Annotated in this window: 42 protein-coding genes; 27 read left to right on the forward strand and 15 right to left on the reverse strand. The window is 49.6% G+C overall.

Annotated features, from left to right (window positions below; all coding sequences use genetic code 11):
• Window positions 1-109 precede the first annotated feature (109 nt).
• From MJZ26_09285 to trpA, 5 genes are all read left to right on the forward strand, one after another.
• Window positions 110-514: a GNAT family N-acetyltransferase gene (locus tag MJZ26_09285; protein MCQ2105971.1), complete on the forward strand. Its 405-nt coding sequence runs from the start codon at window positions 110-112 to the stop codon at window positions 512-514.
• A gap of 170 nt (window positions 515-684) precedes the next feature.
• Complete coding sequence (locus MJZ26_09290) at window positions 685-1002, forward strand: type II toxin-antitoxin system RelE/ParE family toxin (GenBank protein MCQ2105972.1); 318 nt, start codon at window positions 685-687, stop codon at window positions 1000-1002.
• A gap of 9 nt (window positions 1003-1011) precedes the next feature.
• Window positions 1012-1992: a HigA family addiction module antitoxin gene (locus tag MJZ26_09295; GenBank protein MCQ2105973.1), complete on the forward strand. Its 981-nt coding sequence runs from the start codon at window positions 1012-1014 to the stop codon at window positions 1990-1992.
• 461 nt (window positions 1993-2453) lie between these two features.
• Window positions 2454-3734, forward strand: a complete 1281-nt coding sequence (gene trpB, locus MJZ26_09300) for a tryptophan synthase subunit beta (protein ID MCQ2105974.1) — start codon at window positions 2454-2456, stop codon at window positions 3732-3734.
• Window positions 3735-3768: 34 nt separating this feature from the next.
• On the forward strand, window positions 3769-4512 hold the full coding sequence (trpA, locus tag MJZ26_09305) for a tryptophan synthase subunit alpha (protein ID MCQ2105975.1): 744 nt from the start codon (window positions 3769-3771) through the stop codon (window positions 4510-4512).
• 166 nt (window positions 4513-4678) lie between these two features.
• Here the strand turns inward: trpA and MJZ26_09310 are convergent, their stop codons facing one another.
• Window positions 4679-4852, reverse strand: a complete 174-nt coding sequence (locus MJZ26_09310; GenBank protein MCQ2105976.1) for a hypothetical protein — start codon at window positions 4850-4852, stop codon at window positions 4679-4681.
• A gap of 10 nt (window positions 4853-4862) precedes the next feature.
• Window positions 4863-6503, reverse strand: a complete 1641-nt coding sequence (locus MJZ26_09315; protein MCQ2105977.1) for an acetolactate synthase large subunit — start codon at window positions 6501-6503, stop codon at window positions 4863-4865.
• Between the two features lie 422 nt (window positions 6504-6925).
• Between MJZ26_09315 and urtA the strand changes: the two genes are divergently transcribed.
• From urtA to MJZ26_09400, 17 genes are all read left to right on the forward strand, one after another.
• Window positions 6926-8161, forward strand: coding sequence for an urea ABC transporter substrate-binding protein (gene urtA / locus MJZ26_09320; GenBank protein ID MCQ2105978.1), 1236 nt, complete (start codon window positions 6926-6928; stop codon window positions 8159-8161).
• 138 nt (window positions 8162-8299) lie between these two features.
• Window positions 8300-9202, forward strand: a complete 903-nt coding sequence (gene urtB / locus MJZ26_09325) for an urea ABC transporter permease subunit UrtB (GenBank protein ID MCQ2105979.1) — start codon at window positions 8300-8302, stop codon at window positions 9200-9202.
• Window positions 9203-9233: 31 nt separating this feature from the next.
• Window positions 9234-10307, forward strand: coding sequence for an urea ABC transporter permease subunit UrtC (gene urtC, locus MJZ26_09330; protein ID MCQ2105980.1), 1074 nt, complete (start codon window positions 9234-9236; stop codon window positions 10305-10307).
• A gap of 9 nt (window positions 10308-10316) precedes the next feature.
• Window positions 10317-11147, forward strand: a complete 831-nt coding sequence (gene urtD, locus MJZ26_09335; GenBank protein ID MCQ2105981.1) for an urea ABC transporter ATP-binding protein UrtD — start codon at window positions 10317-10319, stop codon at window positions 11145-11147.
• Between the two features lie 2 nt (window positions 11148-11149).
• Window positions 11150-11863, forward strand: coding sequence for an urea ABC transporter ATP-binding subunit UrtE (urtE, locus tag MJZ26_09340; protein MCQ2105982.1), 714 nt, complete (start codon window positions 11150-11152; stop codon window positions 11861-11863).
• Between the two features lie 2 nt (window positions 11864-11865).
• Window positions 11866-12546 carry an urease subunit gamma gene (gene ureA / locus MJZ26_09345; GenBank protein MCQ2105983.1) on the forward strand — a complete coding sequence of 227 codons (681 nt, stop codon included), beginning with the start codon at window positions 11866-11868 and terminating at the stop codon, window positions 12544-12546.
• Between the two features lies 1 nt (window position 12547).
• Window positions 12548-14260, forward strand: a complete 1713-nt coding sequence (ureC, locus tag MJZ26_09350; protein MCQ2105984.1) for an urease subunit alpha — start codon at window positions 12548-12550, stop codon at window positions 14258-14260.
• Window positions 14261-14284: 24 nt separating this feature from the next.
• On the forward strand, window positions 14285-14794 hold the full coding sequence (locus MJZ26_09355; protein MCQ2105985.1) for an urease accessory protein UreE: 510 nt from the start codon (window positions 14285-14287) through the stop codon (window positions 14792-14794).
• 26 nt (window positions 14795-14820) lie between these two features.
• Complete coding sequence (locus tag MJZ26_09360; GenBank protein MCQ2105986.1) at window positions 14821-15495, forward strand: hypothetical protein; 675 nt, start codon at window positions 14821-14823, stop codon at window positions 15493-15495.
• 10 nt (window positions 15496-15505) lie between these two features.
• A complete protein-coding gene (ureG, locus tag MJZ26_09365; GenBank protein MCQ2105987.1) occupies window positions 15506-16114 on the forward strand; it encodes an urease accessory protein UreG in 609 nt (202 codons plus the stop codon).
• Between the two features lie 38 nt (window positions 16115-16152).
• Window positions 16153-16518 (forward strand): hypothetical protein, encoded by a 366-nt coding sequence (locus MJZ26_09370; protein ID MCQ2105988.1) that lies wholly within the window; start codon window positions 16153-16155, stop codon window positions 16516-16518.
• Between the two features lies 1 nt (window position 16519).
• A complete protein-coding gene (locus MJZ26_09375) occupies window positions 16520-16831 on the forward strand; it encodes a hypothetical protein (GenBank protein ID MCQ2105989.1) in 312 nt (103 codons plus the stop codon).
• A gap of 101 nt (window positions 16832-16932) precedes the next feature.
• Window positions 16933-17565: an urease accessory protein UreD gene (locus tag MJZ26_09380; protein MCQ2105990.1), complete on the forward strand. Its 633-nt coding sequence runs from the start codon at window positions 16933-16935 to the stop codon at window positions 17563-17565.
• 295 nt (window positions 17566-17860) lie between these two features.
• Complete coding sequence (locus MJZ26_09385) at window positions 17861-20299, forward strand: circularly permuted type 2 ATP-grasp protein (GenBank protein MCQ2105991.1); 2439 nt, start codon at window positions 17861-17863, stop codon at window positions 20297-20299.
• Window positions 20300-20309: 10 nt separating this feature from the next.
• On the forward strand, window positions 20310-21179 hold the full coding sequence (locus tag MJZ26_09390; protein ID MCQ2105992.1) for a transglutaminase family protein: 870 nt from the start codon (window positions 20310-20312) through the stop codon (window positions 21177-21179).
• Window positions 21180-21284: 105 nt separating this feature from the next.
• Window positions 21285-22781 carry a circularly permuted type 2 ATP-grasp protein gene (locus MJZ26_09395; protein ID MCQ2105993.1) on the forward strand — a complete coding sequence of 499 codons (1497 nt, stop codon included), beginning with the start codon at window positions 21285-21287 and terminating at the stop codon, window positions 22779-22781.
• 48 nt (window positions 22782-22829) lie between these two features.
• Window positions 22830-23759 carry an alpha-E domain-containing protein gene (locus MJZ26_09400; GenBank protein MCQ2105994.1) on the forward strand — a complete coding sequence of 310 codons (930 nt, stop codon included), beginning with the start codon at window positions 22830-22832 and terminating at the stop codon, window positions 23757-23759.
• Between the two features lie 148 nt (window positions 23760-23907).
• Here MJZ26_09400 and MJZ26_09405 read toward each other — a convergent pair whose 3' ends face one another.
• The gene (locus MJZ26_09405) at window positions 23908-25266 is read right to left on the reverse strand and encodes a hypothetical protein (GenBank protein MCQ2105995.1); all 1359 of its coding nucleotides are present in this window, start codon (window positions 25264-25266) and stop codon (window positions 23908-23910) included.
• 263 nt (window positions 25267-25529) lie between these two features.
• On the opposite strand from MJZ26_09405, the gene MJZ26_09410 reads away from it, so the two are divergent.
• Genes MJZ26_09410 through MJZ26_09425 form a run of 4 tightly spaced genes read left to right on the forward strand, consistent with a single transcriptional unit; the run spans window position 25530 to window position 29717 of the window.
• Window positions 25530-26918: a chloride channel protein gene (locus MJZ26_09410; GenBank protein ID MCQ2105996.1), complete on the forward strand. Its 1389-nt coding sequence runs from the start codon at window positions 25530-25532 to the stop codon at window positions 26916-26918.
• Window positions 26918-27856 carry an SPASM domain-containing protein gene (locus MJZ26_09415; GenBank protein MCQ2105997.1) on the forward strand — a complete coding sequence of 313 codons (939 nt, stop codon included), beginning with the start codon at window positions 26918-26920 and terminating at the stop codon, window positions 27854-27856. Before MJZ26_09410 ends, MJZ26_09415 begins: the two co-directional genes overlap by 1 nt.
• A 14-nt stretch (window positions 27857-27870) precedes the next feature.
• The gene (locus MJZ26_09420) at window positions 27871-28782 is read left to right on the forward strand and encodes an arginase family protein (protein MCQ2105998.1); all 912 of its coding nucleotides are present in this window, start codon (window positions 27871-27873) and stop codon (window positions 28780-28782) included.
• A gap of 44 nt (window positions 28783-28826) precedes the next feature.
• The gene (locus MJZ26_09425; GenBank protein ID MCQ2105999.1) at window positions 28827-29717 is read left to right on the forward strand and encodes an rRNA pseudouridine synthase; all 891 of its coding nucleotides are present in this window, start codon (window positions 28827-28829) and stop codon (window positions 29715-29717) included.
• Window positions 29718-29724: 7 nt separating this feature from the next.
• On the opposite strand, the gene ftsE is transcribed toward MJZ26_09425, so the two are convergent.
• The 6 genes from ftsE to rfbD all read right to left on the reverse strand — a co-directional run bounded on the left by ftsE (window position 29725) and on the right by rfbD (window position 37980).
• Window positions 29725-30414 (reverse strand): cell division ATP-binding protein FtsE, encoded by a 690-nt coding sequence (ftsE, locus tag MJZ26_09430; GenBank protein MCQ2106000.1) that lies wholly within the window; start codon window positions 30412-30414, stop codon window positions 29725-29727.
• 13 nt (window positions 30415-30427) lie between these two features.
• The gene (locus tag MJZ26_09435) at window positions 30428-31714 is read right to left on the reverse strand and encodes a peptidylprolyl isomerase (GenBank protein MCQ2106001.1); all 1287 of its coding nucleotides are present in this window, start codon (window positions 31712-31714) and stop codon (window positions 30428-30430) included.
• The gene (locus MJZ26_09440; protein MCQ2106002.1) at window positions 31714-32541 is read right to left on the reverse strand and encodes a hypothetical protein; all 828 of its coding nucleotides are present in this window, start codon (window positions 32539-32541) and stop codon (window positions 31714-31716) included. The genes MJZ26_09435 and MJZ26_09440 overlap by 1 nt, the downstream gene beginning before the upstream one ends.
• Window positions 32542-32586: 45 nt before the next feature.
• Window positions 32587-36690 carry a DUF3418 domain-containing protein gene (locus tag MJZ26_09445; GenBank protein ID MCQ2106003.1) on the reverse strand — a complete coding sequence of 1368 codons (4104 nt, stop codon included), beginning with the start codon at window positions 36688-36690 and terminating at the stop codon, window positions 32587-32589.
• A gap of 225 nt (window positions 36691-36915) precedes the next feature.
• Window positions 36916-37062 (reverse strand): hypothetical protein, encoded by a 147-nt coding sequence (locus MJZ26_09450; GenBank protein ID MCQ2106004.1) that lies wholly within the window; start codon window positions 37060-37062, stop codon window positions 36916-36918.
• Window positions 37063-37065: 3 nt separating this feature from the next.
• Window positions 37066-37980, reverse strand: a complete 915-nt coding sequence (gene rfbD, locus MJZ26_09455) for a dTDP-4-dehydrorhamnose reductase (GenBank protein MCQ2106005.1) — start codon at window positions 37978-37980, stop codon at window positions 37066-37068.
• Window positions 37981-38111: 131 nt separating this feature from the next.
• On the opposite strand from rfbD, the gene MJZ26_09460 reads away from it, so the two are divergent.
• On the forward strand, window positions 38112-39272 hold the full coding sequence (locus tag MJZ26_09460) for a GDSL-type esterase/lipase family protein (protein ID MCQ2106006.1): 1161 nt from the start codon (window positions 38112-38114) through the stop codon (window positions 39270-39272).
• Window positions 39273-39428: 156 nt separating this feature from the next.
• On the opposite strand, the gene MJZ26_09465 is transcribed toward MJZ26_09460, so the two are convergent.
• The 6 genes from MJZ26_09465 to MJZ26_09490 form a co-directional block, all read right to left on the reverse strand.
• Window positions 39429-41195 carry a glycoside hydrolase family 11 protein gene (locus tag MJZ26_09465; GenBank protein MCQ2106007.1) on the reverse strand — a complete coding sequence of 589 codons (1767 nt, stop codon included), beginning with the start codon at window positions 41193-41195 and terminating at the stop codon, window positions 39429-39431.
• A 234-nt stretch (window positions 41196-41429) separates the two neighbouring features.
• Complete coding sequence (gene gyrA / locus MJZ26_09470) at window positions 41430-44135, reverse strand: DNA gyrase subunit A (protein ID MCQ2106008.1); 2706 nt, start codon at window positions 44133-44135, stop codon at window positions 41430-41432.
• Window positions 44136-44160: 25 nt separating this feature from the next.
• A complete protein-coding gene (surE, locus tag MJZ26_09475) occupies window positions 44161-45033 on the reverse strand; it encodes a 5'/3'-nucleotidase SurE (GenBank protein ID MCQ2106009.1) in 873 nt (290 codons plus the stop codon).
• 101 nt (window positions 45034-45134) lie between these two features.
• Complete coding sequence (locus tag MJZ26_09480) at window positions 45135-45362, reverse strand: hypothetical protein (protein ID MCQ2106010.1); 228 nt, start codon at window positions 45360-45362, stop codon at window positions 45135-45137.
• Window positions 45363-45740: 378 nt separating this feature from the next.
• Complete coding sequence (locus MJZ26_09485) at window positions 45741-47033, reverse strand: fibrobacter succinogenes major paralogous domain-containing protein (GenBank protein MCQ2106011.1); 1293 nt, start codon at window positions 47031-47033, stop codon at window positions 45741-45743.
• A 53-nt stretch (window positions 47034-47086) separates the two neighbouring features.
• Complete coding sequence (locus tag MJZ26_09490; GenBank protein MCQ2106012.1) at window positions 47087-47842, reverse strand: TrmH family RNA methyltransferase; 756 nt, start codon at window positions 47840-47842, stop codon at window positions 47087-47089.
• Window positions 47843-47925 lie beyond the last annotated feature (83 nt).

The raw sequence follows: 47925 nt of genomic DNA on the forward strand, positions 1-47925 counted from the left end.
TATCACAATGAAATATATGGCAACGAAGAAACATTATTCGTGGCTCCTAAATATATTGTAGATTAACAGATAAATTCCGATTTTTTAGTGTTAGAAGGGAAATTGTAAAATGAGTATAGAATATAAAGAAATTCACGAATTTGAAGCTGAACAATTGAAGGACTTATTTCTTTCTGTTGAATGGTCATCAGGTCATTATCCAGATAAGTTAGTAGTAGCAATGAAAAATTTCCAGACTGTGTATTCTGCATGGGAAGGGGAAAAACTTGTAGGAATGATTTGTGCTATGGATGATGGAATTATGAATGCATATGTTCATTATTTGTTAGTAAATCCACAATATCATGGAAACACGATAGGAAGAACATTGGTAGCTATGATGAAAGAACATTATAAAGATTATCTGAGAGTAGCAGTTATTGCATATGATAACGAATTACATTTTTATGAACAATGTGGATTTGTAAAAAGTAATGATGCATCACCAATGTTTATTACATCATTATGGACATAAATTCAGATTTTGCTGTTTTAATCTTATTGGCGCACTTTTTGAACCCGGGGAAAATATTTCCAAAATTTCCTATTGAATGATTCCATCCCTTTTATAAAAAAAACAACACACCTATTTCGTTCGTAAAAAATTTTTACTATATTAGACAAACAAGGAACGTAGGAGGTTTGTTGAAAATTGAATTTATAGACAAGAATTTGGAGCGGTGCTCTTGGGACGAGGCTTTTGCCTTGCGGTTCATGGGCAAAAAGCGGGCCAATCTTTATAGAATAAGGATTCGTTCTATAGATGCCGCAGTCAACTTTGATGATTTAAAGAATTATCCTGGAAACTTCCACGAATTAGTAGGAAACAGGAAAGGAGAATGGGCATGCAGTTTAGACCAGCCCTATCGCCTAATCATCAAAGGATCAGAGCCAGATAAGGTTGTCGTTTGGTCCGAGGTAACCGATGCGACAATTCTTGAAATTGTAGACTATCATAAGTAAGAGGCATTTATGGCAGAAGAAAAAGAAAGAGACTATTGGTGGGTGGTTGCTCCTGGTGAAATTCTCCAAGAAAAACTTGACGAAATGAATATGGATGTCAACGAATTTGCCTCCCGCATTGGTTATACGGCAAAAACTGTGAATGAAATTCTAAAAGGGAAATGCCGCATTACCACAGAAATGGCAATCAACCTAGAATACGCCACGAATATTTCAAGTACTAGCTGGTTAAACCTTCAGTACAAATACGAACAGGACTTGATGCGTAAGCAAATCAAGGCTACACTAGGTGACAAGTCCATCTGGCGCAACAGCCTTCCGCTAAGCGAGTTAAAGCCCCGCCAATGGGTTGAAGACATCGACAACAAGGAAGACAACATTTCACCACTGTTGCGTTTCTTTGGAGTTTCCAGCCCCAAGGCATGGGAAAATTATTACTGTAAGGCAAGTCTCAAGGTAGCCTTTCGCATTTCGCTGGCAGAGGCTCAGGACCCTTACGCCGCATCCGTCTGGCTTCGCCGTGGAGAAATTCTCGCCGACGCCATCAAGATGGAAAAACAGAACGACAAAAAGCAGCGAATCGTCATCAAGAAGGCGTTACCGCAATTTATTGAGCTTGCGTCTGCCTACGGTTCCAAGAGTACTATGGGCAAGCCGGGCGAAATCGACGAAGGCATGGTCAAATTGCAGGAATTGGGAGCAAGTCTCGGCATGAAGATTCTTTATGTTCAGAATTTCAAGTCGGCTCCCATTCACGGCATGGCCCGCTGGTATCGCGACATTCCCGTAATTCAGCTTCACGACCGTTTCAAGGACCACAAAGCATTCTGGTTTACCTTCTTCCATGAATTAGCCCACATCATTCTGCATGGTAAAAAGGACATTTTCATCAAGAACATGTACCACGGCAACAAAAATCCCCTAAAGGACGAAGAAGCCAATATGTTTGCCCAGAAATGCATGGACGACGCTTTTAAAACTCAACCTTGATTTCAGTAATTTTTCCCGATAATCCTCCCCCATTCCCTTGCCAATTTTTAGGGATATTCATAAATTTTGGCACATGAAGATGATTAACGTGCTTTGCGAAAACTTTGACGGCCGATGGTGGCGCAGGCTCTAACATAGAGTCTGGTTTTTGCAAGTATAGTTGATCAAGGCAAAAGGCTTCCAGACTCCCTGGAGGCTTTTATTTTTCCCAAAGACATTTAGAGCCTCCAAGTAATCCAGGGCCTGCGCCTAAAAAAGCTATTTTTTAGACGTAAAAAATTCATTTTGAGCGCAGCGTGCCCGCGAGGTTGGTGATTCTAGATCCTTCGCTACGGCTTCGCCTCCACTCAGGATGACACTCTAAGGAAAGAACTTCAGCAGTTCCACTCAGGATGACACTCTGAGGAATGAACTTCAACAGTTCCACTCAGGGTGACGAACAAGAGACAAAAGGACCACATATGGCAAAATCTCTGGTAGAATCAGATAACGGCTTTTTCGACAAGTTCGGCGGCAAGTATGTAGCCGAAATCATCCGTCGCCCTCTGGACGATCTTGAAGAAGCCTTCAACAAGTACATCAAGGATCCGGAATTCCTGGAAGAATTGCGCATTATCCAGCGCGACTACATCGGCCGCGAAACTCCGCTGTACTATGCCCCTACCGCAACAGAACTTCTGGGCGGCGCACAGATCTACATCAAGCTGGAAGGTCTTGCAAACACAGGCGCCCACAAGATTAACAACGCCATCGGTCAGTGCCTCTTGGCAAAGAAGATGGGCAAAACCCGCATTATCGCAGAAACCGGCGCTGGTCAGCACGGTCTCGCCACGGCAGCGGCTTGCGCAAAACTTGGTCTTGAATGCATCGTTTACATGGGCGAAGTGGACGTTCGTCGTCAGCAGCCCAACGTTGCCACCATGGAACTTTACGGCGCCAAGGTGGTGCCTGTGACCAGCGGCAGCCGCACCTTGAAGGATGCGGTGAACGAAGCCATGCGCGACTGGGCAACCAACTTTGCCACCACCCACTACGTTCTGGGTTCCGCTCTCGGCCCCGCACCGTTCCCCGATATCGTCCGTACTTTCCAGAGCATCATCGGTGAAGAAGTAAAGCGCCAGGCTGCAGAACGCAACATCGACATTGCAGCCATCGTAGCTTGCGTAGGCGGCGGTTCCAACTCCATCGGCGTGTTCACTCCGTTTATCGAAAATCCGAACGTTCGTCTTATCGGCGCAGAAGCCGGTGGCGTAGGCCCGAAGCTGGGCGAAAACGCAGCCCGCATGGTGGGCAATGCCGCCAAGGTGGGCATCGTTCAGGGCTACAAGAGCAAGTTCCTGGTAGATGACGATGGTCAGTCCCAGCCCACCCGCTCCATTTCCGCAGGTCTCGACTACATGGGCATTGGCCCGCAGCTTGCAGCCCTCGGCGAATGTGGCCGCGTGGAATTCACCAGCATCCTGGACAAGGAAGCTTTGGAAGCCGTGAACTTCTTCGCCAAGAACGAAGGCATCCTCTTCGCTCTTGAAAGTTCCCACGCCGGTGCCGCCGCCATGAAGATAGCCAAGGAATTCCCCAAGGACAAGGCCATCATCATCAACATGAGTGGCCGCGGCGACAAGGACATCTTCATTACCAGTCCCGTGTTCCGCCCCGAAAAGTGGAAGGAATTCCTGGCCGCAGAACTGAAGCGTCTGAACAACAATGAAGACATCCACGACGCAGAGATTATGAATAAATAAAAGCCGCGACGAGCTCTTTCAAAAAGGTTTTAAAATGAACGCACCTATCCGTTTAATGTCCCATTTGATTGCCGGTTTCCCTGATGGCGAAACTTCCGTGGCAATTGCAGACGCTCTCGTAAAGGGCGGCGCATCCATTCTCGAAATCCAGTTGGCCTTCAGCGACCCCAGCGCCGACGGTCCTGCAATCCAGACGGCTTCTACCGTCGCTTTGGAAAAGGGCTACTCCACCAAGCAGGGTCTTGAAATCGTGAAGAAGATTCACGACATGCACCCGGATACCCCCATCTACATCATGACCTACGGCTCCCTGGCATTTACTCCGGGCGTAGAAAACTTCGTGAAGATGTGCAAGGACGCAGGCGTCAGCGCTTGCATTATTCCGGACCTCCCCTTCGATAACGACGAAGGCCTTACCGCCGCTTGCGCAAAGTACGGTCTCGAAAACATTCCGGTGGCAGCTCCCAGCATGACCCAGAAGCGTCTCGAAGAAATGGCCTCCAAGGGATTCAAGTACATCTACGCAGCTCTGCGCGCAGGTACTACCGGTTCCCAGACGGTCATCGACCAGGCAACTCTCGACTTCCTGGACACCGTGGGCAAGGGCGGCGCCAAGGTTCTTGGCGGTTTCGGTATTCGTACCGGCGAACAGTCTAAGGTTCTCTGCAAGCATGTGCATGCAGTGGTGGCAGGTTCCGTATTCGTGAACATCATGCTGAAGGACCCGAAGGACACCGCAGGCGTGGAAGCCAAGGCCCGCGAACTTTCTGGCCTGTAATTGAGCGGTCAATAATACAAATTTCAACAAAGGATCCTATCACCCCTTTGGGGTTCCAGGAAGACATCATTCTGGAGGGAGTGAAACGACCGATAGAATCAAGAAGCCCAAGGTTTTCACCTTGGACTTTTTTGTATGGAGTGTTATGAAGATTTTCTAATAGATATTACCACTGATTCTTTTCAGATTCCTCGCAAGATGCGGGGCGAGCCTTTAAGGCAGCGTGACGAAACACCACAGAGTGGCCTGTAATCATGCGGGTGTTCATGGAGGATGTGGTTTCTACCGGATGGCCGGCTGTTTCGGAAATTCCAGAAAATAGTTTGTATGTTGCGTTCATTTTTTCCTCACTACACTTTTAAGTTTTTCAGTCGTTCAGACAGTTCCATGTTGGCGGAGTAATCCACCGGGCACTCGATGATGCAGGGCACATCCTGCTCGAAAGCCTCTCGCAAAGTGGGCAGCAAATCTTCGGTACGTTCGATGCGGTAGCCCTTCAGGTGCATGGATTCTGCATACTTCACGAAATCCGGATTGGTAAAGCTGATGGCGTAGCTGTCGCCGTAGCGTTCTTCCTGCTTCCACTTGATGAGACCGTAATTTCCATCGGTAAACACTAGCGTTACGAAAGGAATCTTTTCGCGGTAAGCTGTTTCCAGTTCCTGGCTATTCATCATAAAGCCGCCATCACCGGTAACTGCAAGGACCTTCTTTTCGGGGTTCAGCAGTTTCGCCGCAATGGCTCCCGGCACCGCAATTCCCATAGTGGCAAAGCCGTTGGAAATAATGCAGGTGTTAGGGTGGTAGCAGTGGTACTGTCGGGCGATCCACATCTTGTGCGCACCCACGTCCGAAAGGAGAATGTCGTCTTCGCCCATAACCAGGCGGATATCGTGAAGCACCTTCTGGGGCTTGGGCGGGAAGCTCTTATCCAAGTCATAGCGGGCATGATCTGCGGCCATCTTCTCGCGGATGTACAGAGCCCATTCCGGATCCTTGGTGCTGGGGCAAAGCTTGCTCAACTTTTCCAGAGATGCGGAAATGTTTCCAATGACTTCTTCTTCGGGCTGGTAGAATTTATTGATGTGGTTGGGAGTTTCATCAATGTGAATAATTCTCTTTTCGCCCTTGGGGTTCCACTTGGCGGGAGCGTATTCCACAACGTCATACCCTACGGCAATAACAAGGTCCGCCTCGTCCATGATGTAGTTCTGGTAATCCTTCTGCGGAATACCGATGCACCACATGGAATAGCGATTGTCGCAGGGGATGACGCCCTTGGCCATCATAGTGCTGACCACGGGAATCTTTGCGGAAGAAGCAAAAGACGTTAGAGCTTCCGACGCATTGTTACGTACGGCGGAATGACCCACCAAAATTACAGGGCGCTTGGCCTCGCGAATGGCGGCAGCGGCAGCCTCGATGGCGTCGTCACTGGCGTACACCACATTTTCGCGGTGATGCTTCAGCGGCGTCTGAGCCACTTCACCAGAAACTTCCATGGCGGCAATATTGCAAGGCAAGTCGATGAGGCAGGCACCGGGCTTTTCCATCTCGGCGTACTTGAAAGCGATTCGGACAATTTCATTCACCGTATCCGGGCGGACCACCTGCTTGCTGCGCTTGGTAATGGGCGTAAACATATTCACCAGATCCAGGTACTGATGGCTGGTCAAGTGCATGCGTTCGGTACCCACCTGGCCCGTAATGGCAATGAGGGGCGCACCGTCGGAATTGGCATCGGCCACACCGGTCACCAAGTTTGTTGCCCCGGGGCCCAGGGTAGAAAGGCAAACGCCCGCCTTACCTGTCAAACGGCCATAGACATCCGCCATAAAGGCAGCTCCCTGTTCGTGACGGACCGTAATAAAACGAATGGAGGAGCGCTTGATGGCCTCCATCAATTCCAGGGTTTCTTCGCCGGGAATTCCAAAAATATACTTGACGCCCTCGCTTTCCAGGGACTTGATCAAAACTTCTGCGGTATTCATAGGCTGCGCCAATTACCAATTACGAATTATGAGTTACGAGAGATTTTCGGAATTGAAAAATTCGCTCTTTGTTTTCTGTTGCGACAATTGCAAAAAGCGTGCCATGTTGGGTTAGCGGACGTTGTGTCCGTTCGACCCGCCTTTCTTTACGTAAACTGAAATAAAAACAAGATGCATCTCATTTTTGGAGAGTGGTGAATTGACCATTGAAGCCCATTTTTACAGACAAATTTTGTAATATATTCAAAAATTGTATCTACATAAATCTTACAAGAACGTTATTCACAATCCTTTTTTCAAAACTCAAGACCAAAAATTCCCAAAATCAACAAATTCAATAAGTTAAAGGGAGCTCGCTTTCAAATAAAAAACTTTGGCACGGCTTTTGCACTTGATAGGGCGAAACCAACAAGGAGACCCCTATGAATATCGCACGCAAGTTTCTATCCACCATTGCAGCTAGCACTGTAGTCCTGGGCGCATTTGGCCTCATGGGTTGCAACGAAGAAAAGGCTGCAGAATCCGCAACCGTAAAGGTGGGCTTGCTTCACTCTCTGACCGGCCCTATGGCCATCAGCGAAAAGTCCGTCCGTGACGCCGAAGTTTTGGCAATCGAACAAATCAACAAGGCCGGCGGCGTTCTCGGAAAGCAGATTGTTTTTGTTGAAGAAGACGGTGCTTCCGAACCATCTACTTTTGCAACCAAGGCAGAAAAGTTGATCGACATCGAAAAGGTCGCTACCGTTTTCGGCTGCTGGACCTCATCTTCTCGCAAGGCTGTAAAGCCCATCTTCGAAGAATACAAGTCCCTGCTCTGGTACCCGGTACAGTACGAAGGTATGGAAATGTCTCCGAACATTGTCTACACCGGTGCCGCTCCTAACCAGCAGATCGTTCCGGCTATTGAATACTTGATTTCCAAGGGATACAAGAAGTTGTTCCTGCTGGGTTCCGACTATGTGTTCCCCCGCACCGCCAACATGATCATCAACGCACAGGCTAAGGCTGCAGGCATTTCCGTGGTCGGCGAAGAATACGCAGACATGGATCAGACAGACTTCGCAGCAATCATCGCAAAGATCGAAGCCGCAAAGCCCGATGTTATCGTGAACACCTTGAACGGTACCGGCAACGTTTCCTTCTTCAAGCAGATGTCCGAAAAGAACTACTCCAGCAAGGAATACATGACCATGTCCTTCTCCATTGCTGAAGAAGAAGTGGCAACCATTGGCCCCGCCATCTTGAAGGGTCATCTGGTTTCCTGGAACTACTACCAGACCACCTCCACTCCTGAAAACACTGCATTCGTCGCTGCTTACAAGGAAAAGTTTGGCGCTAACCGCGTAACATCCGACCCGGCAGAAGCCGCTTACGACGCAGTTTATCTGTGGGCAGAAGCTGTGAAGGCAGCAAAGAGCTTTGAAGTGGATGCAGTTCTTGCAGCAATCAAGTCCGGTTCCATTTCTTACAAGGCTCCGGAAGGCGTTGTGGCTATCGACGGCAAGAGCCAGCACCTTGCAAAGCCTGTCCGCGTGGGTGAAGTTTCCGAAGATGGTCTCATCAAGGAAGTTTACGCCACCGCAGCTCCTGTTGCACCGGATCCCTACCTGACTACCTACGATTGGGCAGTGAAGGCAGGACTCCAGCCGCTGAACTAAAATATACCCATCCTCACAAAAGACCGCAGGCATTTCGCTTGCATTCTATAAAGGGAAGCGGGTCTCTGGGCCCGCCACCTTTTATTTCAACACTTCTTTTAACAATCAAAAAACAAACGCAAACGGACCGAGGACACCTTGGAACAGACCATCAACATCCTTTTTAACGGCTTAAGCCTCAGCTCCATTATCTTGCTGACATCGCTTGGCCTAGCCATTACCTTTGGCGTCATGCGCGTAATCAATATGGCCCATGGTGAATTCGTCATGATCGGCGCTTACATGACTTTTGTGGTCCAGCAGCTTTTCGCCAAGTTCCTGCCAGAATCTATTGGCGGGCTCTATTACTTCGTAGCCATCATCGCCGCATTTGGCGTCGCATTCGGGCTAGGAAGTCTTCTTGAAAAATTCGTGATTTCAAGGCTGTACGGTCGTGAAATCGACAGCCTTTTAGCCACATGGGGCATCAGCTTGATTTTACAGCAAGGTGCACGCTCCATTTTCGGATCCCAGGGCGTGAACGTTACGGCACCTTCCTTTTTAAGTGGCGGTATCACTCTTGGAGAATGCACTTTCTCCTATAACAGAATTTTCATCATCTTGCTGGTAGCTCTTTGCATGGGCGCCGTTTGGCTTGTGATGTACAAGTCCAATTTCGGTCGCCAGATGCGAGCCGTCATGCAGAACCGTCCCATGGCACAGTGCATGGGCATCAACTCCCGCAAGGTGGACAACTTGACTTTCGCAATGGGCTCTGGATTTGCAGGTATCGCAGGATGCTCCGTAGCACTTCTCGGCTCCATTGACTCTACTGTCGGACAAAGCTATATCGTCAACTCCTTCATGGCAGTCGTACTTGGAGGCGTCGGAAACCTGATTGGAACAGTCATCGGCTCCGGCATCATCGGCATCAGCTCCATCTTTACCGAAAACTACACTTCCTCCACCATCGCCAAGGCCGTGGTATTGCTGATTGTCATCGTATTCCTGCAAAAGAGACCTCAGGGACTGTTCGTTATCAAGAGCAGAAATTTGGATTAAGGTTTAACGAATAAGGACTTTTGGTACAAATATGAAAGCATTAAGACTTTTCGAAAGACACGGATCCAACATCACTTTTGGAATTATCGTTTTTATTCTCGCCATGATGCCCGTCCTTTTGATGATGGGCGTCGTTAGCGGCGGTTCCACTATTTTGTTCCTAGGCAAGTGCATTAGCTTTGCTATTGTGGCCATCGGCATCGACTTGATCTGGGGCTACACAGGAATCTTGAGCCTTGGACACGGATTGTATTTTGCCCTAGGCGGATACGCCATGGCCATGTACCTGAAAATGCAAGCAACAGGCGGTCATTTGACCGATTTCATGCACATCGGTGGCCTTACCGAGATGCCTCTGATTTGGGTTCCTTTTACACTTTCTCCGGGAAGTCTGCTACTGGTGATTATCGCACCTGCCGTAGTTGCCTGGATTGTAGGGTACTTTATTTTCAAGAATCGCGTAAAGGGCGTGTACTTCTCCATTATTTCTCAGGCTCTTACTTGGGCAGCATGCTCCCTGTTCATCGCCATGTCTCCCTATACCAACGGAAACGTAGGCATTACAGAGATCAAGTCTATCTTTGGAAGCATCAAGGGCAGCGCCAATCAGGGAAACATGTTCCTTCTATTCTATGTGTCCCTCATCGCCTTGATCGCTGTTTACGCACTTTCCAAATTCCTTGTAGAACGTAAGTTCGGTAAAGTGTTGATAGCCATTCGCGATGGCGAAAATAGGACTTATTTCTCCGGATATCCTGTAAGCCGCTACAAGACTTTCATCTACGTTCTCTCCGCTATTTTCGCAGGCATTGCAGGCGCAATCTTTGTCAATTTCAACGGTTGCATCACACCTTCCCAAATGACAATCACCTACTCCATCGGCATGGTGATCTGGGTGGCCATCGGTGGCCGCGGCACCATTATCGGCGCTGTCATCGGAGCCTTTTTCATTAACATCTGCGAATACAATTTGAGTTCCGGAAGCACTGTAGAAATTTGGCAGTACATCATCGGCGTCCTTTTCTGCGTTACCATCCTGTTCTTCAAGGGCGGCATCGTAGGCTTAGTTCGCGACAAGGTTCCTTCTCTGTTCAAAAAGGTCTAAGGAGTTTTTATGCAAACCGAAATCGTATCAAAAGAAGAACTTCTTGCCAAGAACCCCGCACCTATCAAAATCACACAGCTTTCAGAATCTGTATTGGATATCAACCATGTTTCTGTTTGCTTTGATGGGTTTTATGCTCTAACCGATGTAAACACAAAAGTCAAGAGAAATACAATTCATTTTTTCATTGGCCCCAATGGAGCAGGGAAAACAACATTACTTGACATTATTTGCGCCAAAACAAAACCCACCCAAGGCAATGTGGTTTACCATCCTATGTACAAGGATCCTGTAACCTTGACAGGGATGAAGGAATACAAGATTGTCTGGCTTGGTATCGGTAGAAAATTTCAGGTTCCCTCGGTATTTGTAAACCTGACTGTGGAAGAAAATATGATTCTCTCCCTGAAAAAAGGGAAGAGAATTATGGACACCATTCTGCGTAAACCAAAAAAGGAAGAGCTGGAAAACATCGAAGCCACCCTGCAAAAAGTGGGCCTGGCCGACAAACGTCAATGGCGCGCAGGGGCCTTGGCTCACGGCGAAAAGCAATGGCTCGAAATCGCAATGCAGCTGGTGCAAAAGCCGGAAGTCATTATGCTGGATGAACCCGCCGCCGGCATGGGCAAGCCAGAAACATTTAAAACCGGAGAAATCCTGAAGGAAATCAAGAAGGATTGTACCGTCATCGTTATTGAACACGATATGGATTTCGTGAAGCAGGTTGCCGACAAGGTGACAGTCCTTCATGAAGGAAAAATTCTGATGGAGGGCAGCGTAACGGAAGTTCTTGCCGATCCTACCGTGCAGAAAGTTTACCTGGGTCGTGGTGGAGAATAATTATGCTTTATTTGAAAAACATGGATTCCTATTATGGCGAAAGCCGCGTCATTGAAGGTTTGAGCCTGGACATCCCCAAGGGAAAAATAGTAAGCCTCATCGGTCGAAACGGCGTTGGAAAAAGCACCACACTAAAGAGCATTATGGGACTAGTAAAGACGGGCCCAGAAACATCTCTTGTTTTTGACGGAAAGGAAATCGCAAAACTTCCCGCCTACGAACGCGTACGCTGCGGCATTGGCTACGTCCCGCAAGGTCGAGATATTTTCCCGCAGATGACCGTCCAGGAAAATCTGGAATTGGGCATACAGCCCATTCTTGGCCGTGGAGAAAAGGTGGGTAAGAACAAGATTCCCGAATATCTCTACGACCTGTTTCCTATCCTGCCCAAATTCGCCAAACGCCGCGGCGGCGATCTTTCCGGCGGTCAGCAGCAGCAACTTGCCATCGCACGCGCCCTGGTACAGGACCCAAAGATTTTGATTCTTGACGAACCTACCGAAGGTATCCAGCCATCCATCATTAACGACATTGGTCGCGCCATCCGTAAGATTAACGAATGGAAGGGCATTACCGTATTGCTGGTGGAACAGTATCTGGATTTCGTTATGGAAAACAGCCACTACATCAACATCATGGAAAAGGGAAACATCATTTTCCACAGGGAAACATCCCTTTGTGACAAGGCTGAAGTCCAAAAATTGATGACGGATTAATTATGCATTTAACTCCTAGAGAAACCGAAAAGTTGATGCTGCACTATGCAGGCATTGTGGCAAGTGAAAGACTGCAACGCGGACTGAAACTGAATTATCCGGAAGCCATCGCCTACATTTCCAGCAAGTTATTGGAATTGGCTCGAGATGGCAAGACCGTTGCAGAATTGATGTCCGAGGGTCGAAAGATGCTGACTGCCGAACAGGTGATGGACGGCGTCGCAGAAATGATTCACGAAGTCCAGCTGGAAGCCACATTCCCTGACGGAACAAAGCTGGTTACCGTACACGATCCAATTCCTGCTACCGGGAAATTGATTCCTGGCGAAGTTCTCGTAGAGGAAGGTTTCATCGAACTGAATGCGGGCAAGAGAACACTTACTCTAGATGTTACCAATACAGCAGACCGCCCAGTTCAAGTAGGTTCCCATTTTCACTTCTTTGAAGTCAACAAAAAACTGGATTTCAATCGCATGGCAGCCTATGGCATGCGTCTTGATGTACCCGCGGGAACCGCAGTACGTTTTGAACCCGGCGAAACAAAGACCGTAAACCTGGTTGAAATCGGTGGTAGCCGCGAAGGTCATGGATTGAACGGTCTAGTAGAAGGCCCTATGGATGATGAATTCGTAAAAACGGCTGCATTTGGCAGAGCATCAACCTCTGGTTTTACGGGAGCTTAACATGTACAAGATTTCCAGAAAAGATTACGCTCAAATGTACGGTCCCACCGTAGGCGACCGCATCCGTCTTGCAGATACCTCCCTTATTGTAGAAGTAGAAAAGGATTATTGTGTTTACGGTGACGAAGCCAAATTCGGTGGCGGAAAATCATTGCGAGATGGCATGGGCCAGGCAGCGCCCTTTAAGGATGACGAATGCCTAGACACTGTCATTACAAGCGCGCTTGTCATTGACGCCACTGGAATTTTCAAGGCCGACATAGGCATTAAGGACGGAAAAATTGCTGGCATCGGAAAAGCCGGCAACCCCCACATGATGGATGGCGTTACCCCAGGCATGATCATCGGCAGTTCCACCGAAGCCATTGCTGGCGAAGGCCTGATCTTGACTGCCGGCGGTATCGACACCCACATTCACTTTATCTCTCCCACACAAGTTCGCACAGCTCTTTATAGCGGCGTCACCACCATGATTGGTGGCGGCACAGGCCCTGCTGACGGGACCAACGCTACCACTTGTACGCCCGGCGCATTCAACATTCACAAGATGCTGGAAGCAGCAGAAGATTTGCCTGTCAACTTAGCCTTCCTCGGCAAGGGAAATGGATCCTGTGCTGAAACCTTGAGAGAACAGGTGCGTGCAGGAGCTGCAGGCCTGAAACTTCACGAAGACTGGGGTTCCACTCCCAAGGCTATTGACACTTGCCTAGGCGTCGCGGATGAATTCGACGTCCAGGTTTCCATCCACACGGATACATTAAACGAAGGCGGCTTCGTAGAAGATACCATCTCAGCCTTTAAGGGACGCACCATCCACACCTACCATACGGAAGGTGCTGGCGGTGGACACGCTCCCGACATCATTCGCGCAGCCGCCTTCGAAAATGTCTTGCCTTCTTCAACAAATCCGACAATGCCCTTCACCAGAAATACCATTGACGAGCATCTGGACATGTTGATGGTTTGCCACCATCTGGACAAGAACAATAAAGAAGATGTGGCTTTTGCGGATTCAAGAATTCGTCCGGAAACCATCGCCGCCGAAGACATTCTTCACGACATGGGAATTTTCTCCATGATGAGTTCTGATTCCCAGGCCATGGGGCGCGTGGGTGAAGTCATTACCCGCACTTGGCAAACCGCCGATAAGATGAAAAAACAGCGCGGCACTCTCGAAACAGACTGCGAACGCAACGACAACAACCGCATCAAGCGTTACATTGCCAAGTATACCATCAACCCGGCCATTACCCACGGCATTTCAAAGTACGTTGGTTCCGTAGAGGTTGGCAAAATCGCAGACCTTGTCCTTTGGCGTCCCGACATGTTCGGAGCCAAGCCCGAAATGATCCTGAAGAATGGTTTTATTTGCGCATCCAAAATGGGCGATGCCAATGCCAGCATTCCCACCCCAGAGCCAGTTGTGTATACCGATATGTTCGGTGCCCACGGCAAGGCTTTAGCAAAAACCTGCATCACCTTCGTTTCGGAATACGCTTTCGCAAATGGCATCAAGGAAGAACTGGGCCTCGAAAGAACGGTCCTCCCCGTAAGCAACTGTCGAAACATCGGCAAGAAGGATATGGTTCACAACGACCGCATCGCAAAGCTGGAAGTAGATCCAGAAACCTACACTGTAAAGGTGGATGGTGAACGAATCACTTGCGAAGCCGCCACAGAACTTTCTCTTGCAAGAAGGTACTTCCTTTTCTAAAAAGCAATCTGCAAGGAGTCAAAAATGATTGCCGATAAAATTCTCGGAAACATCCATCACGGAAACGAAGTTCCTTCCAAGACTGTGGTAGACATTCCATTCGAATGGTTTGAACTAGACAAGCATCGTATTTTTAAAGTTGCCGATGACGGAACCGAATTGGGAATTCAGATTGAGGAATCCCTTTCTGATGGCGATGTTCTCGCCGTCAGTCCCGATAAAATTTACGTTGTAAAGATCAACAAGGCAAAGTTGGTTCGCATTCCCGTCAAGACTATGGAAGATATGGGGCGCCTCGGATTTGAATTGGGCAACAGACATCTTTCCCTGCAAATTACAGAAAAGGATGTCACCATACCTTATGACGAGCCCACATTTGAATACCTAGCCCGTTTGGGATTTCTCCCTCAGATTGTAGAAGATGTTTTTTCTGACTACATCGTCTGCAAGGCACACGGTGCAAGTAACGGTCACTCCCATAGCCACGACCATGACCATCATGAGCATGACCATCATCACGAGCACCATCATTAGAACTGAATATGCTAGCCACTCTCCGGATGATTCAGGTTTGCGACAGCCTCTTTCCCATTGGAGCATTTACCCTCTCCAATGGTCTTGAGACTTTAATTGCTAACAAGACCATCACAAACGGAGACGCCCTCCAGGAATATGCTTCTAGTTTTTTAAGCGTGCTTCCCTACAACGATCTAGGCGTTATGATGCTCAGTTATGATCATGCCGCCGATTTTGACTACATTCAAAATTTAGACAGTTTCTCTATGGCCTTAAAAGCACCGGAAGAAGTCCGCACCGGCTCAAAAAAACTTTGTAGCAGATTCCTGAAAATTTATAGGGAATTCGAAGGTGCCAAAAACGATTGTTATCCGTCTTTAGACCAGTATCGAGACAATGTTTTACAAACAAAATCGTGCATCGGAAATCATTCCATTGCCGTGGGACTTTTTGCAAGCGATATCGGTTTAGACAAGGAAGAAGCCGCCTGTATTTATACCTACAGCCTACTTAATGCAATTGTCACCAATGGCGTTAAAATGATTCCATTAAGCCAGATGGTGGGGCAAAATATTCTCAGCAAATTCCAGAAGAAAATTATCCAGTCTGTACAATGTGCCTCTGCCCTAGATATCGAAGATCTCGGTGTGGGAGGAACCTGCATGGATATTGCTGGCATGAAACACGAAGAACTTTATTCACGACTTTACATGAGCTAACGAGCAAAATATGAGTTATGTTAAAATTGGCGTAGGCGGTCCTGTTGGATCCGGAAAAACCGCATTGATTGAAAGACTTACCCGCAAGATGAGTAAGGAATACAGCATCTGCGTAGTAACCAACGATATTTACACCAAGGAAGATGCCGAATTTTTAATCAAGAATTCAGCCCTGCCTCCCGAAAGAATCGTCGGTGTAGAAACTGGAGGATGCCCCCATACCGCCATTCGTGAAGACTGTTCCATGAACCTGGAAGCCGTAGATGAAATGGCCCGCAAGTTTCCAGATGTCCAGATTATTTTTATCGAAAGCGGCGGAGACAACCTGTCGGCCACCTTCAGCCCCGACCTGGCCGACGCAAGCATTTATGTTATCGACGTTGCCCAAGGCGAAAAGATTCCCCGTAAGGGTGGCCCCGGCGTTATGCGTTCCGATCTGCTGGTCATTAACAAGACAGACCTCGCTCCACTCGTAGGCGCAAGTTTAGAAGTTATGGCCCGCGATTCCGAACGGATGCGCGAAGGCCGCAAATACTTATTCACAAACCTCATGAGTATGGACGGCGTAGATGAAGTCATTGCGTGGATCAAGAAAGCCGTACTTTTTGAAGGTATTTAGCCCGTCGAAACATTTACCATTTTTTAAAGGAGTCACTTATGGCATGTTTTGTTGTTCCTGCCGCAGAGGCGTTAATCACCACAGCCGTCACTTTGGTGGTTGAAAAAAAATTCCCCGAAAAGGCTCCGCTGCAGGCCCCTCGCCGTCTTTCCAAGCTGCTGTGGGGCGGTTCCGCCTTGTTAGCCTTTGAGCACCTATGGCATGGAGAAATCCAACCTTTCTATCCCTTCTTGACAGCAGCCCAGGATCCCGAATCCTCGCAAGTCATGATTCATGAAATGTCCACTGTGGGCGTTGGGATGGCTTGCATGGTCACATTGGCGTGGGCGGCCTCCTTGATATTCCTAAAGGTTCGGAAACCATCAAGCAGCCACGCAACAGTCAACCATTCCAAGGGGGCTTAAAATGACTTTACTCATTACCGTTTTCGCAGCTATCATTGCAAGCCTTCTCTGGTTCAACCAGATAAAGACTCATGGCAAGGACTCCATGAAGTATTCCACCCTCTGCTACATGTTCTGGGGCGCTTCCCTCATGTGGCTGGTAGACGCTATCGCTGAATACGCAGAACTTGGTGCAGAATACTTTACCCCTGCAGCAGCTGATATGCTGAACGACGCCTTCCTGGGAGTTTCTGTAGTGGCACTTGCACTCGTTATTTGGTTAGCACGTCTCCTCTGGTCCGCAAGAGACCTATGCAGAGCACACTCCGCATAAAGACTTGTCTGCGAAATGGCATGACCGAGATCGAGGACGCATTCTACACGTCCCCTTACAAGGTCATGCACCCGTTCCACAACGGAAAACATTCCGACATCATGATGATGGCGGCCTCTGCCGGGCTTCTCGGCGGAGACCATTTTTCGTTGCAGCTTGAATTCGGCGAGAGTAGCGACGCCACATTTCTTTCTCAAAGTTATGAGAAAGTTTTCAATACCGACGGAAAAATTGCATCCAAGGATATCGACATCAACGTCGGGGCCGACGCCCGCGTCAATTACATGCCCTATCCGGCAATCCCTTTTGCCGGCAGCAATTATCAAAGCAATGTCCGAGTCCAGATTCATCCTTCCGCAACATTTTGTTACACCGACATTTTCACTTGTGGACGTACAGGCATGGGCGAATTTTTCGCCATGGAAAAATTCCAAAGCAAGAGTCGCTTTTACGTAGGCGAACATTTAGCCTTTGCCGACCACACCCTGATTGACCCTAAAAAATTCGATTACACGAAAATCGGCTTTTGGGGCAATTACACCCATAACGGAATGTTTTTTGCGTACAGTCCCGAAAAAGAAATGCTTATCCAACTCAAAGAAAAAGTTCGAGAAATGGGCAAAAAAATTGATTGTGTTGTTGGAACATCTTTTGCAGAAAAAGGGTTAATCGTCCGCGCGTTAGCCATGCGTGGCGAAACTATTTGGGATTTTTTCCAAAACATACAAGGTTAAAACAGATCTTTCTCGCTAGTCTTTTACAAACAAAAATTGTAAAACAACAAAGAATTGTATCTACATAATTCTTACAACAAAATTACCGTTTCGTCAAAAACGCAAAATCTATTGGAAAATGTCCTAAAAACAAATTGTTCAAGAAGTTGGTGGCTTTTAGGCTAGGCGTTTTTTCAATTTCATCGTAACATCACAGACTTTGGCACGGCTTTTGCATTTATATGGTCGGAAGGCCGAACTTTCAGGCGACTTTTGGTTGATTAGTCCGAAATCCGGCAAAACGAATGGAATGAAAATGAGCTGTGTGGAAACAGAAATAACTAGCATGAGTTCGCAGGAGCTGGAGCACCGCTGCAAGCGGCTCCGAAACGTGCTGGAAGAAAATGACCTTTCGTCGACAGTGGGCGTCAATCACAAGGGAACCGACCCCTTGCCCCTTGTGATTCGCCCCGACGAATGGTCCATCATCGAGAAGGGTATCGCCCAGCGCGCCCGACTTTTCAACGCCCTGGCTGCCGACATTTACGGCGATCAAAAGCTTTGGAAAGAAGGCAAGTTGCCGGCGGCTTTGCTTTATGCAAACCCTGAATTTTTGCAAGTGGCCTGGAAGGTAAAACCTGCAGGCGACATCTATGTGCATCTTTCCGCATCAGACATCGTGCGCCTGGAAGACGGTTCCTACCGCGTGATGGCAGACCATCTGCAAGTCCCCGAAGGTTTGGGACGTGCGTTGGAAAACCGCATTGGCGTAAGCCGCGCCTTCCCGGAACTTTTCCGCAGCATGCGTACGGAGCGCCTGGCAGGGTTCTTCAAGAAGTTGCTGGACTGCTTGGACGGATTGCAGGCAGAAATCGGCGGCAATTCCAAGGAAGGTCGCGTGGTGATGTTGGCTAGCGGCCCTGACAGTCCCCGCCGTGCAGAAGACGCACTGCTTGCCCGCTACCTGGGAATTCCTCTAGTAGAAAATGATGACCTTGCCGTCCGCAATTTGCAAGTGTACATGAAGACCCTCATGGGCCTCAAGAAAATCGGCACCATTTTCCGCCGTGTAGAAGACCGCATGTGCGACCCGCTGGAACTGCGCATCGACAGTGGCGAAGGCGCCGTGGGCCTTATCAGTACTGTGCGTGCCGGCAATGTGGCCATTTCAAACTTTTTGGGTTCCGGCGTTCTGGAAACACCCATGTTCACGCCCTACCTGCCAGAAATTTGCCGCACCTTGCTTGGCGAAGAGCTGTTGATTCCCGATGTGGAAACGGTCTGGCTCGGCGACGAATCCCGCCGTGACGAGGTGATGCGGGAGCCGGAAAAATGGATTTTCAAGAAGGCCTTCCCGGAGAAGGTTGGCGCCAACGGAAACGAAGTCCGCAAGGAAGCGCCCAAGGCTTACGCCGCCATGACTTCTACAGCGCAGCTGGCCCTGTTGCAGACTCTGGAAGAAAATCCGGAAGCATGGATTGCAGAACGTTACGTAGAAGTTTCTACGGTGCCCGCCTACAAGGATGGAAAGTTTGTCACCGCAAAGGCTTCCATGCGAATCTTTGCAGTGAACACCATGCATGGAACTTCTGTAATGCCGGGTGGCCTTGGCATGTTCCAGCTGGTAGACGGAAGCCTTGCAACTTCCGCCGCAGAACCTGCCGACAAGGAAGTCGGAGAAAAGGACATCTGGGTCCTTTCCGAAAGACCTGTGCCGAACTTCTCGTTGCTGGCCCCTGCGGATCAAGTAGTCATGCCGTCGAGAGCTGGAGGCGATCTGCCTAGCCGCGCAGCAGAGAACTTGTTCCGCTTGGGTCGCGACCTGTCCGCCTCCAACATGATGGCCCGAATCGCCCGAGGTATAGCCGTGCGCCTTTCCGACGAATCCTGGATGGAAATGCCGGAACTGCCTTGGATCTTGAAGGCGGGAATCTCCGACGACTCCCTGACGAAGCTTTCCCAGGATCCGGAAAACGCATTGCGCTACTTTATCCTGCGCAAGGACAACAAGTACGGCATGCAGTGTTCCCTCACGGAAATCCGCGACTTGGCAGTACAGCTCCGCGATAGAATTTCCGAGGACTTGTGGCTTGCCTTGAACGGATTCGGCGTGGCGGAAATGCCTGCAGGAAACGGTGCGGCCGCCCTATTGCCTTACCTGAAGTCTGTACTTTCCGACAGTACGGCGGTGGCGGGCCTTGCGGCAGACTCCATGACCCGCGGCCACGAATGGCGTTTTCTTGAAATGGGCCGCCAGATCGAAAGCGCCATCCGTACGCTGCAATTGATCAAGAGCCTCTTGAGCCGTTCTCCCGCCGACGAAATTACGGAACTGCGATTGCTGCAGGCCGTACTTGAAATCGGTGACGGTCTCATGACGTACCATCGCCGCTATGGCGGTCGCCTGCAGGTGATCCCGGTTCTGGACTTGCTCCTTTCCGACGAATCCAACCCGCGAAGCGTCGCCTACCAGATTGCCCGTCTCCGCGAAGAGACAGAACATCTGCCGGGAAACAACCAGGGCGAAGCCGCCTTCTCCCCGCTGGATCTGGAACTGATGAGATTGCAGGCCGACCTGCGCCTGGCCAACATCGAAAGCCTCGTACAGGTAAACGGCAACGAACGCGAAACTTTGACCAAACTGGTAGATGAAAAGATTTCGGCCATCGAGCATGTGGCTGAACTGATCAGTAGACTCTACTTAAACCATGCACCAAGAACTGGCGTTGTTCACGCCATGGCAACAGAAGTGTAAGGAGTTTAAGATGCCTATTTATCAGATTGATCACGAAACCATCTACGACTATACACTGCCCGTATTGTATAGCAACCATTTGGCCTATATGCTGCCCCGATCCGTGCCTCGCCAGAACTGGATTTCACATCGCATCGAAGTGGAACCCAATCCCACCGCAAAGCAGGAACGATTGGACATTTACGGGAACAGGGCATTGGCCTTCAGCATTGAACAGGAACACGAACATTTCAGATTCAAGACTACTGCTGTCGTGGAAGTTAAGGCTGAAGAATCTCCTGCCCAAAGCCCCGCCTGGGAAGAAGTGGCAAAACTTTTGAAGTGCCCCTCGGATAGCGACACTCTGGAAGCTTCCATGTATGCCTACTCTTCTCCCTTTGCAAATACCGACGACTCTGTTCGGAATTATGCATTGGAAAGTTTTCAGCCCGGCCGCCCTATCTTCGATAGCGCCAAGGAGCTGATGACCAGAATTTTTACGGACTGCGCTTACACACCGGGCGCAACCCGTATCGGAGCCCAGCCCCAGGAAATCTTGCGTGGACGTAAAGGCGTCTGCCAGGATTTCGCACACCTGATGATCGGATGCCTGCGTTCGCTGCACCTGCCCTGCCGCTACATCAGCGGCTACCTGCGAACCCATCCACCCAAAGGTCAGCCGAAGCTGATTGGCGCAGATGCCACTCACGCTTGGGTCGCCACCTTCATTCCTGGCCATGGCTGGGTTGAGTTTGACCCCACCAATAATGTTCTCGGAGGTGACGAGCACATTATCTTGGCCTGGGGACGCGACTTCGGCGATGTAAGCCCGTTGAAGGGAGTCATTACCGGAGGCGGAAACCCGATTCTCAAGGTCGGTGTAAACGTAGACGAAAAATGAGTTTTGAGCCATGAGCTATGAGCTAAAGTAAGGCGGCGGAGCCGCGATTATAAAGCTCACAACTGAAAACTCAATACTCATAACTGAAAAACGCAAGGAAGCAATATGAAGTTCGGTAACTATAACACAGAAGGATTCTACGACGAATTGTGTCTGCCCGACGGAACGCCCCGCCCGGCAGCAGAACCGCTCATCACCCGCATCAATGAATTGCCGGAAGGTGAGTTGCAGCGTCGTCAGAAAGTTGCAGAGTCGGCATTCTTCGACAACGGCATTACCTTCGCAGTCTATGGCAACAAGGATGGAAAGGACAAGATCATTCCTTTCGACGTCATTCCCCGCATTGTCAGCGCCGGAGACTGGAAGCACCTAGATGCAGGCCTTCGCCAGCGTACCGAAGCTTTGAACTGCTTCCTTACGGACATCTATAACGACCGCAAGATTCTCCGCGACAAGGTTGTGCCCGAAAGTCTCATCAACACCTGCACCGCTTACCGCCCACAGATGGAAGGCTTCGTGCCGCCCAAGGGAATCTGGGCACACATCACCGGTACCGACCTGGTTCGCGATACCGACGGCACCTTCTACGTGCTGGAAGACAACATGCGTTGCCCCAGTGGTGTTTCCTATGTACTGCAGAACCGTCAGATCCTCAAGCGCACTTTCCCCCAGGTGTTCACCCATTGCAGCATCCGCCCCGTAGACGAATACTGCACCCGCCTCCGCAAGGCCCTGGAATACCTAGCCGACGGCGTCGCAGAACCCAAGGTCGTCGTGCTGACCCCAGGTGTGTATAACTCCGCCTACTACGAACATTCCTATCTGGCACAGCAGATGGGCGTGGACCTTGTGACCGGCAACGACTTGATTGTTCAGGACAAGAAAGTCTACGCCCGCACCACCCGCGGCCTGAAGCAGGTTCACGTGATCTACCGTCGTGTAGATGACGAGTTCCTGGATCCCCTGACCTTCCGTCCGGATTCTTGTCTGGGCGTGCCGGGACTGATCGACGCCTACAAGGCTGGAAACGTGGCTCTTGCCAACGCCCCTGGCTGCGGTGTCGCCGACGACAAGGCAATCTACACCTACGTTCCGCAGATCATCAAGTACTACCTTGGTGAAGAAGCCATTATTCCCAACGTTCCCACTTTCGTCTGCGAAAACCCGAAGCACATGCAGCATGTGATCGACCATATCGAGAATATGGTGGTGAAGGCTGCCAGCGAATCCGGTGGCTACGGCATGCTTGTTGGCCCCAAGTCAACCAAGGCCGAATGCGAAGCCTTCAAGGAAAAGATTAAGGCCAATCCCCGTAACTACATTGCACAGCCCATGATTTCTCTCAGCCGCGTGCCCTGCATTGTTGACGGAAACTTCGAAGGCCGTCACGTGGATTTGCGCCCCTACATTGTACAGGGCAAGGAAACCTACATCCTGCCGGGTGGCCTCACCCGCGTGGCCCTGCGCAAGGGTTCCATCGTAGTGAACAGTTCTCAGGGCGGTGGCTGTAAGGATACCTGGGTCATTGCCGAAAACGAAAAGGCACCTGAACTTGGCCAGGCCAAGCAATGGATGGAACAACAACAGCAACAACAACAGTAACGCGCTCCGCGCAGTTTCAACCACAAATTTTATAACGGAGTTTTTATAATGTTAAGCAGAGTTGCAGATTCCATTTACTGGTTGGGCCGTTACATTGAACGCGCCGAAAACGTGGCACGCGCCATCGATGTCAATCTTCAGTTGCAGCTGGACTTGCCCGGCGAAGAACGCCCCTGGGAACCGGTGATCCAGACCGCCGGTAACGCCGACGCCTTTTTCAAGAGCTACGCCCACGTCTCTACCGAAAACGCCCTCACCTTCCTTACCTTCGATAAGGAAAATCCCAGCAGCATTATTTCCTGCGTGGCTGCCGCCCGCGAAAACGCCCGCTGCGTCCGTGAAAGAATTTCTTCGGAACTGTGGATCGCCATCAACCAGTTCTATCTTAAGTTGAACGATCCCGAAATGCCCAAGCAGGCGCTGGCCGCACCCCACGCCTTCTACAACAGCGTGAAGGAATTCAGCCAGCTGACCGTAGGTATCATTCAGGGAACTATGACCCATGACGTGGCCTGGAACTTCGCACGCCTTGGCACCATGATCGAACGCGCCGACCAGACCTCCCGAATTCTGGATGTGAAGTACTACATCCTCCTTCCAGATGTAAGCATGGTGGGCATGGCGCTGGATACCGTCCAGTGGAACGCGGTTCTCAAGAGCGTTGGCGCCTACGAAATGTTCCACCGCAAGAATTCCAATGTGACGCCCCAGAACGTCGCCGAATTCCTGCTATTGAGCGAAGACTTCCCCAGGTCCCTCCGCTACTGCCTGGAACAGGCCGAAATCAGTCTCAAGAATATTGCCTTCCCCGTAAAGAGCAACGCGGACTCTCTCCGTCTTCTCGGGAAGATGCGTTCCGATATGGCTTTCTCCACCATCGAGGAAATCATCAAGAGCGGTCTTCACGAGAAGATTGAAGAAATGCAGGTGAACCTTTGCGACTTAGGCACACAAATCTGGAAGGACTTCTTCTGCTAAGCCCGCGCGGCACCAACCCGCGCAGTTCCTTCGCGAGAATCTGCGGTTCCTAAAAAATTTGCTGATCCACACAGCAACAAAAGGCGCACTCCATTCCAAAAAAAGCGCCGCGGCAGGGATTTGGTAATGCACTTCCCTGCCGTTTTTTTTACTCTTCGTCCTTCAACAAACGGAAAGCCTTATTCATATAATAAAAGTCCTTCGCGTTCACATTTTGCAATGCATCCAGCTTTTTCAATTCAGGATGAGCCTTTTCCAGGTCCTGTTTGAAAGCATCCCAACGTTGCCAGGATTCCGCATTGGACAAGGATTCCACCACTTTTTCTTCAAGGAAGTTTTCTCTGGTAAAGAACGTTGTCCAAACTTCCAGACTTAACTTCTTGAAGATTTTCTTGATGCCTGCCACCGCTTCCTTTGAATAGCCATAAGTGTTACCCACGTAGCAAATCATCAACGTGTCGATCAGGAACATGGCCAGGGTTTCATTTTTAGCCAGTTCACCTAACTTCGATTCTTCATCTAGAATTTTTGTCAGGGAACGGACATGTTCCGGTTCCGTATAGAAATTATCAATTCGATAATGGGCAACAAACAACTGGTACACAGCTCGAAGCAGTTCATCCCTACGGCCCGGCTTTCGGCTGTTCCGCAAAGCCTTACGTTGGCGAGCCTTTTCCACAAACTTTGCCATAAAGGCAGCATCGCTTTCCGTATTCATGATCGTAGCATCGAACACACCAATAGAAACGCCAGCCTTAGGGCCGGACATGTAGGTAAACTCGACCTGTCCTTCGTGGGACTGGAAGTAAATCGCCTTGTAAAGATTGTTGTTCTTATTTTTCAGCGTAGCGAAAGCAATATGGCGAGAGCCGCCTTCACTGGAATCATTCTGATCAATTTTCACGAAGCAATGGTAAGCACGAATATTTCCCTGGGTATCGATAATAGTCATGCCATCAAAATCCATCATGGATAAAAGCATGCGGATTCCATCGTCCAGTTTTCTAGCAAAATCAGTTCCATCACCATAAGCAATTGAGACCGGATTTTGAAGAGGTTCTCCACGACTGAAATTTTCGCAATCCTTTTCCCAGGACCATTCGGGAGAAACAACTAGACAGATTGTCCCATGAACTTCCTTCTTGGCGCGTCTAAAGATTCCAGACCACAATGCCACATCACGATTGTACTTCTTTGAAAAATCCGGAACAGGTAGATTTTCCGCGCTGGAAAAATCAAAACTGAGAATCAAGTTTTCTGGTTTGCCGTCTGCGCCAAGGCCAATGACAATCACCTTTGTGCGACTTAGGCTTCCCATAATGACAAAGCCTTTCTGCAAAAAAGAAATTTCAGCAAGACCTGTCTGTTCAATATCAAAATAAACCACACCAAAGACAACGGAATCTTCAGTCTGGTTAATCAAAATATCTGCACCATTGCAACAGAATTCCGTTAGGCTCTTAATAGCTTTCGTTACGGCAGGAACCGTCAAGTTTTCTAAAGGCAATGTCTTTAAAAAATGAGGGCGTCCCTTAATTGAAGGCAGTTCACCTGCTCCCAGGATAATCCGAAAGCTAAAAGTTTTTTCTTCTTCACGATAATTGGAAATCTGCGGAAGAAAGTTTGCTACAGAGGCAACCACTGCATTATGCAAAGACAATGTGTGGCCATTGATAAATTTTTCGACAGTCTGTTTATTTAAGCTCTGATACATTTGCGGATAAAGATAAATTTCTAAATTAGCCTTCGAAAAATAAAAGCGAGTTTTTTATGAATTTCAACGACTTTGGAAAATACAATCAGTTCAAGGAACAGTTCGCCAATATGTCTCCCGAAATGAAGGAACAGATGATGAAAATGGCGAAGGAACAGATGAAGGCCCGTGTGGGTGGATTTTTCAAAAAATGGTTTTCATTGCCTGTACTCACCGTGATTGCAATCGCCTTGGGTGCCGCCATTGGTGCTTTAATGGCGTTCTTTGGACAGGTTCTGCTTGCCGTTGGCGGTTTACGTGACGCCCATCCTATCTACTTTATTCCGGGTCTCGCCTTGGCTGGTGCCGCCATTTTCCTTGCCTATAAGAAATGGGGCAAGGGTGCAGAGCGTGGCATGGGTGTGGTATTTGCGGTAGGTCAAGGCAAGGAGAACAACATTCCACTACGGTTGATTCCCATGGTTGCTGTAGGCACTTGGCTCACCCACCTGTTTGGCGGAAGCGCCGGCCGCGAAGGCGTGGCTGTACAAATTGGCGCAGCCCTCGGCCATAACATTAGCAAGAAGCTTCCCTTTGAAAACGCCGGACACATCTTATTGGTGGCGGGCATGGCTGCAGGCTTTAGCGGTTTATTCCAGATTCCTCTGGCAGCAACAGCATTCGCCCTTGAAGTTCTAATCGTCGGCCATTTGGATTTGATGGCTCTGCTGCCCGCTGCTGCAGCCGCTTTTGCGGCATGCAAAGTTTCCAACATGCTGGGCCTTGAAAAATTCAGCGTAGACTTAAATGGTCTACTGGGATCCAACGGAGGCATTGATGTAGCAGGCCTGTTCATGCAGAATGGTTCCTTGGATGTCAATTTCATTGTGAAGCTAGCCCTGATAGGCATTCTCTTCGGCATTGTGGGCGGCGGTTTTGCAAAGTTGCTTTCCCTCGCCAAGGAATTCTTTGCCAAGAAATTTCCCGACGGTCTAAAGCGAATCGCCATCATGGGCGTAACGCTTTCCGCACTGTTCCTGTTGCTATGGCAGGGTCGTTATTCCGGCCTGGGAACAAATCTCATTGACATGTGTTTTGCAGGAACAGGAATCGCAGACGGAACAGGAATACAGAACTATGACTGGATTTTCAAGTTGGCCTTGACAATCCTGACTTTGGCAGCAGGGTTCCAAGGTGGCGAAGTCACTCCGCTGTTCAGCATTGGAGCAAGCCTTGGCGCAGTTTCTGCCGTAATGTTCGGCCTTCCCTTCCCCTTGGCTGCAGCCTTGGGTTATGCAGCCGTATTCGGAAGTGCAACGAACACCTTATGGGCACCGATCTTGATTGGATGCGAAGTCTTTGGATTCGATACCTTGCCATTTTTCTTCGTGACCTGCGTTGCAGCCTATGTCTGTAACGGGAACCAGTCCATCTATAATCAAAAGAAATTGAAACTGAAGTTCTAGTGAACGGCGTTTACATCGAAATTACGGATGTGTGCAATTTGCATTGCAGCTTCTGCCCCTGCGGAAAGCGGGCCAGAGCTTTCGAGAATTCGCACGTTTGTTCCGCCCGCACGTTCATGCCCACAGAACTTTTTGAGCGATCCGTCACAGAAGCCGCCACAGTAGCCGACCAAGTGTACTTCCACGTACTGGGCGAACCCACATTGCATCCGGATTTCGAGCTGTTTCTCAAAAAACTGGAGTACGTTTCCGCGGCACGATCCGACGGAAAACCGTTGCAGCTTAATTTGACCACCAACGGCACAACCATCGCCCGCTGCGGTAAAGCAATCCTTACCTCCCCCGCAGTTCGCCAGGTGAATTTTTCCACTCACGCCTATGCGGAATTGCCTTTTGACGAAGCCGCGGAAAACCTGCAGAACGTTCTGGATTTTTGTCGCATGGCCGCAGCAGAACGCCCCGACTTGTACATCAATTTGCGATTGTGGAACGTTGGGGATGAAAGTTCCAATGCATGGAATAACTACATGCTGGAGCAGGTGAACAAGGCCTTCGGTTGCGCTCCCATCACCTTAGAGCATTTCTGCAGCCGCCACAAAAGTTTCTTAGTGGAAGGTCGCATTTACATCCATCAGGATTCCCGCTTCGAGTGGCCTGGTTTAGCGGAAAGCAGAAAGGATAAAGTAGAAAGGGGGGTAAGATTTCCGCGGGGAACTTGTCGTGCATTAGACACCCACTGCGCCATTCTTCATGACGGCCGCGTGGTAGCCTGCTGCCTGGATCATAGCGGTCAAATTACCTTGGGGCATATTCAAGAAAATCCCCTGGCAGAAATTCTTTCCTCCCCCATGGCCATTGACATTCGTGAAGGCTTTGCCAATCACGAACTGCGCCACCCCTTCTGCCAAAGCTGCACTTTCTGCAAGCGATTTAAATAAGTTATAATTAGAGCATGCAGTTCTATACAACCATCCAGGACTTTACAGGCGTCTATAGCCAGCAGCCCTTTATGCAAGAGCTGCGAAGGATTGCCTCAAAGTCCGACGAGAAACAACCCGACAAGAAACAGCCCGACGAAGATTGCACTGACATTTATTGGATGGATTGTTCTAAAATCAATGGCACAGACTGTTACTGCGACGACGACGCACAAGCAGAACTTAACAAACTGATGAGCCAAGCTTTGGAAAATGTCGGGCACAGCACAAAGAACAATGCTAGGAACAGCGCAAAGATTGACGTCACTTTGCCAGGCATTCATTTTTTTGATAATGGCAATTACCATTACAACAGTAAGCTTTGGACAGATTGCATTCAGGAGCCTTTTGACCTGGTAATTTTCGATCACCACCCGGACATGCAACCTCCCCGATTCGAGGGAATTCTCAGTTGCGGCGGATGGGTCAAGGAAGTTCTGGACCACAATCCATTTATACGAAACGTTGTGCTAATCGGTGTGGCAGACCACCTTATTGATGAAATCAAGAACGAGCCCTCTGCAGAATTCGAGAAGTACGCCACCCGCGTGACTTTCGTCCCGGAAAGTGCTTTGCGAGAAGACAGCGCCAACACAGCAATCGAAGCGTTAGCAACCCTGAAAACGCAAAGTATTTACATCTCCATCGACAAGGACGCCCTTTCCCTAACCGACGCAGTAACCAACTGGGACCAGGGTTCTTTGACTTTTGCGCAATTAGAACAAACTTTGCGTTCCCTATTCGTCAGCCATAAAATCCTAGGTGTAGACATTTGCGGCGAACGTGCAAATAATCAGGACTACGCAGACGGAATGGACGAAGGCACTGCCGACGCAATGAACAACGAATTGAATAAAAAGTTGTTTAATTTCTTGAAGGCAATCTAGAACCTTCGACTCGCTTCGCTCGCTCAGGATGACACGTAAAAAAAATGAATTTTAAATCTCGCAACAACTTCAGCAAAAACAGCAGTTGGATGAATTCCAGCAACCGACCGCAACAGGCCACTAACAAGTTCGGCGGTGGAGCCCACGGCGTTGCCCGAGTCATTAGCAAGCGTGGCTACTGCAGCCGCAGCAAGGCAGAAATGCTGGTACGTGAAGGTCGAGTCACCTTGAATGGTCGCGTCATCAGAGACCCCGATACTCCAGCCCGGGAAAGTGACGAAATCATCATTAACGGAAAGCGCATCGAGGCCAACGCCAAGGTGTACTTCATGATGAACAAGCCCCGCGGCATCGTCACTACAGCAAGCGACGAAAAAGGCCGCAAGACTGTCATGGAAGTTTTCGCGGAACAGTACCGCAAGCTTTTCCCCGGCAAGGAACCGCCCCACATTGCACCTGTGGGCCGCCTGGACGCCGCCAGTGAAGGTTTACTGTTGTTCAGCAACGATACGGAATGGGCGAACAACATATTGGAACCGCGGTTAAGTTCCGTCCAGGCTAAAGTGGAAAGTTTAAAGGATAAAGGTCCGCAGAATTCCAGCACAACCTTCAACGAGCACAAGAAAATCTACCACGTACAGACCAAGGGCAAGCCCACCGCAGACGACATGAAAAAGATGGAAGAAGGTTTCGTCGTACCGCCCCGCGTTTTCGGAGAGCCGGTCGAATTCATGCACGCCAAGCGCGCAGTCCTACACAGCGAAGGCGAAAAGAACTGCTGGCTGGAAATCACCTTGACCGAAGGCAAGAACCGCGAAATCCGCCGCATGCTGGCTCACTTAGGTTACGAAGTTATGCGCCTTGTACGCATCCAGATCGACAGCTTTACCTTAGGCGACTTAAAGCCAGGCTGTATCAAGGAATTTAAAATCTAGACTGCCGCTAAATCAGATCTCGATTCAATAGTTCGCCGTGATCCAAGGTCAAACGGCGGAAGGGGCTGTTCAAGTAGAAATCGGGATTATGAGTAGCCATCAGCACGGTAGTGCCGCGGGCATTGATTTCCTTGAAAATCTTGAAAACTTCTTCGGCGTTTTTCGGGTCCAAGTTACCCGTAGGTTCGTCAGCCAGCAGCAGGTACGGATTATGCACCATGGCGCGGGCAATGGCAACGCGCTGCTGTTCACCGCCAGACAAGGTGTAAGGCATGGCAAAGCGTTTCTGGCTAATGCCAACAAGGGCCAATGCATCAAACACCGCAGCGTTAATCAGCTTGCTAGGCGTGCCCACAATACGTAAAGCCAAGGCCACATTTTCAAACACATTGCGGTCTGGCAAAAGCTTAAAGTCCTGGAAGATGATGCCCATCTTACGGCGCAAACCCTGAATCTGCTTTTCCGGGGTATTCTTGCTGTCGTAAAGACAATCGCCGGTGAACTTCACCATGACCTGGCCGCCACGTTCTTCGTCGGGGCGTTCATCCATATAGATCAACTTCAAGAGAGTAGACTTACCTGCGCCGGAATGACCCGTCAGGAAAACAAACTCACCCTTGTTGATACGGAACGTCACATTGGAAAGAGCCTTCCAATTTTCCTCGTAGGATTTCGTGACGTGGTTAAAGTGAATCACAGCGCAGCCTCGATTATTCGGTCATGCGAATTTCCACATGGACTTCTTCGCGCCACTTCTTGATAAGGGCGTTAAGTTTTTCGTTTTCCATGCGGGAAGCAGTCATCTGCTCGATCTTGCCGTAGTCTTCTTCAAGAGTCAGATCACGGGTCTGGCGGGAATCATCCAAACGGAACAGATGGTAAGCGCCATCAATCAGCACCGGTTCAGAGACTTCACCAACATTCAGGTTAGCCACAGGGTCCACATAAGCAGGCTCCATTTCGTTTCTCTGGAACCAGCCGAGACGACCACCGGCAAAGTTGCTGGACTTGTCTTCACTATACTTGCGAGCGGCAGCAGCGAAATCTTCCGCGGTCTTGAGATTCTTGTGCAGGGAGTCAGCCAGGGCAATCACATCCGCAGTATCCTTAGCTGTAGGAATCGTGCGAAGCAGAATCTGCGCAGAACGGACACCGTCTTCCTTACGGCCCAGCACGCGGGCAATGTGCCAGCCCAGGTTTGTCTTAACAGGATTGGCGGCATACTGACCATTCTTCAGCTGGTCCAAGGCTCGTTCAAAAGCAGGGTCCAACTGTCCACGCTTGTAATAACCCAGGTCACCGCCCTTTTCGGCAGAAGAATCCTGAGAGTGAGCCTTAGCCAAAAGTTCAAAGCTCATGCCCAGGTTCAAAGTATCGATCAAGGCTTCGGCTTCCTTGCGAACGGAGTCAATAATCATGGAATCCGGAGTGATGGGAATCTGGATATGGCTCAAAAGAACGCAATTGTACTGAGGCGGAATGGAATCCTTGAAATCCTTGTAGAAGGCATCAACTTCCTTCTTGGTGGGATTGATGGAACCAACATGACGTTGACGAACTCGCTGCAGTTCCATGTGTCCACGAATCTGCTTTGCCAGCTGGTCACGATACTGAGCCATGCTGATACCCAGCTGGGCACGGATCGCCTTTTCCAAGGTGGCCAAGGTAGTATTCTGGCTCGCTGCCAACTGGGCCAGGTGAGCATTCACTCGCTGGTCCACTTCGGAATTGCTGACAACGATTGAGTCTCGGTCAATGCGGCTAAGCAAAACCTTTTCTTCAATCATCTGATCCAGCACATACTGCTTCTGCTGTTCTTCCGACATGGCAGAGCCTTCGGGAGTTTCCTGGTAGCGATACAGATTATTCAGGAACTCAGAACGCATGATAGGCTTTCCGTCAACCACGGCGGCAACACCTTCCATCAGCACCGGTTCAGCCAGTACCAAAGAAGACAGCACACAAAGGGCAGAAATAATCCGTTTATAGAGATTCATTATTTTTCCTTTTCACCAAACACGTTCATCTTGGAGAAAATGGGGCGAGAGTTCTTCCATTGTTTCTTCAAACGGTCCATCACGGTTTTCTGATGTTCAACCCACACACGGGAAGCCACATCGTCAACAACCTCTGCATAAGGCAAAACGTCAGCAGAATCAAGACGGGAAACAATCACAGACAATTTCAAAGCTCCGCCGCAAGCCTTAATCATAGAAAGCTTACCGACTTCGGGTTCCTTAATGGAAGGAATCATGCACTTATCCGGAGACGTCGTCACAGAATCAAAAGTGTCGATGGACTTGATGAGATAATGCACATTGGGCATAGCTTCATAGGTGATAGCCTTGTGACCCTTGTAATAAAGGTCGGCAGACTGCCAGTCTCTAAAGGTCAAAACAGCGCCAGAAACCATAGTACGGCCACGGAGGAAGAATTCCGGATGGTTCTTGTAGTAATCCAGGCGTTCCGCATCACCAACCATCATGGTATCCATGTAGGCCTGCAAGAAGTGATCCACAGTCATCTTGCGGATGGTCTGTTCAATCTGGTTCTGAAGGGCTGTATCCTTCAAGGCACCATGGTCTACAGCTTCCTGGTAAATAGTTTCTTCATCAATCCAATGTTCCAGGAAAGTCAGCTTTTCGTGATCGTTCCAGGAATCCCATTCCGGGACCATGCGGCGAACGTCGGATTCATAAAGGCGGGTATCACCCACAGAAACAACAACAGTGTCGATTTTGCCAATGGGCAGGTCACAACTGGTGAGCATTGCAACGGAGGCAACGCTAATAGCGAATAAAAAGGCGTATAAAGATTTCATCACGTACAATTTAGAAAAATGACGTGACCAAGACCAATTCTAAAGGGTTTAGAGACGTCCAAAACGGCCTTTCAATTTTGCCAGGGAGTCCTCTTCCACCACATCCTCGGAGTCATCGGCCTTTCGTTTAAAGCGAAGGATTTCAAATCCTTCCAGCATGGCCTTAGCCTGAAGGAACAATTCCGGGAAATCGGGATCATCTGCGGAAAGGCGTTCAATCTTCGCAAGCAGTTCACGAGCATTTTTCAGTTCGTGATCCTTCATGTAGCGGGCCTTAAGGAAGGGCCTGAAGAAGTCACGCAGTATTCGAAGGTTCAAGTCATCCAGGGACGACTTCTTTGCGGTTTCGGGCATGGGCACATCAAACAGGGACGCCACACCTTTAATACGTTCAAAGAGCGTATTCTCACCTTGATACAAGGCAGTCAATTTTGCCACAAGCGAAGTTCTAGCGTCTCCGGCGTGATCCTTTCCCTGACGCATAGACACGGAGAATTCTCGAAGTACATCCCAGCTCTTGACAAAGGCTTCTGCACCAAGCAGGCCCGCTTCGTATGTTGCACGGACCAAGGCAAGACGGACTTCTTCATCCTCAGAGCGAGTGGTTGACGCAAGATTCTTGAAATCCTTGATTTTCTTTCCACGAGAGAATTCAAGACCTGTAAAGCGGACACAACGATTAGCATCTAGTTTATCTGCAATAAGGGACTTTGCCACCCATATTTTAAGAGCGGTCTTGAAATCATCGGCGTAGACGCCGCCTGTCTCCAACATATTCAAGCGATCAGCAATCAAAGAGGCCAGTAATTCCTGACTAGAAACATCGTATTCCAAGCGCTTGCGGAAACCCTGCCAGAACTTTGATTCGCCATCTTCCATCAAGGCGGAATCTCCAAGACGCCATCCAAACCTGACATTTTCTAATGGGAAATCAATACCGTAGGTAACCACCACAGGGCGGACCGCCAAAAACAGGCTGTAGCTACCCCACTCGGGAGAAAGTTCCACCGGGAACTTTTCTGCAACACCAGGCTTTTCCACATTCAGATGCAAGCGAAGGTGATTTTCCCTTTCCGGAGTTACCGTCGGAATATCACACTCCAGATTCTTCATCTCGCCAAATACTTCGTAAAGACACAGCAGCGGAGCCTTGTGGGGTGCTAACTTCAGTTTATCGCAGAAGGCATCGTCTATCGCCACGCGTTTCGTTTCCATCTGTTTCTTGGAAGCCTTAGGCATCTCGCGTATGATGGATTCAACCATCCATTCACGCCACTGATGAATACTCAACGCCAAGAGAGCAGGTGTCGTATGGGCAAGTAAATCAAAGGGGAACTTCAGGGTAATGCCGTCACAGCTCTTGGTTGCATCAAAAACCATTTCGCCGGAAACCATGCGCGCAACCGTTCCCGAGGCATTGCCCGCCGAATCCATTTCCATGATGCGGAAGGTTTCTACAGAACCGCCGTTCTCTGCAACAGGCTTTGCATCACGGTTATTTCGGGAACCGTTGCGGCCACCGGCCAGCTTGTCGCTGGAACCGACAAAATCCATACGGTTACTAAAGCCGTTGTCGGTGTAGCTTACGCCCGTTTCGCTCTGGTCCAGCCAGAATTTTTCATCAAACTTAAGCCACTGATCGCCCTTTTCCGCCAGGTAGTTTTTCAGAGTCCTGATGGAATTGACCTTGGGGGCGATTCGCACGTAGTAGTCCACCAGAGCATCTTCGCTGGGAGCAAGGCCGAACTGACGCTTGCGAGCTTCCAACGCATGAAGATTTTCCACCACCCGTTCGTTGTGGGTCATGAAGGGGAACGGCCTTGCGATATCGCTCATGACAACGGCATCACGCCAGAATATCTGCGCGCAATCGTCGGGATTCACACGGGCGTAATCTACCCGGTGGCCGCGACTGATGACAAGCCCCCTGAAAGAAACCTCTTCCACAGCCTCGACAAAGCCTCGTTCCTTGTTCCAAACAGGAGCGAACCAGCGGCGGGTACAGAAAGGTTCCGCCACCAGCATAATCCATTCCGGCTTTATCTCTGCACCCTTGGTCAAAAAGATTCGACTGGTTTCACGGACTTCAGCACTAAAGAGCCATTCCACGCTTTTTCCGTAAAGATCGCTACCCGGGAAAATATGGGTTTCACGACCGCTCACCAGGCGATAGCAACCGTTTTCAATATCACGGCGGGCAATCCCACCCAAAAATCCGCTCAGTAGCGCAATATGCAAATTGTCTGCATGGAAGTTTTCCAGAGGGCAAACACGATTTTCAAACTTGGCTTCAAGAATTCGGCCAAACTGTTCATACAGATCGATCCATTCCCTACAGCGCAAGAAATGGAAGGAATTCTTGTCGCAGAACTTACGCAACTTGTTCCAGGACTTACCATCCCATTCTTCGCAGAAGGCGTTCCACATGCTGACATAAGTCAAGAAATCGCTCTTGTGTCCAGCGAACTTTCGATGCAGCTGACGGACACGTCCTCGTTCCGGTTCCTCGTTGGGAACCACTCGCGGGTCCTGAATGCTAAGAGCCGCACAAACAATCAAGGCCGGCTGCAAAACGCCTGTATCACGGGCACGTAAAAGCACCGCGGACAAGGCTACATCCATAGGCAGCTTTGTCATGTCGCGGCCAAGCTTTGTCACATGACCGCTTGCGTTATCCGCCGTAAGGGCGCCAAGTTCAAACAAAGCCTTGTAGGCGCCACGGAAGGCAGAATGAGGCGGTGCCTGCAGGAAGGGGAACGTTTCCAACTCAAGACCAAGACTGCGAAGCTGCAGTACCACGTTGGCCAAGTTGCTACGGCGGATTTCCGGTTCCGTAAAGTCATCCCGCTTTTCAAAATCTTCGGGAGAGTAAAGCCTGATACAGACACCTGGCTTGACGCGGCCCGCACGGCCCGTTCTCTGGCGGGCGCTGGCCTTGGAAATCTCTTCTACCGGAAGCCCCTGGATACGGGCCTGGGCGTTATAGCGGGATATACGGGCCATACCCGTATCCACCACGTAGGCAATGCCCGGAATAGTCAAGGAAGTTTCCGCAATGTTTGTTGCAAGAACCACACGGGTCTTGCTTGTGCTCTTGAAAATACGGCGCTGTTCATCGGGACTCATGCGGCCATAGAGCGGCAAGATGTCGAAGGATGCTGCGTCCAAATCCGGCTTCAGTTCGTTGGCCAAGTCCTGGATGTCACGTTCCGTGGGCAAAAAACAAAGCAGGTGATCCCGATGGCGGCTTTCCAGATCCAGAATAGCATCTCGGGCTTCTTCAATCAGGCCGGAGTCGCCCTTGCCAGAGGCGTCACGGCGATCGTCGTCTTCATCGTCCCAAGGGCCGCGGAAACCATCTCGCGTCTCGTGCTTGGAACCTCGAGCAGCATCCCTAAAATAGTACTCCACGTCCACAGGGAACGTGCGGCCTTCCGCTTCTAGCACGCAGCTGTTATCATAAAATTTTTCGAAGAGGGCTGCATCCAAGGTTGCAGACGCCACAATCAACTTAAACTCGGGACGTGCGGCAAGAACGGTCTTGAAAATCCCCAGCAGGATATCGATATTCAGGGAACGCTCGTGGGCTTCGTCAATAACGATGGCGGAGTATTGCTTGAAAAGCCTGTCACGACGGAACTCCTGCAAAAGGATACCGTCGGTCATCACCTTGATGGGAGCGTCGTTCGTACCCTGTTCCCAGAATCGGATCTTGGTGCTGACCAGTTCATCGTCCTTCAGTTCCTCACGAAGTCGGTCAGCAATAGACATGGCAGCAAGACGGCGAGGTTCCGTAACGCCAATCTTGAATAGCGGCTTGCTAGATCCTGCGCCATTCTGAAGAACCTTCTCCTCGTCATTCTGAGGAACTTTCCCCTCGTCATTCTGAGACTGCGCAGCAGCCGAAGAATCCAGAGAACGTTTTTCACAGCCTTCTTGAGTCTCGAACCGCGAGCCTCGAATCTCAGGCCTCGTGCCTCGCGCCTGAATAAAATACTCCAGCAGGAACTTGGGCAACTGCGTGGACTTACCAGAGCCAGTATCCGCCTTGACGATAACTACCTGATGCTTTTCAAGCAGCTCAAAAAACTCCTGCCGTTTTTCTACAACAGGAAGTTCCGGATATTCAATCTTTAACGCGGTAAGATCCATCAAGATTCAATGAATAATGAAAAATGAATAATTAACAATGAAATTAATCGCGCCTTCGGCGCATTACTATAGAAGTGCGTAGCACCATTATAGCAATTGCTCATTGTTAATTGTTAATTGATAACTCCATTAATATGTCGCTCGGTCATGTCAGCTCGAGCAAGCTCGGCTGCCGCGACTCTCGCTTGTTATTAATTGTTAATTCAAAGATTAAAATCAAGGATTTTAATCTTTGATGTGTCCGCACTTGTCGCAAGTGAACTTGTAGCTATTATCGGGATCCACGACCATGACTCCGTCACAATCCGGATTTTCACAAGGCAGTTCACCAGGCATCACTTCTCGGTAAGTCTTCTTTTCTTCTTCGTTCATAAATTAACCTTCGATTTCCTTGAGGTATCGAGCCAAGGCATCCTGCCAAGTAGGCAACGGCTTAAAACCAGCCTCTACCAGCTTGCTCTTGTCCAGTCGGCTATTGAAAGGACGAGCAGCCTTGCTGAGTCCGTATTCTGCAGTAGTCACAGGAACCACCTTGGTGGACATTCCTGCCTGGCGGTAGATTTCACAGGTAAAATCGTACCAGCTGATAAATCCGCCTTCATTCGTTGCATGATAATAGCCGTACTTCTCGGTTTCATTCATATCGATTAGCAAGCGAGCCAGGTCATAGGTATAGGTCGGAGTGCCGATCTGGTCATTCACCACACGAACCGTATCGTGGGTCTTACCCACATTCAGCATGGTTTTGATAAAGTTCTTTCCGTTAAGGCCAAAGACCCAGGCAATACGGACAATAAAGTACTTTTCCAGCGTATTGGAAACAGCCAGTTCACCTTCCAACTTTGTCTGGCCATAAACATTGAGAGGCTTGTAATCCTTGCAATCGGGCTTCCAGGGTTCTGTACCCTGGCCGTCAAAGACATAGTCCGTACTGATATAGGTCATCTTGCAGCCAAGATGATGGCATGCATCTGCAATATTCTGAGTACCGCCAGCATTAACTGCGCGAACCTTGGCCACATTGGCGTCATCTTCCGCCATATCCACAGCAGTCCAGGCTGCACAATGGATAACGGCATCAGGCTTGATTTCGGCAAGGACCTTGTCCACGGCGGCAGAGTCCGTAATATCCAGCTGGACATAAGGCATCTTTGTTACGGCACTGCCATCGGCGACGCCGCTGTATTCCGGAGCCATGTCTGTACCAACGCCTTCATGCCCACGTTTAGCTAGTTCATTCATTACATCATGACCAAGCTGGCCACCAACGCCCGTAACAAAAAATTTCATGTCAAAATCCCTCAGCGGAGTTGTAATTCCGCATAATCCATACTCTTCCAAAGATAGAAACTATCGTTTTATTCAGTCTCCAAACCTCCCCCGTTTTTTTAGCTAAATTTGACTAAAACAGGAGCTATTCAATGTCCGAAGCAAAATACACAAAATGGGTTGCCGCCTGGGGCAACGCAACATCCATTACCGACCGCACCGCCGCCGTCTATGCCAAGGACATTACACTACGCTACCCCATCCGCATCTGTTTTTCCGGCAGCAAACTGCGCTTCAGGTTTTCCAATCTTACCGGAACGGAACCTGTAGAAATAACAAGCGCCTTTGTCGCCCGCACTTCCGTAGATTCCAGCACTGAATACTCGCCAGTGCAAATTTCCTTCAACAGTCATCCTACCGCGATTATCGAGCCCGGCAAGGAAATCGAAAGCGACGAAATTTTATTTGACGTAACTGCAGGCGAAACCCTTGACGTAAGCATGTATTTCGCAGGTTACACACAAATGAATGCGGGCACGCTCATAACAGGGCCATTGTCCAGCGGCAAATACAGCTATGGCAATTTCGCAGCAAGCAAGGATCTGCCTGCAGATTTAACCCGAAAGACAAACTGGTTCTACTTCCTGAATACAATTGATGTTCTGACAGAAGAAAAGAATCACGCACTGGTCTGCTACGGAGATTCCATCACCGCCCAGGATTGGCCTGATTATCTGTCCCAAAGAGCATGGGAAAATGGATTCCGTAACGTATCCATCATCCGTCGCGCAGTCAGCGGCACACGAATCCTTAGGGAATATAGCTGCATTACCTATGCCGCTTATGGTTTAAAGGGCGCCACCCGATTCCCCATCGAACTGAACGTCGCCGGCGCAAGTGCGGTCATTATCCAGCATGGCATCAATGACATAATCCATCCGGTAGGCGTAGAAGTCAACCCGTTCCGCCCCTGGAGCGACATGCCCACTACAGACGACCTTATCCAAGGCGTTCGTCACCTGTATATTCAACACGCCAAAAGCCTAGGACTAAAAGTCTACAGCGGGACATTGCTCCCGATTTTCGGATGGCGTACATACAACGAAAATCGCGATGTAATCCGCAACGAATTCAACAGCTGGCTACGTTCCTCCAACGAATTTGACGGTTGCGTCGACTTCGACAAAGCCGTGCGAGACACTCAAGATTCACGTAAATTCGCCCAAGGTTTTGACTCCGGAGACCACCTGCATCCAAGTGCTGCCGCCTACAAGGCCATGGCCGAAGCAATTCCCACCGAACTTCTTGAGTAATCCGTCGCAAGCGATGTGCAAATCAGGTTCAGCTTGACTTTGCATGTTTGAATCTTCCATTTTGTACACAAAACATAAAAACGCCCCGCTTTCGCGAGGCGTTCTTCACTATTCATTTAAGGATGTTTCTTAGTGAAATTCGTCTTTTGCTAAATCCTAGCGAGTCACAGAGACCTTCTGAATACGGTTGCCAGACTTCAGCATGTATACGCCGGACTTCTGGAACTTGGCCATCAGAGCATCGCTAATGGAAGATCCGCTTGCCACATCTACGCGGCCCATGAACTTACCCTGCATATCGAATACCTGATAGGTCTTGCCAGAAATTGCCATGTGCATATCAGCAAGGATTGCTTCAGGAACGTCAACATCACCTTCGCTAGAAGAGGATCCCGGTTCAGTACCACCCTGAGAATCAGTTTCGGAACCCGGTTCAGCAGTGGTGAAGACCAGCTTGACGTCACTAATCTTGACTGCACCTGTAGCTTGTCCCAAATTGAAGGCAAACTGAGCGGCATCATCAGAATCTTCTTCCATAGCAAAGATAAAAGCGTATTCCTTTTCCGTGGTGGTGATGTCAAACACCTTAGTGGCGTATGCACCCCAGGGGTCTACGGATTGCTGGAAAGAAACTTCAATCTCGCGAGCTACGTCAGCGCTAGCCTTAAAGGACAACTTGTACTTCATGCCCTTATCAAGAGCCACATTGTACTGAACAAGCTGCGGCTGGTAAGTTTCTTTACCAATAGTGGTAACGTCAACCGTAGCCGTGCCGCCAGCAACAGAAGTCTTTGCAGCAGAGCCACCCCAGTTTGTACCCTGACCCAGGAACCAAGAAGATGCACCGTTGCTTGTAGAAATCACGCTGCTGCTAGAGAAGTCACCATCCTTAAGAAGGTTCACTGTGGTTTCGCCTACCAATTCAAACTTGGCGACCACAGACTTTTCCTTGTCCATGGTTACGGAAATGGTTTCGGTAGAACCAGTAGCGCCACCTTCCCAACCCACAAACTTCCAGCCATCGTTGGCTTTGGCGGTGAGCTGTACAGTTGATTTTGGAGCATAATAGTTAGAGTTTGGGCTCTTTGTCACAGTACCTGCAGCAGCCGGAGATGCAGTTACATTGAGGGCAAATTCATCGGCACTGCCACCGATTTTCAGCAGGTTCTTCTTAACTTTAGCATAACCCTTTGCAGTACCCGTATTTCCAGTGTAGGATTCAATTTTCATGGAAGCAACTTCATACAGCTTACCCATCTTCATACCAGCTTTAGCCCATTCGCTGAAGTGCTTGGAAATAGAAATGGTACCCTTGGTACGATGCTGGCTCGTATTCGACGGGATGGACCAATACTGCTTAAAGGTGCTGGTACCCGAAAGAGAAGGTTGCTGAATACGGTCGGTAGTATAGAAATCGTAGCTAATACCATCGATAACGGCAGAACCCCACTTTTTACCGCCCGAGGTAGGATTGTAGCTTCCGCGATCCTGGACAATGTAGTATTCAATTTCATTGCTGAAACCATTGGGAATGTCCTGCTGGTCGTAATAGCCCCAGCCATAGACACTAACATACTTCACGTTGTCGGTGGAGCTCCATTCCACATCAAATTCGGAGGTAATATTACCCACATTCTGTACGGTAACATTGGAGTTAGACCCCCAACGCTTTCCGGTACGGGCTAACATGTTGATAGTACCCTGCCATTCAACTTCGAAAGCACCACCATTTTCGGCGCTTACGTTAAGCTTCATAGTTGCGGAACCGGCACCATTCTGGCTCCAGAGTTCGTAATCATAGCCACCGGCGCTACCCATTTTCTGGGATGTGCCATTGGAGCAGGTAACGGTCTGTCCCCAGGAAATGGAAGACGAAATGGCGGCCATGGCAAAGGCTGTTGTTAAAACTTTTTTGATACTCATATTTTTCCTCTCAGGGAGTTATTTGTACACTCTTCTAATTTATACTATTCTACATGAGTTGTTAAGCACTACTGGACCAATTCCGTTGTTGGGTTTTACAACATTCAAAAACTTTAGTTTACACTAAATAAGAACCCCATTCAAAAAAAAAACGCGTTTTTTGCTTAAATATCGCAAATACAAAAAGCCCCCGCTTCAAAAAGCAGGGACTTTTTTGCAACTTTTATTTAAAAGTTATTCTTCGGAACCATCCGTCGGAACGCCGATCTGCTGTTCCGGCTTATCATCCTTTACAACAGAGTCGTCATCCACTTCAACGCCTTCGACATGGTCGAAGGTTTCCTTGGCTTCTGCGGAATCCTGTTCGATGTCTTCGACGCTGGGCAGTGCGGTTGCATCCTGGACGGTGTCGCCATCGTTTAGACGGATGCACTTCACGCCGATTGCGCTACGGTTGGTCAAGCGGATAGTTTCAGCTTCGATACGGATGACCTGGCCTTCCTTACTGGTAATGATCAAGTCGTAGTCGTCGGCAACGCTTTCCACGAATACTGCCGGACCCGTCTTTTCCATACCATCAGCGCTGAGGTTGCGAACACCCTTGCTGCCACGCTTAGTCACGCGATAAGAAGACGGCTGAGAACGCTTACCAAAGCCCTTCTCGGTAATGGTCACGATCTTGTTGCCTTCCTTGAGCCAGATGAGAGAAATGACTTCGTCACCTTCGGCCAGGGTAATGCCCTTCACGCCGTGAGTACCGCGGCCCATGCTACGCATGCAGCTAATGGGGAACGTTACAGCCTGGCCCATCTTGGTGGCAATCATCAAGAGGTCCTTGGCGATGGGCTGTGCAGCAGTTTCGTCGGCATCTTCGGATTCGTTAGCGACCTGAGCTTCTGCAGCAGCCTGGGCTTCTGCGGTTTCGTCGTTGTCGTCACCGGCCTGAGATGCGTTGAATTCTTCGGCGCTCATGCCCACCAGCTGAACCTTCACCAATTCGTCATCTTCGTCAAGGCTAATGGCGTTGACGCCAGCCTTACGGGGACGGCTGAAGAGGGTGAGATCCATCTTGTTGACAATACCCTTCTTGGTAGCGAACACCAGGCAGAAGTAGCCACCGAACTTACGGACCGGTACAATGGCCTGAACCTTTTCGCCTTCGGTGAGACCGATAAAGTTGATAATGGGGCGACCCTTGCTGCTGCGGTTGCCTTCGGGCAGGCGATAAACCTTGGTCCAGTAGGCACGGCCCTTGTTGGTGAACACCAGCAGGTAGCTATGGGTGCTTGCGGTAAAGATCTGGTCAACGTCATCGTCGTCCTTGAGACCGGTACCTACGACACCCTTGCCACCGCGGCTCTGGGCCTTGAAGGTATCGATAGGCAAGCGCTTGATGTAACCTTCCTTACTCAAGGTAATGACCTGTTCTTCTTCGGCGATCAGGTCTTCGTAGTCATAGTCGTCAACAGCATCTTCAATGCTGGTACGGCGTTCGTCACCAATCTTAGCGACAATTGCATCCAAACGTTCAAGCAGAATAGCAATACGACGTTCGCGCTTTTCCAGGATATCCTTCAAGTCAGCAACGGTAGCCAACAGTTCGTTGTATTCCGCTTCCAACTTTTCCAAGTTCAAGCCGGTAAGCTGGGCAAGACGCATATCCACGATAGCCTGGGACTGGATTTCGTCCAAGGAGAAGCGTTCCTGCAAAGCCTGCTTTGCCGCTTCCGTGGTCTTGCTGCTCTTGATAATCTGGACCACTTCATCGATGTTCTGGGTAGCAATACGCAGGCCTTCGATAATGTGAAGACGAGCCGCAGCCTTGTTCAAGTCGAACTGAGTGGAGCGTGTAATTACATCAAGGCGATGGTCAATGTAAATCTGGATAAGGTCCTTGAGAGTCAAGACCTTAGGCAGGTTGTTCACCAAAGCCAGATTGTAGATGCTGAAGGTGGTCTGCAGCTGGGTATTCTTGAACAGGTTGTTCAGAACCACTTCTGCAACAGCATCCTTACGGAGTTCAATGACAATACGGATACCTTCGCGGTTCGTTTCGTCACGGATGTCGGTAATACCGTCTACACGCTTGTCCTTTACAAGTTCAGCAATCTTCTTGCAGAGCTCAGACTTGTTCACCATGTAGGGAATTTCAGACACGATGATGCGGGGCTTGCCGCGGCTATCCACATCGATTTCGGTACGTGCACGGAGGCGAACCTTGCCATGACCAGTGAGGTAGGCGTCACGGATGCCGGCGCGACCGCAAATAATACCGCCAGTGGGGAAATCCGGACCGCTGACGTAACCCAGCAATTCTTCGCCGGTAATGTCCGGATTCAAGGCCTGGGCGTGAATTGCATTGGAAATTTCACGAAGGTTATGGGGAGCCATGGAGGTTGCCATACCCACAGCAATACCGGTAGTACCGTTCACCAGCATGTTGGGAAGTGCAGAGGGCAAGACCTTCGGTTCTTCCAAGGATTCGTCGAAGTTGGGACCCATGTCCACGGTATCTTTTTCAAGATCTTCCAGCATCAGGGAGCCGCAGGCATTCATCTTGGCTTCGGTATAACGCATAGCAGCAGCGCCATCACCGTCGATAGAACCGAAGTTACCCTGACCGAAAACCAGAGGATAGCGGAGGGAGAAATCCTGAGCCATACGTACCAAGGTTTCGTATACAGCAGAGTCACCATGGGGGTGGTACTTACCGATGACGTCACCCACAATACGGGCAGACTTCACGGTGGGCTTGTTGGGAACCACGCCCAGCTTATGCATACTGTACATCACGCGACGATGCACCGGCTTAAAGCCGTCACGGGCGTCGGGCAGAGCACGGGCCACAATCACGCTCATGGAATAGCGCAGATAGCTTTCCTGCATGTCCTTTTCGATCAAGGACTTGAACTGTGTTCCTGGTACCAATTCTTCTGACATTACTTATCCTTCTTTGGGTCGGGGTTTAGCCCAGCCCATTTATCGTTTTATTTAATCTATCTAAACTTTCATAGTCGGTCTGGTCTATGCGGTGCGGGGTGATGGTGGCGTAACCCTGGTTCAACAGATAGTCATCACTATCCACAGGGGATTCGTTCCATAATTTGTCGCCATCAAGCAACCACAGCTTGTCGCCAGAGCCATCGTCGGCATCCACCAGGCTGTAGTGGTCCGTAAACATTTCGTGGGCCATCTTCGTGGACTTGTAGCCCTTGAAGTCTGCAGGTTTTACCTTGGGGAAGTTCACGTTCCAGAAGGTTCCGGGCGCGATACTTTCAAAAAGGCGTTCCTTGACCACGCGTACTGCAAATTCCACGGCAGTTTCCAGCAGGTCTCCCCCACAACCGCGGAGGGAAAGCGCAACGCCGGGAACACCCCACAGGGCGGCTTCGCGGGCACCGGCAACCGTACCGGAATACAAGGACGAGACGCCGGAATTTTCGCCAACGTTCACGCCGGAGAAACAGACGTCGAATTCACCTGCGGCAGAGCTTACTCCATTGCAGCCTTCGGGTTCCAAAGAAAGCCCGAATTTTGCGAAATGACCTAAGGCAAACTTGGCGCAATCTGCAGGTGTGCCAGACACGGAATAGAATTCATAAGGCCAGGCTTTTGTACCGTCGGCTGCCACGGGAGTGGTTTCATCCACGGGCACCTGTTTGACGCGCAAACCTCTGCGCACGGTAAAGGCCTGACTGACCCCGCTCTGCTCCGTTTCGGGGGCAAAAACGAACACATCAGCCACCTTGGACAAGGCAGCCGCAAGAGCGCGCAGATTGCCGCTCTTAAACCCATCGTCGTTTACGATGAGAACACGTGTTCTAGGGGTATTTTGCATGCTCTTACAAAGATAGAAAAAAGCGGTTCTGCCACTTCAAAAATTGGTAAAAAAACGCCCCTTTTGAGGGCGTTTTTTGGGTGGAAAACATCAACAAATTTCTATAAGCAGTGTTTCTGGATTTCTGCGATAGAAAGTCCAGTTCCCTTGGAAACCTGTTCCACAGAAAGGCCCATGGCAAGGAAGTTCTTGGCGGATTGCACAAGCTTTACAAAGCCCTTCGCAAGGCCGCGAGCTTCGCCAATTTCTTCACCTTCGGCACGGATTACATCGGCTACAGACACAAAGCCGTTGCGCTTGCGTTCTGCCATGATTTCTGGACGGTCCATGATTGCCTCCCTGTATTCCGAAGATGATTCCTCACCTAAGTATAGCAAAACTTCTTGGATAAAAGCGTGCAAGGTGAAATTGCAAAAATAAACTTGTTTATTTTTATAATGGAACCGTAGCCGCGGACGCCAAAGGCGTCAATGCCATCGTGGTCTTTTGTATTCATAGATTTTCCTTTCCTTGCAAACAAGCAGAAATTGCAAGGCATGTTGAGTTAAGTGTGCGCGAAGGGTTTGCACGAGATGTAATTTAGAAACAGTTAAATGACAAAAGATGACATTTGAAGAGAATCGTGTAAAAAAATCGGGCCGCCTTGCCTTGCGGCTTGGCAGCCTGGATTGGCGTTGCCTATGCTCTGGTTCGGTTATAAGTTTGCTTTAGTCCTTGAGGCAACGCAAACTTCGACCGCTGTTCTTGTAGCTGCCGCCCTGGCTCGCGTAGTCGCTATTGTAGTAGAAGTACTGGCTCCACGCGTTGTAGCTATCGTACTCAGTGGCAGACCACAAGTAGGCGCTGCTACCCTCATTGTAGAAATTGCCACCGTCGTACCTGCCACCGGCGGGGAGCACCGAGAAACCATACTTGTCAGTCCCGTTACCGCTCTTGCCGTTATAATCATTCCAGCCGCTGGTGGATTTCAACAACGAACCAGCGGTGCTGGAACCACCGATGTAGGTGTACAGAGTGCTGTACTCCTCGTTCGTGGGCACATGCCAGCCTTCTGGGCAAATGCCGCGGTGGGGGCTATTGGGGGTACAGGTCTTGCCATAGCCACACTTGGTTCCCGCATTTACATTGAACTGGGCAGCACTATCCATCACTGCACTCCAGGTATAAAGGCGACCGTACTTGTCGCAGTTGGAAGCCTTGTTTTCGTAGCACCAACTGGTGGAATCGGAAGTGTAACTGATGTATTTGTACTTCACGCCAATGTATGCGTAGTTCAGGTTCTCAGCCATCCAGGTCTGGGTGCCAATGGTGATGGTCTTGTAAACTTGACCGTCGCGTTCATCCGCGAATTCGCCGTAGTCGATGTCAGGATTAAGGTATGCCCAAGCAGCTTTGACACTGCTACTAGAATTCTCGATCGTGGTCGAAGATGACGAAGATGAACTACTAGCAACCGATGATGAAGACTTCGCGGAGCTGGATGACGCAACAGAGCTGCTGCTGAGATCCTCAATCGGAGTCGAAGATGACGAGGAAGAACTTACAACCGACGAAGAAGACTTCGCGGAGCTGGATGACGCAACAGAGCTGCTAGATCCCTCGACTTCGCTCGGGATGACACTGGAGGAAGGAGGTAGTTCTACGCTAGAAGATGATTCCACAGAACTAGAGGAAACCGCAGAGCTGGAACTACTAGCAATAGAAGAGGAACTCTTCACGCTAGAGGAGCTAACAACCGACGAAGACGACTCCACGGAACTAGAGGAAGTTACTGAGCTGGAACTTGCAATAGAACTGCTAGATCCTTCGCTATCGCTCAGGATGACACTGGAGGAGGAACTCAGGATGACTCTAGAGGAGGAACTCGGGGTGACACTGGAGGAGGATTCTTCAGCGGGATTTTCATCCCCGGACGAACCATTCGCAGAAGTACTGTCATCGCAGGCAGCAAGGCCCAAAGCCAGCGCAAACGCAACACTTGTCAAGAAATTCTTTTTCATTTTCCATTTCCTTGCAAAAAATTTCAGAGAGCTTCAAGAACAACCTTCTGTTATTATTCAGAATAGCTCGAGCGGATCTTAAACGCCATGATGGCGAATGCTCCAGCCACATTCATGCTGGCCTTACGACCCGCCATGGGAATGGTCACCTTCATGGTGGTGGCGGCCATGATTTCGGGAGCGATTCCCAGTTCTTCGTTACCCAGGATAATCAGGCCCTTTTCCGGCCATGTTACTTTGTTTATATCGGGAATATCTTCGCCAGTTTCAAGGGCAATAATCTCGTAGCCGTTTTCCTTGTGCCAGTTGATGCAGTCAAAAGGATCTTCCCAGCGTTTGATGGGAATCCATTCCTGGCAACCGCGGGCGGCACTTTTCACGGTCACATGATCGGGACTGCAGCTATATCCGCTAAGGTGTACGCCTTCCAGTCCGAAACAGTCGGTACTACGAATGATGGAGCCTACGTTAAAGGCACTGCGAAGGTTGTGAACCAGCACTGCAAACTGAATCGGCTTTTCTGCGGCTTCCTGACGGTCGCCCGGTTCCTGCTCCAGATAAACGTCACGTTCAAAGCCAAGGCCTGCGCGGGTGCGGAAAGTCTTGTACAGGTCAATCATCTGGGCCTGATTCTTGCCTACCAAAGTTTCTTCTGCAGGAAGTTTCATCCAACCGGCGTAGGTCTCAAATTCACGACGAGCGCGGGGAACGTCATCGCCCAACTGCAAAATGATGACACGCAGAAGTTCCGCCAAGCGCTTATACTTGGAGGTTTCCTTTGTAGCGAGGAACTTTTTTTCAGAAAACATCGTTCTAGATCCTTCGTCTCCACTTCGTTCCGCTCAGGATGACACGCGGGAGGAGAACATAGGCTTGAGCAATTAACAATTAA

Origin of the sequence: Fibrobacter sp. (assembly GCA_024398965.1) — a bacterium.
In the GTDB taxonomy this organism is placed as follows: domain Bacteria; phylum Fibrobacterota; class Fibrobacteria; order Fibrobacterales; family Fibrobacteraceae; genus Fibrobacter.

What these genes read in the sequence shown, in the direction of transcription:
- MJZ26_09410 (MCQ2105996.1), top strand. Translation starts at nt 25,530, where the DNA reads ATGAATTTCAACGACTTTGGAAAATACAATCAGTTCAAGGAACAGTTC.
- MJZ26_09490 (MCQ2106012.1), bottom strand. Translation starts at nt 47,842, where the DNA reads ATGTTTTCTGAAAAAAAGTTCCTCGCTACAAAGGAAACCTCCAAGTAT.
- MJZ26_09380 (MCQ2105990.1), top strand. Translation starts at nt 16,933, where the DNA reads ATGATGATGGCGGCCTCTGCCGGGCTTCTCGGCGGAGACCATTTTTCG.
- MJZ26_09295 (MCQ2105973.1), top strand. Translation starts at nt 1,012, where the DNA reads ATGGCAGAAGAAAAAGAAAGAGACTATTGGTGGGTGGTTGCTCCTGGT.
- surE (MCQ2106009.1), bottom strand. Translation starts at nt 45,033, where the DNA reads ATGCAAAATACCCCTAGAACACGTGTTCTCATCGTAAACGACGATGGG.
- MJZ26_09355 (MCQ2105985.1), top strand. Translation starts at nt 14,285, where the DNA reads ATGATTGCCGATAAAATTCTCGGAAACATCCATCACGGAAACGAAGTT.
- MJZ26_09425 (MCQ2105999.1), top strand. Translation starts at nt 28,827, where the DNA reads ATGAATTTTAAATCTCGCAACAACTTCAGCAAAAACAGCAGTTGGATG.
- MJZ26_09285 (MCQ2105971.1), top strand. Translation starts at nt 110, where the DNA reads ATGAGTATAGAATATAAAGAAATTCACGAATTTGAAGCTGAACAATTG.
- urtE (MCQ2105982.1), top strand. Translation starts at nt 11,150, where the DNA reads ATGCTTTATTTGAAAAACATGGATTCCTATTATGGCGAAAGCCGCGTC.
- MJZ26_09485 (MCQ2106011.1), bottom strand. Translation starts at nt 47,033, where the DNA reads ATGAAAAAGAATTTCTTGACAAGTGTTGCGTTTGCGCTGGCTTTGGGC.
- urtD (MCQ2105981.1), top strand. Translation starts at nt 10,317, where the DNA reads ATGCAAACCGAAATCGTATCAAAAGAAGAACTTCTTGCCAAGAACCCC.
- MJZ26_09375 (MCQ2105989.1), top strand. Translation starts at nt 16,520, where the DNA reads ATGACTTTACTCATTACCGTTTTCGCAGCTATCATTGCAAGCCTTCTC.
- rfbD (MCQ2106005.1), bottom strand. Translation starts at nt 37,980, where the DNA reads ATGAAATTTTTTGTTACGGGCGTTGGTGGCCAGCTTGGTCATGATGTA.
- MJZ26_09465 (MCQ2106007.1), bottom strand. Translation starts at nt 41,195, where the DNA reads ATGAGTATCAAAAAAGTTTTAACAACAGCCTTTGCCATGGCCGCCATT.
- gyrA (MCQ2106008.1), bottom strand. Translation starts at nt 44,135, where the DNA reads ATGTCAGAAGAATTGGTACCAGGAACACAGTTCAAGTCCTTGATCGAA.
- MJZ26_09390 (MCQ2105992.1), top strand. Translation starts at nt 20,310, where the DNA reads ATGCCTATTTATCAGATTGATCACGAAACCATCTACGACTATACACTG.
- MJZ26_09420 (MCQ2105998.1), top strand. Translation starts at nt 27,871, where the DNA reads ATGCAGTTCTATACAACCATCCAGGACTTTACAGGCGTCTATAGCCAG.
- ureG (MCQ2105987.1), top strand. Translation starts at nt 15,506, where the DNA reads ATGAGTTATGTTAAAATTGGCGTAGGCGGTCCTGTTGGATCCGGAAAA.
- urtA (MCQ2105978.1), top strand. Translation starts at nt 6,926, where the DNA reads ATGAATATCGCACGCAAGTTTCTATCCACCATTGCAGCTAGCACTGTA.
- ureC (MCQ2105984.1), top strand. Translation starts at nt 12,548, where the DNA reads ATGTACAAGATTTCCAGAAAAGATTACGCTCAAATGTACGGTCCCACC.
- trpB (MCQ2105974.1), top strand. Translation starts at nt 2,454, where the DNA reads ATGGCAAAATCTCTGGTAGAATCAGATAACGGCTTTTTCGACAAGTTC.
- MJZ26_09385 (MCQ2105991.1), top strand. Translation starts at nt 17,861, where the DNA reads ATGAGCTGTGTGGAAACAGAAATAACTAGCATGAGTTCGCAGGAGCTG.
- MJZ26_09315 (MCQ2105977.1), bottom strand. Translation starts at nt 6,503, where the DNA reads ATGAATACCGCAGAAGTTTTGATCAAGTCCCTGGAAAGCGAGGGCGTC.
- MJZ26_09445 (MCQ2106003.1), bottom strand. Translation starts at nt 36,690, where the DNA reads ATGGATCTTACCGCGTTAAAGATTGAATATCCGGAACTTCCTGTTGTA.
- MJZ26_09360 (MCQ2105986.1), top strand. Translation starts at nt 14,821, where the DNA reads ATGATTCAGGTTTGCGACAGCCTCTTTCCCATTGGAGCATTTACCCTC.
- MJZ26_09460 (MCQ2106006.1), top strand. Translation starts at nt 38,112, where the DNA reads ATGTCCGAAGCAAAATACACAAAATGGGTTGCCGCCTGGGGCAACGCA.
- MJZ26_09435 (MCQ2106001.1), bottom strand. Translation starts at nt 31,714, where the DNA reads ATGAATCTCTATAAACGGATTATTTCTGCCCTTTGTGTGCTGTCTTCT.
- MJZ26_09450 (MCQ2106004.1), bottom strand. Translation starts at nt 37,062, where the DNA reads ATGAACGAAGAAGAAAAGAAGACTTACCGAGAAGTGATGCCTGGTGAA.
- ureA (MCQ2105983.1), top strand. Translation starts at nt 11,866, where the DNA reads ATGCATTTAACTCCTAGAGAAACCGAAAAGTTGATGCTGCACTATGCA.
- MJZ26_09400 (MCQ2105994.1), top strand. Translation starts at nt 22,830, where the DNA reads ATGTTAAGCAGAGTTGCAGATTCCATTTACTGGTTGGGCCGTTACATT.
- urtC (MCQ2105980.1), top strand. Translation starts at nt 9,234, where the DNA reads ATGAAAGCATTAAGACTTTTCGAAAGACACGGATCCAACATCACTTTT.
- MJZ26_09395 (MCQ2105993.1), top strand. Translation starts at nt 21,285, where the DNA reads ATGAAGTTCGGTAACTATAACACAGAAGGATTCTACGACGAATTGTGT.
- MJZ26_09310 (MCQ2105976.1), bottom strand. Translation starts at nt 4,852, where the DNA reads ATGAACGCAACATACAAACTATTTTCTGGAATTTCCGAAACAGCCGGC.
- MJZ26_09480 (MCQ2106010.1), bottom strand. Translation starts at nt 45,362, where the DNA reads ATGGACCGTCCAGAAATCATGGCAGAACGCAAGCGCAACGGCTTTGTG.
- trpA (MCQ2105975.1), top strand. Translation starts at nt 3,769, where the DNA reads ATGAACGCACCTATCCGTTTAATGTCCCATTTGATTGCCGGTTTCCCT.
- MJZ26_09370 (MCQ2105988.1), top strand. Translation starts at nt 16,153, where the DNA reads ATGGCATGTTTTGTTGTTCCTGCCGCAGAGGCGTTAATCACCACAGCC.